This window comes from Campylobacteraceae bacterium, from assembly GCA_013215945.1.
In the GTDB taxonomy this organism is placed as follows: Bacteria; Campylobacterota; Campylobacteria; order Campylobacterales; family Arcobacteraceae; genus NORP36.
The window spans coordinates 57672-115342 of sequence record JABSOM010000002.1 but is presented as its reverse complement, the minus strand read 5'-3'; the positions used below and the strand labels follow the sequence as shown (position 1 = coordinate 115342).

Genomic DNA, 57671 nt, shown 5'->3' with positions numbered 1-57671 from the left:
TGAGGTAGGAATTCCTAAAGCATGCATATGTTCTTGCGCTAAAAATTCCCTAACACTGGATCGTAAAACGGCTCTACCATCTGCCCCACGACAATAAGGTGTTCTTCCGCCTCCTTTTAACTGCATTTCCCAACGTTTATCATTAATTACGCCCTCAAATACAGAAAGAGCTCTGCCATCCCCATATCCATTCCCTGTTTGGAAAGGGCACTGAGCATAATATTCTCTGCCATAAATAGAAAGCGCATAACCACTTGCCCAGCCTAATTTTGTCATAGGTTCTGGGACAGAGCTCATATCCCCAGAAAACATACTAACAAAATCAGCTGAAGTAGCAAGACTATCGGAAAAACCCAATTCTTCAAATAAATTTTTACTGTGTGATACATAAATAGGATCTTTTATTGCTGTTGGTTTAACGCGAACATAGTGACCTGAAAAAACCTGTCTAGCTTCATAATCAAGGCCATTTTCTTTAGCATCAGGATCTTCATTTAGTGTGTTCATTAACGAATAATCTACTAACTGTGCCAGATCATCAAGTGTTTTTACAAGAGCAGCGTTTTGTTTTATTTCTTTCATATATCTTCCTTAAAATCAAGGTTTGTAAACGTAATTATTTACGTATAAGCAATACCCTTATTCTTGTAATTTTATCATAAAAGATTTATTAGTTTTGTTATATAGAGTGAAAATTAAAAAAAAGGAGTTTAAGTATTTACTATTTTTTCCTGGAATCCTTAAGAATTAGGATTCCTTTTCAAGGTTGTTAGTTTATAGTTTAAGCTTTTTTACCATCAAATTTATTTTTATTTACATCATCCACAACTCTTTGTGCAATTTGTTTGGTTTCTTGAGAAATATTATTGGTAAGATCAGCAACTGCTGCATTTTCTTGGGTAAATTTATCCAATTGATTTACCGCATCAGAAATCTGTGACATTCCAATGGTTTGTTCTTTTGCTGCATTGGTTACATCACTAATTAACTCACTGGTATCTGTAATTTTTTGCTCCAACTCTCCAAAACCTTCAATCATTTTACTACTGATTTCTTTTCCTACATTTGCTTTAATAGTAGCATTTTCAACCAGTTGTTTAATCACTTTTGCAGCTTCTGCTGATCGTGAAGCAAGATTTCTTACTTCTTGAGCAACGACAGCAAAACCTTTCCCCGCTTCCCCAGCTGTTGCTGCTTCAACGGCTGCATTCAAGCTTAGAATATTGGTTTGAAAAGCAATTTGGTCAATAATTGAAATAGAATCATTAATGGTATTAACCGTATCATTGATATCTTCCATAGCAGCAGCCGTTTCATTGGCAAGTTTTTTACCTTCATTTGCGCTGCCCTTGGTTTCTTGCGAAATTTTTAACATTTCTTGTGCTTTTTGACTTGTTTGTTCGATATTACTGGTTATTTCATCAATAGAAGCAGCTGTTTCTTCTAAAGAAGCAGCTTGTTTGGTTGCATTGTTATTTAAAGTACTTGTACTAGAACTTAGTTCAGTAGAACCTTCTTGTAAAGCAAGTCCATCTCTTTGATTACCAATTAACATCTCTGTAATCATGGTATTCATTTCAATAATTTCACTACCAATTTTACCTGATGTTGCTGAGTGTAATTTTAATGTAAAATCTCTTTTAGTATACGCTTCCAAAACATAACTGATTTTGTTAACATCTTGTCCCACTAAACCTTCTAAATTGTCTAACATTGTATTTAAAATATTTTTTAATTCATTTAAAGAAGAACTGGAAGTCTTTTTTTCTATTTTTTTATTTAAAAAACCCTTGCTTACATTATTTGCTACTGTTTTCACATCATCTATTAAAGCATTGTCTTCTTCTATTGTTTTTTGAATATGTTTCACATTCTCATTAATACTATTGGCAATTAATCCAAATTCATCTTGCTTTTTTATTTCTATTTGTTTGGGATTTCCCGCTTTTGTATTTAGATATTCAAAAAACTCATCCAAACCAGTCGAAATAGATTTAAGATTATTGTTTAATTTTTTAACAGAGAAGATAATGATAAGAGCAATAACTAAAAGAGCTAATAAACCCGCAAAAATAGAAAAATTACGAATAAAATTCGCATTAGATAGATATTCTTCTTTGGGTGCTGAGATTATTATAGTCCAGTATGTTCCACTGTAAAAAAGTTCTATGGGTTGAGCATAAAAGAGAGAGTCTAAACCATTTTTACTGGATGTTTTATAAAATTCTGTAAATTTACCATTTTTTGAATTAACAAGAACCTTTAAAAAATCACTGTCATTTTTAGTCACTTCACTTAAAGGTTTTGATTGAAACTCTTTTGTAGGATGACCAAGAATCGTTCCGTAATGATCCAGTGTAAAAGAATAACCATTTTCATATAATTTTGTTTCTTTGGCTAGTTTTGAAAAAGAGTCCAGATTGATTTCCATTCCTAGGGAACCTATAAATTTACCCTCATCATATAAAGGAAAAGCAACCGTTGTCATTAAGGTTTTTACGCCACCAACTGGATAATAGTATTGTTGCGTTATAAACATTTTAGCGGCTTTTTTAGGCCCTGCTACCCACGGTTTTGATTCATTGTACGCAGAACCAGATTGAACAATAATTTCATCTTTTGAACGAACAACATAAGGTGCAAATTGCCCCTCAGCATTGTATCCGTTCTTTCCAATACTGTCCATATTTTCTTTGAAAAACATTTCTTTATCAGCAATAGCAAACCAAATACCAAGAATATATTCATCTTGTTTTATAATGTGTTTTAAATAATCAATCACTTCTTTTTCATCAAGTTTTATCTTATTTCGAAGCGCCCCTTCAAATTTCATGACTAAAAGTTTAGGTGCCATTATGGCTTTATTTAAATCTCGCTCAATTTTAGTTGCCTGGTTTTTAGCAAGTTCTTTCACATACTTATGTGCATCTTTTTCAGCTTCGGCATAAGAGTACTTGGTTACAAAAAATATGCTAAGTCCCAATGCTAATATTGTTATACTTAAGACTTGAAACAATAATTTATTTCCGAAACTTGATTTTTTTGTCATGATAAAATCCTTATTAATTTATATATTTAATGAAATAATACTAGATTTTATTCTATACTCATACATCTTAAATTATAATAAAAGTTATTTTTAAAAAAAATTCTTGAAGTTAAATACAATGTTAATTTTTTCAAAAGACAAATTCACTCACCTAGAAGGTCTTTAATATCAAATAATTACTTAAGTATTTAATTGATTTTCCAGATTTTTCAAATCTCCAAGTACCCATACATCTGATATTTTCTCTCCCTTGAATGTAAAGAGAGCACAGCCTTTCCATGTCACACGTTTTTGTGAAGGCTCATAATTCAAGAATTTGGCTTTATGAATTCCTGTAAAACTCATTTTTGCAAAAACTTTATTCTCTTCTTCTACTAATTCTTCTATAATACATTTGTAATCTCCTAAAGCATTATGAAGCATGTCTACATATCCACTAAAACCTTTATGCCCTTTTTTTTCTTGTCCCAAAGAACCTCTAAAAGTAAAATCTTCATGTAAAACAGAAGCTATTTCTTCTTTATTATGAGCATCCCAAAGTACCTCATAGAATTTACGAACTTGTAATTTATGCACTGTTTTTCCTTTTTTTATAAAAATTACGAAACAAGAAGGAGCTTGTATCCTTATTTATTAAAGATAATATGCCTATTCTAAGTTAAAATGTATATTAAAGATATACGTAATAAAGTCCTACTTGCTTTATTATGCTTCTTTTGCTAACAATTAAAAAAGGAGGAAAAGATCTTAGGACTGTGCTCTCGTATGAACAAAAACAGTGAGAAACAAGAGCAGTTATCTACTCTTGTTTTAATAAAAATTTTCAAGTTCTTAAGGCTTTTGTATCTTCATTTTATACTAGAAACTTTCCCATTCATTGTCATTATTAGAAACAATAGGATTAATAATTGTTGTTTTTTGAACAACTTTTAATGAAGTTTCTCTTTTGGAAACGTTTCTCTTTTCTATTCCTGTATACTTGATTTTATTATTAGGATTTCGTTTTTCAATAAATTTAACTTCTTCATTTGTTTTGGCTAATACAGAGCCCTTACCTATAAACTCTTTTTGATCTGCATTCTCCACAACTAACTTAGCAATAGTGTCCGTTTGAACCGCAATTTCATGTGTTTGCGAAGCGATATTTGCATTTTCTTGTGTTTGTTTATCTAAAGAATTTATAGAATCATTTATTTGTACAATTCCTAATTGTTGTTCTTTAGAAGCTGATTCAACATCTGATATTAAATTAATTGTTTGAGATATAGATTCATTTAAGGAAGCATAACCTTCTATCATCTTATTTGCTATTTTTTTACCCTCATCTGCTTTTTGCGATGCATTAGAAACTATTGTTTTTATTTCATTTGCAGCTGCTGCACTACTTGCAGCAAGACTTCGTACCTCTTGAGCAACTACTGCGAAACCTTTACCAGCTTCTCCTGCCGTTGCTGCTTCAACCGCTGCATTTAATGAAAGAATATTGGTTTGAAACGATATTTGATCAATAACTTTAATGGCTTCACTAATTGAGCTTACTTCTTCATTTATATCATCCATTGCTTTTGTTGTTTCTGCTGCTAATTCTTGTCCCGTTTTAGCTGATTTTGTTAAAGCACTTGCATGATTTGACATTTGTTCAACATTCCTTGTAGTACTAGTAATATTTGATGTCACTTCTTCAAGTGCGGCCGATGTTTCTTCTAATGCAGCTGCTGCTTGATTTGAATTTCTATTTAATATATTTACATTTGACAGAAGTATATTTGAACTATTTCCTAGGGTTAAACCATTCGATTTATTTTCAACTAACATTTCATTAATGATTTCTGCTAATGAATTTAATCCGATAGCTACATTCCCACTTGGATTTTCAATTCTATGTCGAAAGTCTAATTTTTGATATAAGTTTAAAGATTCTTGTAATTTATTTGTATCATCAGATACATTTCTTGCTATTGTTTCTAACATTTCATTAAAAAGTTTTTTTAATTCTTCTAAACCTTCATTGTTTGTTGATGCTTTAATAGTTTGGTTTATATGCCCCTCATTTACAAGAGATACCACTCTTTTAACATCTTCAATAACTGCGATATCTTGTTCTATTAAACGTTTACTTTTAGAAATATTATCATTAACAACTTTTGCCATTAAGCCAATTTCATCTTTAGAGTGAATATTAATTAAAGATACACTTGAAACTTCTTTGTTTAAAAAGCTAAAAAAGCCTAAAAGCCCAGTTTGAAATTCTTCTATTTGTTTGGCAATAGCTTTTGGAATCACTACTGCAAAAATAATCACAAGAAGGAGTACAATTATTGCGATGATAGTACTAATTAATAATATATTTTCATTAAGTTGGGCAACATAAGGACCAATAGTATCTTGATCTTTTTTAATTGATAATTTTACATCTTCAGAAAGTTTTGCAATTTTAGGACCAATTTTATTTAGTTTATTATTGATTATTTCATTTCTTTTTTTAATAATATCAATAATAGCTACTACTCCTTTTTGATAAACAGTAATTAGATCCATTGCTTCTTTTAGCTGAGATTTTCTCTTTAAATCTTGCACACTATCGCTAATTAGTAGAAGTTCATTTTTTAAATCTTTAAACTCTTTAAATACTCTGTTTGAATCACTGTCTAAATTTGAAGCTAAAAACTTTACGGTATAAAGACGTGCTAAAAGAAGTATTCTAATTCCTTTTGCCGTTTCTAAAGAAGCCTCAATATCACCATCTTTATAAGCACTCTCCATAACAGAAGTCATTAAATGTTCTATATTTTTACCATTTACATTCAAGTTATGATTAACAACATCGTTTCTATTATTCATATACTCAATGACTTTAAAAAAACTTTCGTGATATACTTTTAAATCTTCTGATATTGTTTTTACCATTGGGGCACGCGTTGGTTTTTGTATTTCTTTTAAAGCTTCATTTACAAAAGCAGTCGTTTTTTTATAATAGGCATTAAATTCATCAATCTCTTTTTGAATGGGATTTTTCAAATAATCTTTTACATTCATTCTAACCATTAACATGTTTGCTTGTACTCTTCCTGCTAATACACTGTCTTTTGCCATTTCTCTATAGTTAGTAAAACCAGCTGCAGATTTTGAGACACCGTAATTACTATATCCAGCTAAAATAGCAACAAACAGTGCAATTAACGTAAATGCTATTAATAGTCTTTTTTTTATTGATATATCTTTCATTATTATTTCCTTATTTTATTGCAATAGTATAACAACATAAATAATATAATTAATGATATATTTTTTAAATTTTTGATTTATCTCAAAATAAGTTTCAATATGTAGCAAAAAAACAATGCTTTAGTATTTATTTAAAAATAAATAATAATTTAAGAATAACTTTACTTAGAGATTAGAATGAAAAATAATTTAATATAATCAAGCAAAATAAGGAAGTCTTTGTTTAGCATTTTAAAGGAATGAGGTAATTATTTTTTAACTTATTATATGATTTGTATTGATAATAAAGCAGTGGAATAAACTAAGCAGTAGAATGTCTATTCTGTCACTCGAATTCTCTTAGAATATTTCTGGAATTTTTGATAGGAATTAACATTAAGTTTTAACTTAATGTTAATAGGCTCTATTTAGTCTTTTTTCAAATCTTTTTTGTAAATACGTAAAGATGAGTACAATGGCCCAATATACCAAAGCAACAGCTAAGAAGGACTCAAAGTATTTAAATGAACTCGCAGCTTCCAATTGTGCTTTTGCCATAATTTCAGGAACACCCAAAGTGAAAGCTAAAGAAGTACTTTTTAATAAATCAATAAAATTATTCATTAAACTAGGTACTGCTACTCTTATTGCTTGAGGCAAAATGATATAAAAAAAAGTTTGTGTTTTATTCATACCCAAAGAATAAGCTGCTTCAAACTGGCCTTTTTCAACCGATTTAATAGCACCTCTTATAGATTCTGCCATATAAGCAGAAAAATGCAAAGATAAACCAAGAATACTTGCCCAATACGCATCCATTGCCGCAAAAATAGGGAAAACCTGAGGCAGGCCATAATAAAATAAAAACAGCTGTACCAAAAGAGGAGTTCCTCTTAAAAAAGATACATACACATCGCATATTTGAGAAAGTACTTTAATATTATTGGTTTTAATAATAGCAATTATAATAGCAATTATTAAAGCAATGACTGTTGAGATAACAGCCAAGCTAAGAGTAATATTTATATATTTTAATAAAATAGGGAAAAGCCCTAAAGTATAATCTACATCAAAAGTAAACATTTATTTTTTGGTAATATCCGTATTAAACCATTTCATAGAAATGCTGTTTAATGTACCATCTTCTCTTAAAGAACTTAGTGCCGAGTTAACTTGATTAATTAAAATTTTATTTTTCTCATTTCTTACAAAAGGAAAAGAGTTTTTAATTACAACAATAGGAGAACCCACCAGTTTTAAAGGTAAGTTCGCTTTTTTGATTAATTCCACAGAAGAAACTCGATCTTGTACAAAAGCATCAATTCTTTTTAAAACAACATCTTGCTCAAAACCATTTCCATCATACGATATTACTTCTATTTCATTTTCAGTATCAAATTCTTTTACAATATTTACATAATTAGTACCTAAAGAAACACCTACTTTTTTACCTTTTAAATCTTCTAAAGATGAAATATCGTTTCTATCTTGATGAACAACCAGTTGTGCTCCATCAAAAACATAGGCTTGTGCAAAATCATACTTTTCAAGTCTTTTTTGCGTCATTGTAATTTGATTAGAGATAGTATCTATTTTATTTGTTTCTAACATTCCAAATAAACCAGAAAATTTTGCTGTTTTAAATTCAACATTCACATCTAATTTTTCTGCAATCGCATTCCATACATCAATTTCAAAACCTTGAAGTTTGTCTTTTTCAAAGAATGTAAAAGGATAATATCCTCCCGATGTACCAATTCTAATAGTTTGTTTTTCTTCAACTTTTTTCTCTTCTGTATCAAAACACCCTGTAAAAAGTGTTGCTATTAATACCAGTAAAATTATTGATAGTTTTTTCATAAAAATCCTTTATATTTTGGGGATATTACTACTTTATGTATTAAGTAAAACTTAAATAATCCTTAGGAAATTACTTGGGATTCAACACTTTTGTAATAATAAAAGTATCTTATCCTAAAGAAAAGACTTAAACATGGCTTTTGAATATTTAATAGTATTAAAATATAAGTTTCTGTAATTTGAACAATAAATCAATACAAGCAAGTGTCTAAATTCTCTTAGGTGAGAAAAAAGCGTAGTATTATTTTGTATAAAATCTTAAATTTCTAATAATTTAGTATCGTGTCCTTTGAAGTTCCAGAAACTTCTATTAGACACAATATCATGTAATAAATTCACCCAAGAAGCCTTAGGTAAAAACCTAGATCGAGGCTTGAATATTTTCTTTGCCATTAAACTTTATATTTTCACTTGCTTCTACCATTTCTTTAGCAACATTATAATTTTTAAGAGAAATACTGCTTACATCATGTGCTATTACTGTATTTTCTTGTGTTGCTTGATCAATACTATTAATAGCTCTGTTAATTTGTTCAACCCCTAATTCTTGTTCTTTAGAAGAACTTGAAATGGTATCAATTAAAGCAACTGTTTTTTTAATATTTTCAATCATTTCTTCATAATCTAAAGTCATAACTGTGGCGATTTTTTTCCCACTTTCTACTTTTGTACGTAAAACACCCATTAAATCTTCTATTTCTTTTGCAACACTAGCACTTCTATTTGCAAGATTTCTTACTTCTTGAGCAACTACTGCGAAACCTTTTCCAGCCTCACCTGCTGTTGCTGCTTCAACCGCTGCATTTAAAGAAAGAATATTCGTTTGAAAAGCAATTTGCGATATTTGAGAAATGGCATCAAAAGTTTTATTTGTAAAACCATAAATATCATCCATTGCATTGTCTGTATCTTTAGCTAAAGCAAGGCCTTTAATAGAAGACTGCTCAACATCGTTTCCTACTTCAATAATCGAAGTAATGTGTTTTGAATTACTTGTGAATATCGATGATATTTCAACAATAGCAGCTGCTGTTTCTTCAATGGCGCTTGCTTGATGTTGTGTTGAATCAGAAAGTGTTTTGGCTTTTTTTGTAAGTTCACTTGATTCTTTTTCCAAACTTAAACCTTGTTGATAAGTAGATGAAACTTGTTCAACGATTTTTTCATTTAAAGCATTAATTCCTTCAAACAATACTTTAAAAGCCCCACCTCTAAAAATTTCTGCATCAATTTTATTCAAATAGTTTTGATTGGAATATTGATCCAACACTTCTAAAGCATCATTGATTCCCATATTTAGTTTATCAAACATAGTATTCATACTTTTAGCAATATAGTTTATTTTAATATCATCAGATTTGGAGGTAACTTTATCATCAATGAAACCATCTGATAGTTTTTCACAAGCTAACATGATTTCACCATAAACCGTAAGGTTTTTTTGATTTCGTTTTTGCATCAATGACGTTATTGATGAGAGTTTCTTTTCAATCTCATTATATTTAGAAGAACTACATGTTGAAGTATTTTCAATTTTATTAATGTCTTCAATAATATATTGTTCTAATAAGTCCAAGTTTTCTAAAATAGTTTGTTTGTCTTTTTTCGCATTTAAAAACATATTAATCCTTATTCACTTAAGCCATATAACAAAATAGCATTTTTAATTTCTTTTTGGGTCGGTTTGATTCGTATTGAAATATAACGTTTGTTTCCTTTAGCATCTAAAGAAGAATAAGCCGTAGCATTTAACCAATAATAATCACCATTTTTTGTTTTATTTTTCACAATACCATTCCAGATTTCTCCTGCTTGAATTGCATTCCACAGTTCTAGGGAGGTTTCTTTTGGCATATCAGGATGCCTTACTATATTGTTATCTTGTCCAATTAATTCATCTTTGCTATATCCTGAAATTTTACAGAATTCTTCATTGGCATAAATAATAATTCCCTTGTCATTGGTTTCTGAAACGATTAATGTATCTTTTTCTAGTTTTATCTCACCCATAAAGAGGTCCTTTTAAATATCAAATATATCTTTCAAATAATACAGCAGTATAGCAAAAATAATTAAAAATCATTGCTGATTTTATAGCATTAAAATAAAGAAGATAAGTAGTATAGTATGAGTATGTTAAGACATTGTAAAGTCAAAAAAAAACTACCTTCAAAAAGGCTCATACCTGTGATAAAAGGTACTTTGTATGAGCTCTTAAAATCCAGTATTCTCCTTATTATTTTAAGTTTTAGTATCAAAAGTTATTAATTAGGGGCAGACCCCCATTTTTAGAACATGGATTTTGAATATTTTGCAGTATTCTTAACTTATTCTTCGTGTACTTAAACACTAACTAATCATAATATAAGCCAGTGTCTATATTTTCTTAAGTAAAAAAAAACGAAAAAGTTACTTTGGATAAGCTCTTTAAATAATCAAACATTTAATGCTTTTTCTTTTGCATTCCATAATTCATCTGCTTTTTCTTTTTCTTTAATAAACAAATAAAGTAAAAAAGATGCTGCACTAACACTAAAAACGGAATAATCTAAAGGTGCTTTAATTCCCATAATAACAGTCATGCTTAAAGCAAAAATCAAAAGCAAAGTAGCACTTAATAAAGCTACTAGTTTTAATCTAAAGCCAAGTATTAACATTATTCCTAATACTACTTCTAATACAGTTACAAAATAAGCAACAATCGTAACTAAAGCAATTGATAAAAAGGGATTTAGATAAGCTACATAATCTTCAAAAAGTTTAAAACTTCCCCAAGCAACATTAATATCTCCAGGGTTTCCCCATAATCCAACTCTATCAAAAACAGCAGATAAAAAAGCTATTCCAATAGCCAGACGTACAAAAAGAATTATATATCTTTTTTCATCAAACGTACTTGTATTCATTCTATATCCTTAAAAAATTTTAAGAATAATACAATAAGAAAAAATATATTAATTGGAAAAAAAAGACATTTATTTAGAATATTTTTTGAAGTTTAATTGTTTTGCCATATTGTATTTTTTTGAAAAATATTCTTTAGGGGTTTCAGACATAAAAGCTTTGAATTCATTTGAAAAATGAGCTTGATCAAAAAAACCATTATCATAAGCTACACTGGTTAAAGAATCTACCTTTAGAGAACTTAACGTTTCTTTAGTATTAACTATTCGAGCAAGCCTTGCAAATAGTTTCGCACTTAAACCAACTTCTTGATTAAAACGTCTGGCACATAGTCTTGGACTTATATCAAATTCTTTGCAAAGCGCTTCAATATTTACATACCCTTTATTTTTAAGAATATAATTTATAAAATCAAATATCCATACAGAATTATTTTTAGAAGAACTCTGTATTTTTTTTATTAAAAAATTTTCTATAATAGAAATTTTATTCTCAACATCGTTAGTACTTATCAATTTTTCATATAAAGCATCTATTTTCAAGACAGTACTATTTTGCATTTCAACTACTATATCTTTAAAAGAAGAGATATCTTCATTAAAAAATCGATATGCACCCCCTGCTTTAAACCTAATACCAATAGCATCTATTTTATTTTCAAACTCCATAAATAAAGGGTATTTTGTAGGACCACAATACGTGAAGTTATTTTTACATATAAAATTTTTTTCATTAATTTTTGTTAAAAAAGAAGAAGATGAAAAATTTATTACTATTCCAGAATTGCCATCACTTAATATCTTATTTGAAATAGTTTTGTGTAGTTTGTCTTTTCTAACAATCCAATAGTTATAAATATAGGGTTCGAGCTCTTTACATGGGAGAATCAGTTTAAAACCAATATCTGCTAAATCACTGTTATAATAATTCATTTTTGCCTTAACTGCTCTTATACTAAAAGAATTATACTATATATTCTTTTAGTAAGTTAGTAATTTGTCTAAAATCTTTTTTTCCAAATTTTTCATAAACAGTCCCATAAATCAAACAAGGATCAAGTTCTTTCATTCCTAACATCTTTGCTGTATAAGAATAGGCATTTAAACACTCTTTTACACTTAGTCTGTCTTTTCCACTAAAAGACTCTTCTTTTGAGCCAATAGTCACTAATAAGCGAAATTCTTTTTCTTTTAAATGCAAGGCTTGAAAAGTACCATCTTCAATCTTATATGCAAAATCATAATCAAATACTAAATCCACATACTGTTTTAAAATAGCAGGACTTGAGTACCACTGCATAGGAAACTGAAAAACTATTCGTGATGCTTTCATTAGATCTTCTTGTTCTTTTTTAACATCTATTTTAAAATTAGGATATAAAGAACTTAAATCTTTGTATATTACATTCTTAGCCCCCTCTAACTCTTCTTTTATATATTTATTAAATGTTGAACCTTCTATATTTGGGTGAGCCATAATGACAAGTGTTGTGTGTGAAATGATATATCCTTTTTTTAGAAGTATATATAAAATGAAAAAAAATAAATTGGAAAAAAAAGACAATTTCGCAATTATATAAGCATGTATTATTTAATTTTTACTGCTCTTTTTTCTCCTAATTCATATTCACTCTAAAAAATAAGATCCAAACTATTTTTCCTATTAAATTTTCTTTAATTTATTAAGTATCTTTACCATTGCCAAAGTATCTAATTCACAATACTTTAAAAGATTCTTTCTTATTCTTTTTTTATCTACCTCAGCTTGTTTAGATAAATTTGCATAAACATTCATGGCTTGACTTCCATTTTGTACACCCTCGAGTTTTTTATAAGATTCTTGCATTTTTTTATCAAGAGCGGGAAGAACATACTTTATTGAGTAAGAACCTTTCATTTCTGGTTTTACGTAATATTTTTTTAAAAAAGGGAACATTAGGTCTTTCATGTTTTCATTGATTGCTAAAAGGTGGGAACTTTTCTTTGGAAAGTTTGAAGCTAGTTTTTTTATTACACCTTGCTCAAAACTCATATTATAGGCAAGCACTGTTACATCAGAAGGAATGTCTTTACACAGCTTTTTGCTTAGTTCTTTTCTTGGATCAATTCCATCAAGAGCTAAAAATTCTTTATGCTCAATACTTCCATCTTCTTGTTCTATATGAAGTGAGTATTGAAAAGGTATTTGCATAAAAGCAGATATACCTTGCCATTGAGGAATGGCTTGTTGAAAGGTCTCAAAATCAAGATGATAGATTGGATACGTAAGCGTATTTAAAAACTCTTGTATTTTTTCTTTGTTTATATAGGTTTCTTTTGTTTTATAGTTTTGTACGGCTTGTTTTTGAGCAGAAGTCATATCAAAGTCTTCTGGGATATCTTCTACGTTTATAATGCCCTCATCATATAACTCTATTTGTTTTTTACTTCCTAGATTAAAGATATTAAAAATTGAATACACAGGTATTTGCCTTTGTTTTGTCCAACAATACTCTGTGGCATCACAAGGATATGGATTTTTACAGTGTTTTCCTATATCAATATTGGGTTCGTTTATTTTATCATCTAAGTACAACTTGAAGTTTATTAAAACAGCTGGAATATCTTTTTGTAAATCTTCTACTTCTTTACTAATATTAACCACAGTAAAAAATTTATACAAATCTAAATAATCACCTCTTATATAAGAACTATTAATATGTACTAGGTTTGAGCTTAGAACATTAAAACCAAGTTTCTTTAAGACATAAGTTTGAATAGAAGTATCATGAATATAAATGTCTTTTATATGACTTGAACTTTTAACTTCATATATATGAACGCCCTCTTCTTTAACTACAAGAATATCTACTAATACTAAAATACCCTCATAAACGAAAGTAGCTTCATAGATATTGCGCACACCTTGTTCTATATACTCTTTTGTTGTATTTACCATAGATGAGAAGTCTTTAGAATAAACAACTTTTTTTCCCTTAGGAAAAAGTTTGCAGGCTAATTCTCCTACTTCATTCCCTCTCTCAAATATAGCAAGCGAAGCTTCCAAAGGAGGTGTTAATATTTCTTTTTTATACTTCTTTAACCAAAGTGCTTTTACACATTGTATTCCTTTAGTATATAGGGATTTAGATAATTTCATTTATAAATTTTCCTTTACTATAATTTGTATTATCTTCGCGCTACTTATTTAAGTAAAACACCATTCCCCTAAGGTCTTATTATTTATTTTAACTAATCTGCGTCACAGTTTGCGTCACAAAAACAAAAGTATTTACAATTTCTAATGAAAAGAAGATTATTTATTTTAATTAAGAGTTATCCTTTTTATTTAATAGTATTTACAAAATCATTTATTTCACTCTTTATAGTCTCATAAGAACTAAGTCCTTCTTTTAAATCTTGAGGTATTTCATCGTTTGCAGCACCTACTAACATACCTAATAAGATACCTCTATGCACATTATCCCCACCAGCATTAGCATTGGCTAAAATACACGCTCTAAAATCAAATTTATTTTTATACAAAAGATAAGACAAAACAGGAAGAGAGTGTTCTGTATAACAGCCCGTAGTAAACACTTTTCCTAAAATCTCATCTTCGCTATACGTAGCAAGTAAAAAGTCTAAATCAAGAGTATCATCAGAAAACTCTGTATGGATTTTCCACATTTCATCCTGTGGAATATTTCCTGGTCCCATATGTTTTGCATACGTTTTTGAAAGAGCAGCACCTTTTATTTTGATAAGTTGAACCTTAGAGGCATGCTCTTTTAAAGTAAGCATTGGGTCTTTTTTCTGTAAAAGTGCGTGAAATAAAGGTACAAGATAGCCTAAAGCAGAACTTACATTATCAGACCTATGGGTAATTTGTTGATGTTGCAACGCTACTCCTAAAGCTTGAAAAACAGACGTGGAAGTAAGGGAAAGTAAAAGCGGACGAATGGCACCCCCGCTTGAACCTATAGACCAAACATTTCTTTGTTCTTGGGCACAAGCATGAGCAGGTACACCATTTGTATAGTTATGAAACCAAGATCTGATATAGATTTCTGAATACGGATCTTTATTAAGAGCAGGCGTAGTCATATACTTTGTGAATTCATTTATAAAATGTTCTTGATTGTATTCTTTGGTTTTAATTACGGAGCGCATAAGTACACGCATAAGATTTGCGCCAAGGGTATTATCGCCTTTTTTTAAACCATGATGGTAATGATACCTTTCCTCTAAGTTAGGCATTGCATTGGCATGTTCCCCTGAATGAACACGTAGTTTTATATCTGCATGATTGTAGTTGGTATTATAAAAACGAAGATGTTGATGAAGAATGTCATAAGGACGCCCAAGTTCTTTGGCTTTTGTGATATTTGGGAAATAGCCTCCTCCCACCATAAAAGATTCAGGATGAGGATGGGGCGCATCATTATAACCCGTGATAGCTCCATCAAAACCTTCTTTAATATACTCTCTTTTATAATACCAGTGTGCTGGCATAGACATAGCATCAGAAATAAAAATTCCCCAAAGTGCATTTTTTAATCGTTGTTTATCTAAAGACATAATATTTCCTTTATTATTTTGTGAATAATCAAAATACTTAATACAAAAGAGTTTCTCTTAAATTAGTCTTAGTATTAATAGTTTAAAACGTATCATTATAATACTCCTTATAAGTTTCATTGTACTAATATTTTGATACCCCTGTGGAAAACCAGCGTTAGTATACTTACTTAATTAAGTGAGTAAATAGATATACAGTTCTATGAATTTCCAATTAAAATAAAAATCATGAATTATTGATATTCAATATTAACTTATCGCAAAACGATAAGTTAATATTGACAAATGATAATAAATTATGTAGAATGCATTTATATTTATTTCTTAGGAGCATTTTATGAACAACATTTCAAAAATAAAAAAGGTTAGCAAGTTATTTGAAATATTAATAACTGGGCTTATTGTCGTTATGCCAATATATTTTAGTTTCTACTGGCTGTATATAAATTCTTTTTCTCAATCCTTCTTACTTGATAATTCAATTCCAATATCAATAATGGATGCACCTTTATCCCTAACACTGCAAATAATAGGATTTGTATCAAGTTTACTTCCTTTGGGTGCTCTTCTTTACGGTTTATATAATACAAAGAAAATATTTTCGCTGTATATACTTGGAAATATTTTCTCAAATGAACATGTTACACTTTTTAAAAAAATTGCAAAAGCTTTCGCTTTCTGGGTTTTATTTTCAGTAATACATGAATCAGTAAAAAGTGTCGTATTCTCATGGAACAATGCAATTGGAAGCAGACATGTTGATATTACATTTGGTTCTTTTGAAATCGGAATAATTGCTATGAGTGTTCTTTTTTTGGTCATTTCGTGGATTATGGATGAGGGTAGAACTATCACTGAAGAAAATAAATTGACTGTTTGATTGGAGATAATATGGCAATAATAATAAACTTAGACGTGATGTTGGCAAAAAGAAAAATGAAATCCATTGAGTTGGCTAAACTCATTGGAATAACTGAGCAAAACTTGTCTATTTTAAAAAACCAAAAAGCTAAAGCTTTGCGTTTAACTACATTAGACGCAATATGTAAACATCTTGATTGTCAGCCTGGAGATATAATTGAATACTCGGCAGAACAATAGGATTAAAAAATAACCCCAATTGTAAATTACATTTTAAGATGGGGTTATTATGTAGTTTATATTAGTTTTTTTGGCAGTTATAGAATCTTATACCTATAAAACTTTTAACTAATTGGAATAAGACCCCCTAAACTGATAATACTAACCTACTGCTTCCCCTACTATACAAAAATATAAGAGCTCCTGAAAGCTCGCGCATTCGTTCTTTTTCTTTCTTGATTGCAAGAAAGAAACAAAGAAGCAACTGACGGTTGTTGAAGGCTTTCAGCTTCCCTCTCTTATTATTTTGTGTTTCTGCCTTGCAAAACTCATTAAAACGTGCATTAAAGCACCTTTCTTAACATTCAAACAGTTTCAGGCTGTTTCGAAACAAAAAATAAACGCTCGGCTTCAACAAAGTCAGAACCACGCTCCACGTTTTACTAATCATATTTTTCTTTTTTTGTAGATTAAGAGGATAAAAGTATAAAAAGTAGTTTTTGAGTTAGATTTTATTTCATAAGGATCTTGCCCTGACTTTGAGAAAGCTAAAGAATTTAGTATCCTGTCCACATTTATCTTTGAAAAGTATTCAAATATTTAACAGTATTCTTACGTAATTAGACAAATAGAGTAAACCCTATGTTATTTTGAGAAGGGGTAGACTTACAGAACAAAAGTTGGATATTATAATAGTAGAAGATTTTCTGAAGCAGTTAGTATAAATCAAATTTAGGAAATAACTTGAAAAAAGAAATAATGATACTAAAAAAATATATTAAATTGGTAATATTTATATTATTTACATCAAATATTCTATATGCACAACAAATTGATAAAATACTATTTATGACAGAAAACTATCCTCCTTATAACTTTAAAAGCAATAATAAGATGGAAGGTATTGCAGTTGAATTATTACTTGAAATGTTAAAAAAAGTGAATGCGAAACAAACACGTAAAGATATTGTATTAATTCCTTGGCAAAGAGGATATCACTATACATTAACTAAAAATAACCATGCTTTATTCTCAACAACAAGAACTAAAGAAAGAGAAAAATTATTCAAATGGGTAGGCCCTATTTCAAAAACAAGCATTGGCTTAATTGCAAAAAAATCAAAAAAAATCAAAATCAAAAACATTTCTCAAATAAGTAAATATTCTGTAGGAGTTGTAAGAGAAGATATTGGAGAGCAGCTCATTTTTAAATTAGATATACAACCAAAGTATGTTCGAAGTATTGGAGGATCCGATGCAAGTAATAAACTAATCTTGATGTTACAAAGAAACAGATTTGACTTGTTAGCTTACGAAATAAATGTAATAAAATGGGCAATGAAGAAAAACAATTTTATCTTAAGTAACTATGAAAACATTTATACTTTAAAAGATGCAGAACTATATTATGCTTTTCATAAAGATACTCCTGATGAAACAATTAAACTTTTACAGTCAGCATTAAATTCAATCAAAAAAGAAGGCTTGTTCAAAAAAATACATAGTCAAGATAAATATACACGTTAAATCTTTTTATTTTTTACTAAGATGAAAGCCATTTTGATGAGGGCAAGAATAAACATTTAATAAAACACCACTGCTTTTAAATAAAATATCTGCTCTTTTTTGTGCTTTATAGTTAGAAACATATAACTGTTTTAATCCTCCCTTACTATCTGTACAATAGCTACACTCAACACTAAGTGTATGTCTACTTTTAGGAGATAAATGCCACATCTTGCACTTTTCGCATAAATAAGGAAGTAAACTATGTCCATAACGCTTTTTTGCATATTTTGCTGAAGATAAAGCTTCCTCTTTTAAGCTAAAAAAACTTAAAGGTTTTTTATCATGATTAGAAAAACAAGTTTCACTTTTTACATTCATATTTACTCTTTTTTTTACTTTGTTTTTTAAATTATATCAATTTTTCAAACATAAAGGTGACTGTCCACTTTTATTCTCTGGATTTGAGAAAGCTAAGGAAATATAAGAGCTCATGAAAGCTAGCGCATTCGTTCTTTACTTTTCTTTATTGAAAGAAACGTAACAAAAGAAGCAACTGCCAAGTTGTTGAAAGCAAAGCTACCTTCCTTTATTGTTTTCTTCTTTCTGCTCTGCAAAACTCGTTAAAATATGCTAAAGAGCATATTTCTTTACACTCAAGCAGTTTCGAGCTGTTTCGAAAGAAAAAAACAAACACTCTGTTTCAACAAAGGCAGAATCTCCGCTCCACATTTTACTAATAATTGATTTTTTCTGTTTAAGATATATAAAAGAATAGAGATGAAATATAAAGTAAAATAATTTTTCATTAGGCTCTTTCCCTGACTTTGAAAAAGCTAAATCTTTTTATTTTTTAGCGGAAAAAGGTGAAAACTGTTTGAACGTCAGAAATGTGCTCTTTAGCACGTTTTAGTGAGTTTTTGAACCTAGCTAACAAATAAAAATATTTAGGTACCCGAAGGGCTTTATCAATGTGTCAGTTGCTTTCTTGTTTCTTCTTTTCAAGAAAAGAAGATGCCGGAATGTAATGACTAAATTCTGCTTGCAGACAAAAGAAAAACGCAAAGGTTACTTTGTATGAGCTCATATTTATCTTATTCCAAAGTAAAGGTGCATGTCCCCGTTATTTTAATTAGGGTCAAACCCTTATTTCTTATAATTTCATAACTACATATTTTAAGTTTGGAATTAATGCTTTTAATAAATTAAGATAATCGCGTCTTAATAACAATTCACAACCTTCTAATTTAGCAATATTATTATCTAAATTTGTAAATGAAGCTGAATTATTTAAAAAATTTTCTTTCCAATATCCAAATTTTAGTACAACTTCACCTCTATTATTTAGTGCTCTAAGACCATTGTTATAATTATCCAATATAAGACCTAAATGTTCTAATTTAATACTATCTATCCAAATAAGATATTTGCTTTCAATTGAATTAAACTTTTTACAAAATCCAATTATTCTTCTTTCGGTTCCATAATAAAAAGCATCCAACCAAATTAAAGAAGAAGGTAAATATTCAAAGAATGGGTTTTCTTTCTCAAGTGGAGTTATTCCCTCAAATACAATGTGCTGTTGTCTATTTTCTCCAAAATCATTGACTACTAATTCATGCTCAAATTTAGCGATTCTAACATACTCACCCACTTCTGTGAAATCAACTTCTATATTATTTCCTAATTTACTAGGACGTAAAAAAGAAGGTCTTTGAATTAGTGAATTTTTTGTTGCAATTAAAGATTTTAAATCTTGTTTTAATATAATGTCTAATTCTATTTGATCTTTATATTTTAAATATATAAATTTATTAGCCTCTTCAAATATTATATTTTCTAAGTTAATATTTGGAGAACTAATACTATGTATTCTATTCCAAAATAAATTGAATATATCTTTTTTTGCATCAATTTTATTTTGAATATTTTCTTTCATTTCATATACATCAATACTTTTATTATCTAAACTTATAATATAATCATTTGTATCAATTATTTCATCATACATTCTCTAACTCTTTTAGTAGAAGATTTAAATTATTCTGCAAATACATATTTTCTATATCTCTAATATTCATTATATCATTACGTAATATCTTTAAAAAAGCACTATGAATATTTATATTTATAATTAATATTTCTAAAACACCTGATACCGATAACTGAGAAAAATATTCTAAATTATTAAAAAACCACTTTAATGGTTTTATTAGTAAGTTGTTATTATAAGAAATTAAATAATTAAGAGCATATAGAATATCTTCTTGATTTGACTTAGAATAGTTTTTTAATTTAACTAATAATAATACAATTGACTGCTCATCTATACTCATATATTGAAGATATGAACACTCGAAAACCTTATTATGAACTTCCTTAATATTTAATACTCTAGACTTTATAAAAGAAAAACCTTGCTTATACATATTCATAATCTGTTCGCTCTCAATGTTTGCTTCTTTAAATGCTATTATAAGATTTGAAGTGCTTTGACTATTATAGTAAATTTTACTAAATTTTTGATGTAATTCTTTTGATAAATACTTTAGTGATTGCTCTTTGTTTATACGAATAGCATCACAAAAAGATTGCTTGTTAATAAAGTTTTCAAACCACTCATCTTGGGAATAAACAAAAATTTTAATTAATAATAAAACTTTTATTTTCTTTTTACAGTTAAAACCTAATACTAATTCTCTTAGGTTCTCATAATATTTTTTTACTCCAACAAGTCTTTTTTGAATTATTGAAGTTAAAAGACGTTCTACATCATCTTTTTTTATTTCATTAATATATATTCTTAAAAAAAGCAATTCTCTATTTGTTATTTTTTCTTTTTTATTAAAATATTTAATTAGCTGTTCTATTGTTAGACATGAAGATAATTCATCAATATTAAATTGCTCATTTATATTATTTATAAGTGTATTAGTAAAAATTGAATAACAATTTCTTTCTTTTTCTTTAAAATTAATTGCTTTAGAAACATTTAAATTATTTTTTAAAACATTTAGATTATTTTTGATTTTAATATTTTCTATTAATGAGTTCATATTAAGAAGATATATTAAAGATTGTTTGGATAATTCTTTATCAATATCTTTTATTAAATAAATTGAATTAGCAAAACTTTTAATATAATTTTCATCAGCTTCTTTATTTGACACTTTATGAAGAAAAAGTAAAACTATTGGATTAATATTTTTTACAGAAGTGACAAAATTTGTAAACATATGCTCATGTTTCCAGTAATATTCATCTTCTAACAGTTTATTAGTCAAAAAACAAATAGCTTTTGTTCTATCAACTAGTAAAAGTTGATCAAACCATCCAATATACAACCACCTAATCCCTTTCCCATTTTCACTATTTGATTCAATAGTTAAATTTAATGCTAAAAGTTCTTTTATGTATTTTTCTGTTTTTATCTTGTTTATATCAGAAATAGCACTAAGTGGATTAATTATTTCATATAAAGTAGTATCTTTTCTGAATGTATATGCTGTTATATAAGAAATTCCTTTCTTAAATAGATTTTTTGCTTTTTTATCCTCTCCATTGTGGCTATATAATAATGCTAAACTAAAAGAAGATTCAATTAAAAAACTATAGCCATCACTTTTTTTCAAATTTTCATCTAATATACTTTCATATTCTCTAATTAGATATTTTCTATTCTCATTCGATTCATAATCATTTAACATTCCAATATAAAAGAAATACTCTAGTTTATAAGATGAATCTTTCAAAAAGTTAATTATTTCAATTACTTCATTCCAACTATTTTTAATATATTTAAGCATTCTAAAAATTGATTTTTGAATTATACTTCTATGTTCATGGTGTAAATTAGTACAATTTGTAAAACATTTTAACATTCTAAAATTATTAAGAAGTTGCTCTTCAAACTCATCATCTTTATGCATATTGCCTAAAGATAGTTCAGACTCCAAAATATAAACATTTATTGTAAATTTTAGCCAAGCAAGAGAAAAATCATATGTGTCCAAAGAATTACTAAGTTTCTTTAATTCTTCTATATTATAATTTGCATGCTCTTCTAATAAATTTAAAAAAGTATTTAATTCATTTTTATTTATATACTTACCTTCATAAAATATTTCATAATTTAATTTGCACGGCATTTTACTAGGTTTTCTATATACTAAAAATAATTTAGAAGAATTGATGTTTTTAAGTTTTTTTATATACTTACCTTCATAAAATATTTTATAATTTAAATTAGACCTCATTTTACTAGATTTTTTATGTACTAAGAGTAATTCTGTAGAAGCAATATTTTCCAAAATATTGTTTATTCTATAAAGTAATTCATCTTTATCATTAACCTCAACCGAATCAATAAAATCTATGACTTTGCTGATACCAAATTTATAATAAAGCTCTTCAATTACAATTTTCAAATAATTAAAATGCTTCTCTTGTACTAAAAAATATTTTTTTACTTTTATCCATGAATCAAATTTATTGGTATTTAGAAGTAGACAGATACGATATTTATAAGTATCTAATCTAGCATTATTTTTTAGAAATACTTTTAGTATTCTCCAATCAAGAGACATTCCATTTTTATATAAATAATAAAATGCTTTTGCCGTATCTTCATCATTAAAGACTTTTTTACCTTCAAAAAAGAGCATATCATATGCTTTTTGCGTACCATATAATGATATAATTAAATTAAAATATTTTTTAAAATTTTGCAAAAACTCATCATAATTTTCAGATAAAGATGAATTAATCGTTCTATTTAATTCACTTATAAAAATAAATAGACTCCAATCTTTTGTTTGGCTTGCTATATAAGAAAACTTATCATAATTATTTTTAATCAATTCTTTGGAATACCCATTAAGTAAACTTTTTGATAAAAAATCTATCTTTGCATATTTTTTTACTTTATTAAATTTCTTAGATTTTATATAATATTTAAATAAATAATGATAAGACTTGGTAAATTTATAAAAGCCCTTATTTTCTAACCATTTTGCAATATCTAAATAAATTGTATTTAAGTGATCACTAGATTCAAGTTTTTCCATATTGAATCGCCGGAAACTATCGTGATAAAGTCGTATCCCACCTCTAGAATTATTTTCAGAGATTAATGGAGATAAAATTTTCAAGTTGTTTTCTAGATGTCCTTTGTAATAAACGAGTTCTTTCAATTCTTGTATATTAACACTAAATTCTAAACATGACAATACTTCAGATGTATTATTATCTTGGATCTGATTCGTTAAATAATCGTAGTATCCACTTAAATTAAACTTATGAGATGGAAAGTCATCAATTATTGAAGAATTAACAGTTTTATTGCAAAGTACTTTTAAAATATAAGTTGTATAAAGTACATTTCCTTCACTTTTTTCAAGTATTTTTTCTGATAATAATTTAGAATTCACAGTCTCATTTTCCAAAGAATATTTTTTCATTAATTTTTCAGTATCATCTTTATCCCATTTTGGAATTATATATTCACTAAAGCCATAACTTTCTTTTAAAACTTCAATTTCCGTAATTCGTTGAGTTCCCAATACAATAAAGATATTATTTGGTAAGTTTATTCTTGATATAAAATCTATAATTCTCGTCTTCTCCAAAGATAGTTGTTTAGATTTTTTTAGTATTCTATCAATATGATCTAATCCATCAATAACAATTATTAACTCGTCTCTAACATGTGAAAGTAGAAAATTTAATTCCCCTAAATTTGATATATAATTATTTTTATATTTTTGTAAAGAAGGTATTCTATTTAATAAATCACTAATTAAATTTCCAAAAAAAACATCGGACTCAATTCTTTTATCCGCTAATTCATCTTCAACACTAGTATGACAATAATGACGAATTACATATTTAGAATTCGTCATTAAATAGTTTATAAAATTTGTTAAAAACCAAGATTTACCACTTCCAGGATCACCTATAAGTAACATAGAACGATTTGATACTAATTCTTCATAAAAAGATTTAAAAATATTATTACTTTTAATATTTTTTGATTCATCTATTTCAAATTTTTGTTCAATGCTACCAAAATCTGTTATTACCTCAAGTTTTTGTAATAAAACATTTACATTTATTTTATTACCTTTTAATTTATTTATTGTGTATGCTAATGTATTTAGAAAATCATTAATTGTCCTATTCTCATTTGGATAAAATCCTATTCCTAACTTGTTCGCTTGCTCAATTAATATTTTTTCTAAATTATTTGGATAGTCAAAATCTAAACTAGCTTTAGGAAATTCTAATTCAATAATTAAATCATCACAAAAATTAGAAAAATCTTCTCTATTTATATTATAATCATTAATGAACTTTCTAAGATTAACCCAATTTGAGGAAGGTAAAGAATTAAATTCCCAAAGCTTATCAATATCAATTTTATATCTCGTAGTTATAAAACTATTAAAAGAAGATTTTTCTCTCGTTGATTTTAAAACAGATATAATATCTACATCAATAGGCTTATTCCAAGCTAAACAAAGCCTAAATTCTTCTGTATTATTTTTTAATTCTAGCCATGTTCGGTAAAGCTCATAAAGTCCTAAACCTTTTTTATCATTAGCAAAATCACTTTTAATAAAATTTCTATTATTATCTTCATTACTATATTTTATTTGCATTCTTTTAGTGAATGATTCATTAAATATCACAAAATCATCGAACCTATCAGGAACACTCTTTTCTTTAAACTTACCAGATTTATCTTTTTCTACTGACACATATCGTCCAACAGTATGTTTTTTATCAATAGAATAAATTGATTTTCTATTTCCATCTAGAATATCATTTAATATGAAATAACTTATCAACAAATCTTGATATGTATATCCATCATGTGCTGAATTTAAACCCAAATAATTCCTTTAATATATTTATTTTAATTACTATTGACAAAAAGAGGAACTTTTTAAATATTTTATCTATTTTTTACTAAATCTCAACAAAACTAGTGCCATTTTTAAATTGCGAAGAGAAAAGTGCAAAAGTTACTTTCTTTGAGCTCTTTAATATCGTGTGCATAGAATTCTTAAGTAAATTTCTATTTTGTTTTACTGTGGTAAAAATATAAATATACTAAACCTAGAGGAGCAATAGCTATTCCAAAAAACCAACAAATACTCATCGTTAGTAATTTAACTATACTTCCAAATATTACATTAACGAAGAAGATATTATCTCCTAAAATAAACTCAATAATACTTTCATATACAAATCTAGAGTACGGGTATAATATTGCATTAACCACAAAGAAAATAATCGTGTAAAAGTCTAATGTTTTATTACCATTAAATGATAAATAAATCACCAATGAGAATAACACCAGACTAAAAAACAATTGCCTAAAATAATATCTTTTAGATAATCCTCCAAAAGTTTTACTTAAAATATCTTGCATATTAATTCCCTTATAAATATTTTTTTTACTTTTTATGACAATCAAAAAGGTACTTTGGATGAGCTCTTTTTTGTCTTATTTTAAATTAAAGGTGACTGTCCTCATTTATTTAGTTTAAATTAAAGGTGCCTGTCCCCATTTATTTCATTTATTCTTAGTTTAAATTAAAGGTGCCTGTCCCCATTTATTCTGTCCCCATTTATTCAAATAATTTGGTATCGTGTCCCCGGAATTCGGTAAAATCCCTAAATGCTTACTAATTAGTACCTGACACCTTTTCAAATTCTTTCTATTTTTACATAACACCCATATCTTCAGAAAATGCTTTTTCCAATATGGAATATTTTAGCTTTATTTCAGACTCCTCAACTTTAATGTTAGTAAATCTCTTTTTTTCATCTTCTCTCAAGGCTCCATACTTTTCAATTTCTGCTTTTATTTTTGCATCCTCTCTATTTCCATTATTTGTTGAAAACACCGATAATATAAAGTTTCTATATGCTGTGAAAACTTCTTTGCTCCAGAAAGGCTTACTTTTATGCATGATTTTACTAACATTTCTTTTAGAATCAATAATATCTTTTGGACTTTTAACCTTCCAATTTCCCACTCTAATTAAATATGTGTAGATATCATTTAATTCATCCGCAACCTCAGAATAATACTCCACTCTTTTATCAATAACCTTTGTTTTTAGCAGGATTGTATGTTCAAATTTTTTGTTCATCTTAAAAATATAATAACCAATAAAAGCAGTAATAATTGGAATTAAAAAACTTGAATAAACTTGAAGTGATTTTAACTGAGTTTCATTAAATGAAGCGATGTTTAATAGTCCGATTCCCCAAGTCATTAACAGTATTAGAAATAATGATGAAAGGAAGAATAAACCGAACATAAAAATATTTTTAATCATAACTCATCATCCGAGTTTAAAAACCATTCTTTTGCAATCTTACAATTCTTACTATTAGGTTCGGGGTTAGCAGGATGTACTGTAATATGTAAAGGCATTGATACACAGTTGCCAAAAACTAATGCTTCACCAGGTAGAGATTGCTTAATTTTATTTGTAAAATCTTCTGAAAAATATGGTAAAACTGCATTTATATATCGCATATCTACTTCGTTTTGTATTCTATGAATAATAAAATTAGAACATTGGGAAAGAACTGTTTCCGAGAGTTCAGATGGTCTCTGAGATGAAATAATTAAATAAAGTGAATATTTACGCCCTTCTCTTGCGATTCTTTCAAATATATTTTCTTTTAGTAGATATTTAGAATCTTTTTTTATATACCTATGCGCTTCATCTAAGATTAAATGAATAGGCTTTTTTCTTCTATTGTCATTTTCTAATTCTTTTCTTTCTGAAAAAATAAGTCGAGAAACAACACTCGTTAGAGTTTCCAAAATATCAATTCCTAATTCACTTGTATCAATAATAATTAATTGAGTATTAAATATATTTTTATCTAAGCCCCAAAGATTATCTAGATATGTTTTTAAATTAATAACTCCTGCTGGTTGATTTCTCATAAAGTTACAATCTGAATTTTCAAGAAAATAATCAAGCCTTGTTAACATAGTTGCGGTATAACCCCTAATTTGCTTATTACCTCTTGCATCCTCTTCGAGTAAGGTCATTTCTGCAGATATTTTTAAAAATCTATAATCAAAGAATTCTCCTTCTTTAATTCTTTCATTGGTAACAACCTGAACTTCTTGAAAATTAACTTTCTTTGTTATTTTTTTTAATTCATTAATTAATAGTCCATTATTACTTCCAAAATTAATTGTACAGTTTGATTGAAGAATACTAATATCATTAAGTAGTCCCTCCTCTTTACATTTTTCTAACAATTTAGAATCACTATTAATAATATTTTGTATATTTGAAATCACTGCACCAGCAGTTGTAATTCTTGAAGTATCAGTATCAGCTTGAGATAAAACACTATTTAATAATGAACAAAGCTTGTATCTTAAATAATTAATAAATTTTTTAGACTCTTCTCCTTGTGATGTTGATATTTTGTAAAATCTGTATGATTCCTGCAGTACCTTACTCCAAAAAGGTCTTTGAGTTGCATCAGTAGCTAATAAAAAAGCACTCCATTCATCTAGAGATAATAAAAAGTGGGGCATATAAAAAGTATCAAAATCATTTTCCTCACTTTTTTTTATATTTGGCTTATAATATTTTATTGTTAGATTTTTATTTAAATCTTTTGGGAATGCTGTTTTATATTCACCATTAACATCAAATATAATGAAACGAGAACCAACTGCAGAATTATCTTTTTTATGATATATGCTTTGCATTATATGTGCAATAGTATTTGATTTTCCACTTCCTGAATTTCCTAAAATTGCAGAATGAATATTAAAAAATGCATCAATTCCAATATCAATTGGATAATTAATTAAATTTTTACTAGTACCTAATGAAAAAGTTTTATGAATTTTTGTTGGCTTACTAGAAGCAACAGTATTTAAAATAATCTTCATATCATCATTTCTAACAATATTTACATCACTATATAAACTAGGATATATACCAACACCTAAAGAAAATTTACTTTCCGTATTAATTGTACCTATTGGTTTTAACATAAGTTCTCTATGTCCATCAACATTAAATGCTTTGTGCTCATTATACAAATCAGAATCAAATATTGAAACAACTTCACAAATAATAACTTCACCTACTGCATTAATAGTTTTTAAGTAACTACCTATATTTCCAAAATAGTAAACATCACCATTTAAATTAACAGAGCCACCACTAATTTCTGAAAATATCTTTACTTTAAATTGATTGAAATTGATTGATATGATTTTTCCGACTTTCATTATGATTCTTTAATTTTAGAAGATTCTACTTCTGATAATTTATCAATAAAGTCTTTTAGAACATTTTTTTCTTTATCTTCATTTAAATTTGGAATTAAGTGATTTACAATATATTCAAAGTAATGAATTGTATCTTTCCCAATTTTTCCAAAGATTTTATATATTCTTTTATCATCTATTTTACAAATTGATTTATCAGAATAATCACCAAAAATTACAATCGAAATAGATGAATTTGAAGATAATGCTTGATAAATAATATTATTTAAATGTTCATCGCTAAAGCTATATCCAACTATGAATAGAACGCTATGAGGAAGTAATAATTTTTTTTGAAGTTCTCTTATTAAATCAGAATATGGTGCACCAAGACTTATGTTCTGTTTTAAAGGATTTGGATATATTAAGACACCATCTTTAGGACGACTATCTGTATTCGCAATATTTATTTCTTGTATATTAAAAAGAGAATTTTCTTCTTTTTCAATCCAATTAATTGAGCCATGAAGTTTATATAAATAAATCATGTTATCTAATGATTCAAATTTTTCAATACTTGATTCAATTTTTCTTGAATATGTGTATCCAAACCTCGCAGGATTAAAAAAACGTTTTAATCCTCCACCAAAACCATTATTGTAATTTATATTAAGATTATCTAATGACCTTTCATTAAATAAATCGTTATTGGTAGTAAAAATATTAACTCTACTTAAATCTTTATTTCTAAATGTTACTTTTTGATAAAAGCTTTTATACAATTCGAAATTATTTTTTTTTGATTCAACATCAATATTTATTTCTTTAAATATTTGATTCTCAATAACTTCAATTAATGAATTAGTAAAAGTAATATCTTTCCCCACACCTAATATCGCTGCTCTTCTAGAGTATAATACACCTAGCATTTTTTCTAAGTTTTCATCATTATTAGATTTCAATTCTTGAAAAAGTACTAGCATTTCATTTTCTAAATTATTTTCAATCTTTCTTACCATTTCTTTCATTGTAGGAATAGAACCTGAACTTACACCAGCACCAAATAAAAAGTTTATATTTTTTATATTAGATAAATCAGCTATTTTTTGTTTTATTTGTTTTAATCCTAATTCATTATCTTGGATTAAATTATCAGTTCCTTGGAAAAAACTTATTGTTAAATCTTTTTCGTTCATAGTACTCCTTATATCTTCTTAATTATCTCAACATAAATTGAGATATCTCCTATTCGTAATTCCTTAACCTGCAGCGAAGTTCTAATTTTCATGAAATTACACATATCATCTTACTTGAGCGTTATGAAGTACTAAATAGTATTCTTTGACCACATAGGCTAATCATTCCCAAACATACATCAAAAAAAGAAAATTTATTGATATTTTTTAATACTAGAAGAGTTTCACTAATCTTTTCATGTTTTATTATAATAAAACACAAACCCTATTCCCTTATCCAAAATCAATATTACTATTAAAAAATAACATTTCAATAACAATAAAATCACTTTATTAAATAATTTATCTGTATTTATTCGTCTTTATAAACAATAATAACAAAAAGGTGTCACAGTTTGCGTCACAGTTTTTGTAAATTTCAAAATTAATAATATTTCTTTATTATTGATAATAGTTATCATTTATAAGATTATTTGTGTTATTATCCTTGGGAATAAAATAAACTATTAAAATTAAAAAGGAATTAGAAGATGAAAAATAAAAGAAATATATTTTCACTTATTGCTGTATTTGCTTTAAGTGTATTCTTTGTAAGTTGTTCAGAAAAACAAAGCACATCTGTGATGACACAAACAACATCTGGAACAATTTATTTTGTACGACATGCACAAAAAGAAAAAGGGGGAGATGACCCAAGCTTAACTATGGAAGGGAATAAAAGAGCGCAAGAACTTGCTGTATATTTAAAAGACTTAGGAATAGAAGCAGTATATGCTACACAATCTTTAAGAGCAAATAATACTGCACAACCTATGGCAGCTAGTATTAATACAGAAGTATTAATATATGATAAAAAGAATACGCAAGCGTTGATGGAAGTTTTATTAAAAAGAGGTGGAAATCATCTTGTTGTTGGACATTGGGATACGGCTAATAATGCCTATAAGTATTTTGGAGAAGATGCTTCGTATGATACGCAAAAAGCAAATGACAGCAATAATATTTTGAAACTTTCTTATAAAGAAAATAAGGTTGTTGAAGCCGTTTTGCTTCCGTATTAAAAGTATAGGCATCTACTTTTTTTAAAGTAGATGTCAAAAATAAGAGCTCGTGAAAGCTAGCGCATTCGTTTTTTTTCTTCTTTTCTTGAAAAGAAGAAACAAGAAAGCAACTGCCACGTTGTTGAAAGCAAAGCTACCTTCCCTTATTGTTTTCTTCTTTCTGCCCTGCAAAACTCGTTAAAATATGCTAAAGAGCATATTTCTTCACACTCAAACAGTTTCGGGCTGTTTCGAAAGAAAAAACAAACACTCTGTTTCAACAAAGGCAGAATCTCCGCTCCACATTTTACTAATAATGTTTTCTCTTGAAATATAAAACTATAAGAAAGAAATAAATCTAATAAATAACTACATTCCCAACGGCTCTTTCCCTGACTTTGAGAAAGCTAAATCTTTTTATTTTTTAGCGGAAAAAGGATATGACTGTTTGAGCGTAAGCAATGTGCTCTTTAGCACATTGTAGTGAGTTTCATATCCTAGCTAAGAAATAAAAATATTTAGGAACCCGAAGGGCTTTATCAACTCGTCAGTTGCTTCTTTTTGTTTCTTTTTCTGACAATTAAGAAAAAGAAAAAAGCGCAAAGGTCACTTTGTATGAGCTCTTAAATTACAAATAATTTAGTATCTAAAAATATTTACTAACAAGAATATTACATCTTTGTTACATTAAAAGGATAGAGTCCTTGCAATAAAAAGGATTACAATGAATAATCTCCAAACAAACAACTTAGTACTAAAAATCTTAGCTGTGATAATCATCTTGCAAGTCATTTTCTTTAATAATGTTCTTGCTAACTCTTCTCCAAAATCAGAACCTACACGCTGTGTTTACCCAGGTTCATTAGGGGGAACTACCCTTTATAATAACAGTTATGTAGCTCTTAAATCTGATCCTAAAACTCCCATAGAACAGTGTCAATATGGTTCAAGTTGTAGACAAGATAAAAGATTAGATAATGGAAAAGCACAATGTATTCGCTCAAGTACTAATGTAAAAAGTCCTTATTACAACTATGCTTGTGGTACCTATACAGAGCACATTCTTTTTCAAACAAAACTTGAAGTCGATTGTCGTTGTCGAGTAACTGGTACGGGACATAGGTATTTAAATCCTAAGGATAAAAACGTTGATCCAGAAGAAGGAATCATTAACTGCTCTAACCCAAACAAACAAATGAAAACAAGGTGGCCTGTAAAATATGGGAAAGGACCTAAATTTGATGCTTGGAAAAAACAAAAAGGTGGAACAAGATGGACAGGTGGAATTTTTCGTCCCAAAACACGTGAATTTTTTTCAGTCATTAAATGGACCAATCCAAACTATCAAAGTACGGGAACTATTGTTGCATGGAATATAGATACAAAAAACAGACGAGTGGTCTCAGGGCTTTATCCCGATAAGCGTCGTGGAATGAAAGAATATGGTTCAGGATACTTATCCGATGGACTAAGAAAAAATCATAAAAAACAACCCCTAACGGGTGCATCTATTATGAAATGGGGTAATGATGGTATGATTTACCTTTTAGCAGGGGGTTCTGGTGAATCTACAGGTAAACGAACAGAAATAATTAGAATCGACCCAGATACAGGTGCTCGTTCGCTCGTTTGGAAAGCAAAAAATAAAAAGTTTTCTCCAAAAGCAGATGAAAAATATGGTCAGTGTTACAGACCCAATGGAAAGTATCCAAAACAAAGTAGTGTAGAAATCATGGCTTTAGCTTTTGCTATGGGGCCAAAAAATGAATTTTATCTTTCCATGCATGATATACGAGCAGGTGATGCTATCTTAAAAATAAGTGCAGATGCTAAAACGTGTACACCATTGTCTGTTTGGGGTAATGCTAAAGGGCATAATCCTGGTGGAAAACAAAAATCTGCATCCGCATATAAACATATTGGAAAAGGTAAATTTATACAGTTTCCCGTCAAAGGTATGCTCTATCATGTTGATGAAGAATATGGACCTATGATTTTAGGGGTATCTAAAGGAGATATGTATTCTTTCGTAATCGAAGATGGTTTTCGTTCCTTAGAAACTTTTGAAAATGGAACATATAGTGGGATGGGTTATACAAGAATGGTTTATATGGAAAAAGATGGTCGTGGTTTTGTAATGGCTACGGGGAATAATGCAGGAGCACATGCAATAGTTGAATTAGGAGTTGGTAGACGAGAACCTATAACTTCTGATACAAAAGATTTTGATGACCCTATTTTCAAATCTGTTTATGGGGTTAGAAGAAGTGTTAATATGAATGGTGCCCTTGGAAATGCAAACAAAATTAATATGGGAGGAATGATGATTGATCCTGAAAATCCCGATATTGCTTACGGTGTTTTAACGCATGGAGCGTTAGTACAATTAGAGCTTTCAACCTTCAACAGTATGATTTGGTCCTATTAATTATTACTACTCGTTTTAGAAAAGAATATCAAATCCTTGATATTCTTTTCTAATCATTCATTATATAGCTTACTTTTCAAAGCTAGCTAACAAATAAAAAACTTGATTTTTAGCACTTTTCAACTCCTTGTAATCGCACAAAAACAAAACAATTCCTTAAATCATGGTAAAGATAATAATAATTATTTATCTTATAAACTTCATAAATATTTTAGTTTATTGAGCTACACTAATAGAAGAATTTATTTTGCAGGGAGTAACTATGAAAGATACTGTAAAAGAACCCCCCGTTATTGACGAAGATATACGTAAAAAATGGCAGAAATTCACCAACTTACTGGTTTCTTTATTTGACGTGCCAAGTGCTTTGATTATGCAAATAAGCAAAAATAAACTTAATGTTTTTATAAAAAGCCAAAACAAAGAGAACCCTTATATTAATGGAAGAGAAGAAGGTATACAAAACCCTAACTTATTTTGTAGGCAAGTAATATTAAGCAAAAAATACCTTTATGTTAAAAATGCTTTAAAAGATAAAAAATGGAAAGAAAGCCCTGATACCAATCTAAATATGATTAATTATTTGGGCCATCCAATTTTTGATAGAAATGGCGAAGTTTTTGGCACTATTTGTGTACTAAGCTCTGAAGAAAGAGAATACAGCCAAGCTCAGCTCTCTTTATTAGAAGAATTTTCAAATACCCTTGAAGATGATTTACACTGCAAATACAAAGAAGATAAATTATTAGAATTAGAAAAAATGGCTTCTTTAGGAAAAAGAGTAGCTGGAATAACCCACGAGATTAACACACCTTTAGGAATTAGCGTCACAGGTATTAGTCATTTTTTAGAGCTCAATCAAAATTTAAATGAGAAGTTTTTAAAAGAAGAAATGAGTGAAGAAGACTTTGTATGTTTTATGAATACAAGCCAAGAACTGGGAAAACTTATCTTTTCTAATTTAAAAAAAGCAAATGTTTTATTGAAAAGTTTTAAACAAATTTCTTTGGATCAAAGCAATGAAGAAAAAAGAGACTTTAAATTAAAAAAGTATTTAGAAGAAATAGTATTAAGCCTGTCAAGTGAAATCAAAAAAAAGAAAATAGAAGTAGAAATAAACTGCGAGAGTAAATTACACATGTATGCAAATGCGGGTTTGTTTTCTCAGATTATTACCAACCTAATTATAAATTCTATTAATCATGGATTCAAAAATAAAAAAGATGGCAAAATAACTATAAACTGCTCTAAAGAAGAAGATAAAGTTTTGCTTTCTTATTTTGACAATGGAGCAGGCATTAAAAAAGAACACCTAGGAAGAATTTTTGATACTTTTTTTAGCACCAATAAAAAAGAAGGTGGTTCTGGGTTAGGCCTTAGTATTACTAAAAATATCATTGTAAAGGATTTTGCAGGTTCAATTTCCTGTACAAGTTCTGAAAATAAAAAAACAGAGTTTAAAATAGAGTTAAATGAGATACGATAGATACACCATACTCTTTATATGGTTTTTCTCATACAGATATGAGGAATACCATCTTCAAGAAATTCATCTGAACTTTCTACAAAACCAAAACCTTGATAAAACTTTTTAAGATAACATTGTGCGTCAATAGTTATTGTTTTGTTTTTATACGTTTTTTTTATATACTGTATTGCATTGTTGACAATTAATTTTGCATACCCTTTTCCTCTGCCTTTTTGCGTGACTAAAACTCTTCCAAAAGATATTTCGCTACTGTCTACTTTTGTTTTTAATATTCTTAAATATGCAATTATTTCTAAATCTTCTTTTAGGATTAGATGAAGTGCAGTTAAATCTTTATTGTCTAAATCCTTGTAAATACAATTTTGTTCCACAATAAACACTTCTTCTCTTACTTGTAAAATTTCATATAATTCAAGCGTTGATAATTCATTAAATTCTTTAATTTCAATGTTCATTTAATAATTTCTCCTCTTTCCTTTTTTTAATTCGAGCCATTCTTCTTCTATATTTTTTCTCATTAAAGATAACATGGATAATAAATGATTTTTGTCTTTTTGACTTAATTCTTTTAAAGACATAGAACTGGTATATTCTTCTTCTTTTTTTAAAAAAGAATAAATTTCTTCCGTTTTTTTAGTACAAAAAAGTTTAAATTCTTTTTTATTTTCTTCGCTTTTAGTTTTTTTAATATAACCCATTTCAATCAATTTTTTAATTGCTTTTGAAGTAGTGGTTCTATCAACTTTTAATAAAAAAGCAAGTTTTTCTTGAATGATTCCTGGGTTCTCATAAACTCTAACTAAATATAAATATTGACTTTTTGCAAGATTTATATCTTTAAATTCAATATCGCTAATGGTGGATAAACATCTTGCAATCATTCCAATTTCTCTTAAAACTTCTTTCACTTATGCATCCTTTGTTTTAATAACAGCAATCAAAAGAACATGTGAGAATAATAGACTTTTTATATGTTCTATGAACGTTGCATATATTCTAGCCATTTTTTGTTGAATTTTCTATAATTTTTGTTGAAAATTCAACAAAAATATATTAACTAATCTTTTTTAATTTGTAAATTTATTATTTAGTGCTGCTTTTGTATATCGTTAAAATATACACTAAAGAAAGAGGAGAAGAGGTAATAGTTTATTTTAGGAAAGAGGAAGGGTAATAGTAAACAAAGCTCCTGTGTAGTTTTTATCCTCATAGGTATAACGTTGATTCTTAACGCTGATATGTCCTTGCAATTTATTTTCAATAACTTCTTGTGTCATATACAAACCAATTCCAATGCCGTCTTTATCACCTTTTGTTGTAAAATAGGGTTCAAATACTCTGTTTATTACTTCTTTTTTAATTCCTTTTGCATTGTCTTTAATCGTAATTATGATTTCATCTTCTTTTTTTATAACATCTACAAAAATTAATCTTTTTCCTTTTATTTCGCGCAAAGCATCAATAGCATTGTTTAACAAATTAATCAAAGCTTGTACCAGCTCATTTTCATACGAATTTACTCTAATATCATCAATATTTTTAATCACTGTGATATCTTTTTTATCGTATTTAAAAGAAGTAATATTAAATACTTTCTCAAAAACATCTTTAAAACAAAAAGTACCTTTCATTTTTGTGGGTCTTAAAAAATCACTAAAATCATCAATGGTTTTTGACATATACGTAAGCTGTTCTTTACATTTTTCTACATTATCTTCTATTTCTTTATGATTTAAGTTAATGCAGTTGTCTCTTAAATAATGAATCAATAAAGATACGTTATTTAAAGGCTGTCTCCATTGATGGGCAATATTCCCAATCATTTCACCCATGGCTGATTTTTTTGATTGTTGGGATAAGATAATGTTTTTTCTATGAATTTCATCATTGGCTACTTGCACTTCTTTTTTATTTGTAATATCTTCACAAAGACAAAGATAATATAAAAACACATCTTTATCATCAAATTTTGCACTTATTTTCCATTTTATATAAAAAACACTGGCATCTTTTCTTATGTTTTTTTGCTCAAAAATAAAAGTATTTTTATCTTTATTTTTCGTTTTGATTTTTTTTAAAAAAGCTTCTTCTTCATCTTTCTTTTTTAGAATTTGAAAAATATCTTTTTTTAATTCTTTTGCATCCAAAGCAGCCAAAATACAGAAACATTGACTTACCGCAAAAACTTCTTTTTCTTCATTTATTTGACAAGAAAGTACATTTTCATCAAAATTTGATAAAAGATTCTCTAAGCGTAAATTTAATTTTGATATTTTTTCGTTTTTTTCATCTAAAGCTTTTAAGTTTTCATACGATCTAATTGCCGTTAAAACAGAGGTATGCAAACTAAGTGCATTAAAGTTTGTTTTTTCTTTATAATCATTAATGCCATAATTATGAAGTACATCCATTTGAGTTAATTTACCAGCAACGCCTGTACGTAAAATAACTTGTGTAAAATCATTTTTAAGCTCTTCTCTTAAATACTTAACAACCAATAAACCAGCATCATCCGTTTCCATCACTACATCTAATAAAATAAGCACGATATCGTTATTCTCTTCTAATGTTTTTTTAGCTTCTTTTCCTGAATAGGCATTAAGAATTTCTAAATTTTTATTTTTATAGGTGAAATTATTCAATACAAGTTTACTTAAGGAATGAATGTCTTTTTCATCATCAACCAATAAAATTTTATATGTTTGTTTTAATACTGTAGTTTTAGAGGATTTTTTATCAAAAAAAACCATGTTGAACCTTTTTGTATTAGGATTGAATTATTTAACACACGCAAAAATTAAATGTATATTAATGTTATTATTATAGCTATTTAAAACTAATTTACAAGTATTTAATGGAGATTTAATTAAACTAAGGAAAAGTGGGGATTATTAGTAATAGGATAGATGCTAGGGGATTTTAATCCCTGCTTATGTTTTACTTAAATAAAGAATCTTTAAGCTCATTATATTGTGAGATAAAATTAGTAAACTCTGCAATAAGTTCTTTATTGTACTCATTTTTAGCACCTTGTGAAGCTGCTTTTGAAACGCTACGTATAATATCATCCAAGTTTATTTGATTTGGACCCTTGTTTTCTATAATAAAACTTTTGTTTTCACTTTGATTATTTTTGTCATCCTCTTTACGTTCTATATCACTTTTATCAAGACGTATATTATCTATTATTAAAGAATCAATTGTATTGTTCATTAAATTTTCTATATTATCCTTAATAGCTAAACTACTCCATATCGCAACTTTTGGATCTTTGATATCTTTTATCTTATCATAAAGAACTTCGTTTAATTCATCATTTTTCAAATACTTACTTTGCTCTAATTGCATTTTGAACGCTATTAAATTATCGGCATCATCTTGAAGAAGTTCCGTCATAGAAACAAGCGCATTGCTTAAAATGCTTTCTAAGGTTTCATAATTTTCTTTGACTTCTTCAAAAGGAAGCTCTCGTAATTGCTGTGAAGTATACGTCGTATAGTCAATTTTTTCTTCTTTTATAGAACTTACAAATGCTTTATCATTCTGTATTTTATTTTCATCTATCTCTTCATCTGTGTTTGGCTTTTGTTCATACTTACTCACTTTTATATCATATATATTAAAATCATTCCTGCCTATTTGCATTTGAGTTAAATCTCCCATCTGCTTGTCTACACCTCGATTTATTAGCTTTTTTCTAGCTTCAATTTCAAGGCTGATTAAATCAAACATATCCATATTAGAAGTAATATTATTTGAAAAGTGTGTACTTGAGAAATCCTCTGCTTTTAGACCAGGAGGTGTGATTATATCAAAAGGAGTTTCAGCATGTTTATTTTGATACATAGAAAAAACAGCCTTGTTAATCTCTTCATCCTTAAAATAATCTACTGCTTTAAGTTGTTTTTCGAGATTATGAAGATCATCTATTTCTTTCTCACCTTCTGAAAGTTTCCTTAGCTCTACTTTAGTAACAAGCTCATTCGTAGCACTTACATATTCGTAAGTATGAATAAGGCTTTTATTGCTCGTAACATTTTTATATTGTGTATAGTCTTCATATTCAGACGTATCTTTTAATGCGTCTAAGCGTTGGGCTATTATGTCTTTAATTTCATCATAATTTTCTTTTAATTCTTCATAAGATAAAGCTTTTAACTCTTTAACACTATAGGTAGAATAGTCACCTTCTTTGTATTCTTCTAAAGCATTAATTTCTTTTGTTTCTTCTGTTGCAGAAGACTTAGATATATTATTAAGTCTATTGTTGTGGGTAAAAGAAAGCAATTCTTGAGCTATTAAATTTGTGTTCGTTGAAATATTCACCGCTTATCCTTAAAATAATAGAGTTGAAATTTTCTTGATATTAATAGGAAACTATTATAATTAATACTTTCTTAATATAAGCTAAATAAAAAAATAGTTATTAAAAGAATTTACATTTTATTAAAGGATATTTTGTTTGGAATAAAAGGATATTTGACTTGAGGATCTAATGGCAGACGGTAGGGGATTTTAAGGATACTAATATATAGCACTTGTAATGAAAAATATTGATTCATACCCCTAAACGTACCCTTATTTTAGAATTGATTAAGCCTATTTTTTAGGAATTAGACAATAGTTTTATCCATCTATATCTATTCTCAAAAATTTATAGGCTCACAATAACAGTTACTTACGTTTGACTTTATCATCTTATATCTTAATTTTCATTCTAAGTTTACAAAGATCAAGTTCACATTGATTTAATTTAATGTGCATCTAAAAGTGATAATTGGTTAGCAGAAGATATAAAACCTTTTATTTTTTGTATCATATCATTATATTTCACTACTAATTCTATTTCATTCTCTCTTGCTGTATTTCTTTTCTTTTCAGCATCATCAATTTTTTTAATCTGAAATTTTTCAAATTCTGTTCCACCTATTCTTATTACATCTACATACTCACGACAAAACCTTAAATGAGATTGCAAGGCACTTGTAAACTCTCCATAATTCGTATCACGCTTTAAAAGTTCATCTGTTCTTTTAAATATGACATCAAGTTTTTCATCTTTATTTTTAAAAGGTAAAGCTTTTTGCCCTTTTAATACTTCGATTGCATCTTCTAATTTTCTTATTTTCGTGTTATGTTGGACTATTTGAGATTTATAACCAATTACAACATGATGATTTCTTTTGGCTTCTCCTTTGTTCCAATAATCATTAATGGCTTTGAACGTTTCAGCTTGAAATGTTATAATTCTTTCTCTTAAATCTTTTCTTACTTTGTTAGGATTTATTGAGTATAAAAACGCAGGGATTTGATAGGCGTCCAAACTCATCATATCCCTGTTTTTACCATCTGTTCCAACCATAGGGATAACCCTACAGTTGAATCTGCTATCTTTTTTTATTTTTACCAATTGACTATTTAAATCCAATCCCATTGCATTTATTATAGGTCTTAATGCAACCCACACAATACTTCCAATTTTCTTTGAAAGTAAACTTGCTCCTTGGAATTCAGTAATTCCAGTTACTATATTTTCAGTGTTCATCTTTTGTCCTTTGACGAAGAAATATACAGAATTAATCTGCTATAAGGAATTATTCTACAATATTACTTAATTTTTGATTAATTATACTTTTTTAAGGAATTATTCTATATAATCAAATATGAATAAAAAACAAATAATTGAACATTTTGGCTTTGATCGAAGCACTTTAAATAATTGGGAAAAAACAGATTCTAAAAGGCATTTGTTATTTTTAACATTAACTGCACTTCCTAATTCATTTGTAAAAACAGTAATTTCGCAGAACGAAGAAATGAAAGAAACTGAAAAAAGACTAGTGCAATTACTAACTGATGATTAGAATTACCTCATGAAAGATACAGAATTAAATAGAATAATTAATATACCAACAACAACATTATCTGATTGGAAAAAAAAAGATACAGATAATTGGAGAAAAATAACCTACGAACTACTACAGAGCTATACAAAAGAAGAATTAGAAAAAAGAGTAGATGCTATTAAATTATTGAAGGGTATTAAATAATAACTAATGACAGAATATGATAAAAAGCTTGAGAAATTACAAAAAGAATTTATTGAAATCAATAGAAAAAGAGCGAATAAATGGCAATTTAAATCACATCAACAAGCAATTTACGATTTTGTAATTAAATCACAAAGACAAACATCTTTTAATGTTAAAGATTACAATATAACGTTAAAAGTAGGTAATGAAGACTTTGGGTTTATGCACTTCTTATTAGGTCATTATGGTGAAGAATGTCCTGGAGAAATTACTGCAAAAGATATTTTAAATATAGGTAATGTTATAAATAATGATATTAGTTTGCCTACAGAAAAAGGAAAAAAGAAATTTACTCAATCGAAAGGTGATTATAATTATATTGTAATCTTATCAAAAAGAAAGGATGGGGATTTAGTAATTTCATTTTTTAGTTCTAAATAAGAATGGAAAAAGGACAAGACAACATGAAACCACCACTTAGGTTTTCCACTTGGGCTTGCTTGCGATCCTCTTTCTCGACAGCGACCACGCATGTCAATAAAAATAACTATGTGTTATCTTTGTTCACATTTATGACCTGTCTTAATATGAGTATATTACATTAATTATCAACTAACCCTTAGAGATAATGTTGACACCTCTTATCTAGTCTTAATAAATACACAAAAGCTACAAATAGTAACACCATTAAGTATATATTAAGTATATATACATCCAACTAAGAAATATTAAGCTCCTATAAGTTTATTTTTTGCCTGCAAATAATTCAAAACCTAATTAACTAACTCCTTTACACTTTCTAATTTACTTTTACAATCAGCTGCAGTTTCCGTTAATTCAATTATCAATGTGGCAACATCACTTTGCATATTAATTTCTCTTTCTTTTGGTAGTGGCATACATTCTAATAATTCACCTGGTATTACTTGTTTTTCTATTTTTAATTCTGTAATTAATTTTGGTACCTCAATTATCTTTGAGTTGCCACAACCTATAAATAGTAGACTTAAGAATAACAGCAGTAGGTGCATTGTCTTTTGGTTCAACATGAATAACCCTTTCTTTTATTATTTGTATTTGTTTTGCTTGGAATAGATCCTTTTTATGTCTTGTATTTAAAAGAGACAAAAGGTCCTTTGTATCTTGTTTGTATTTATCAAATACATCTATGTTTTGTTTGTGTTTTAATACTGCTGCATCTAAATTAATATTACTTTGAACAAGTGCTATTTTGTATTTCTCATTTTCAATAACAAGCTTTTCATTATCACTTTTGTAATAATAAATCGTTCCCATTACGAAAGCTAACACTAGCCCTATTCCTATATATTTAAGTAAAGAACTTCTACCACCAACAAAAGCTAAAAGAGTTGGTACCATTTCTTGATCCTTTTTACATACGTTATTGTTTCATTTGAATAATGTCCGGTTATCTTTGGTAAGCATTTAATAATATCTTCATATAATAAGGCATTATTACAAAGCTTTTGAGCCTTTAAAATATTTCCTAAACCTGCGTTATAACTTGCAAGTGCTAAATTATGTTTGTCTTCCTGGGGCCTTTTCCAGTTCCATTGATTCCTTTGTTTTCTCATGTAATATGCCCCTGCATTTATTGCATGATATGAGCTATAAGGAATTATGATTTTGTTATATTTCAACTCTCTTGATATTTGTATCCAGGTCTTTGGCATAAATTGAGCCAGACCCTTTGCTCCTACAGGACTAAGGGCCATTAGTTTAAATCTACTTTCTTGATAAAGTTGTGCTTTCCACATCTTCCATATAGGATAATCAGCCCAATATCTCTTTACACTCTTTTGTATATCTCTATCGTATTTATTGCTAAATGATAGAGCTAATAAGGATTGCGATAGCAAGAAGACGGCAACCAATATACAAGGCAAAAGCTTTTGGATCATCTTGAACTCCTTTAAATGATTTTTTAAAATCAACACCTGTATATTTGTCAAAAGCTCTTAAAGCTAATCTCATAATCACAAATGCAACAACTACGTAAAACAATTTGATAAAAAAATCAAACACTAAAAAAATATCCATTTTCTCTCCTATTTAAATATAATAAAAAGCTTTTCTAAAAAAACTCTAAGTTTAAAAACTATAATATTGATAAAGTCTGGTTTATCTATGTTCTCACCTGTTTTAATACTTGCAATATTTATTAAAATACTTATTGTTTCTGCAATGATTAATAAACTAATTACTGTATTAACATATCCTCCAAAAAGGTCAAATAACTTAATCCCTTTGAACATAAAAGCAAGTGTTATGGGAACAAGTAATATTAATGATTTAGCAACAATTCCACTTATCATTCGTTGGTAATCAAAAAAATTAAACCGGATTGATTTTATTATTCCAATGACATAATCTATGACTAGTAAATAACACAAAATTTTTATTGATTCTTTGTCTAATTCTAAGTAAACAAGTAATCCCATAAAAGGGAAATACATTAAATTAGCAAATAACGCTTTGCTTTCAAACATTAAAACTCTCCTTAATTTTCAAATTCAACACCAGTGGTCCATCCACCACCGTTTGCTATATCTTGATTAACTCTTGATATTTGATATTCATCAATATCATCATCAAAATTATTATCAAGAGATAAACGACCACCTGCATATATTTTCATGCCTTCTGTTTCTAAAGAACCTTTTACTATTCCATGATTTGCTCTTTGAAGTTTGGCTTTTGCTTTTTCAATGGCTTCTGCTTCATTTTTAAAACTCCCTTTAAATTTTAAAATAGGATCTCCACCATTTAAAGGTACTTTTTTTACAAAGGTTTTATTCTCTTTTGTATCGTGCCATGAGACTTCACAAGAGTTATAGAATGTCTTTTCCGAGTACTCAATAACAGGAGTATTTCCACACATATTTAAATCAATTCTATAGCTTGGCAATTCATCATTTTTCCTATTCTTCTTTATCTTTTTCACAAAATACAAAGTGTCATTTTTTACATTAAATAAAGCGTTGTATTCTTTTGCAATTCTATTTAAGAAGTGCATATCGCTTTCATTTGTTTGAGCCAGTGAGCTAATAAAAATATCTGTAAAATCACATTTGACTTTTAACAAATGTCGTTTTGAAATTTGATTTACAATATCTCTTACAGAAACTTTTTCATACGTGATATTTCTTTTAACTTTAAAAGATGCAGAGAAATTAACACCTGTTGCATTAATTGTTAAGCTTTTAAAACTCTTAGAAGTTGTTTCAACTCTATACAAACCAAAGTAATGTAGATCATCATCAAAGCCAATATAAACCTTGATTTGGTCTTTTTTATTTGGTCTTGAAAATCTTCCATTTATAACAATAGTTAAGGAATCACTTTCATTATTTGCATTGTCAACAATTGACAAAGAATCTAAGTGTTTCATGATATTTTCACTTTTATCAATGCCATTAATTTTTATTACCACATTAGGTTTTCTTACCATAGTTCATCATCTTTTGCTTGCGTTTTTACTAATGTAATAACAGGAAGATATACAATATCTCCCAAGTCTAAAGTTACTTTTCCAGTAAGATGTTTATTTGCATCTAGCACCTTTTCGAACACGTCTTGTAATCTCTTATATTCACGATATACAATTTCATCTAATCTTTCATTTTGAGTTGCGATAACTTTTTTCATTGTTCACCTACTCTTTTCAATTGAATTAAATAGTCTTGTTTTAAATACTGTCCATCACGTGTAAAGTTACTCTTTGTTTTTTCAATTGTAAAAATCAATATATTGTATGCATCACCATTTGAAAAAGCCATTATCTGAACTTCTTTTTTAGCTGCCATATTTTCAAAGTTTTTTAATTGTTTTTGACTTTTACAAAATAAAACACCTTTGAGTTCATCTGCTTGTTCATGTTTCCCAATGGATTGATAAGTGTTAAAACTTCCTATATTTTCATGCTCTACAAAACCATAGGTAATTTTATTTTTAAATTCATCAAAAGAAGTACCATCAACTTTAAATTCAAAATCTCCAATCATTGCTAACATTAGAGTTCTCCATCACTTAAAGAAGAGGTTCGTTTCAGTCCTCTTTTAACTCCAAGTTCTATATCAGCTGTAGAGCTTGGCTTTATAATATTCATAGTTTGTATGCTTATATCTCGATCTCCTGTATTTGTATTTACTTTTGGTGTTTTTAGTGTTGCAGTTTTCATTGGCTGTATTTGCATCTTTTTTGTAGCAGTAATCTCTTTGTCATCGCCAAGTCCAAACCAAGAACCAATACTGCTCATAACACTACCTACAGAATTTAAAATGCCATCAATTAGGTTTTTAAAGGGTTCAAACTTATCATATAAAACCATTCCTAAACCAATTAAAGCCATAACACCAACTATCACTAATCCTATTGGATTAGCAGCAAACACAAGATTCATAAAAGTTGCAGCCTTTGCAATACTTAATATTCCTCCTACTACAAAACTTCCAACAAAGCCTATTCCACTTAAAGCCAAAGTCAAGCCAATTGCCCCTGCCACAAAACCACCAAAATATTTGGTAAGAGTTGGATATTCAGCAATTACATTTCCAACCCAAGAAGAGAAAGCACGCAGAGGTACTAAAGCAGAATTTATTGCAGGAAGTAAAACACTTCCAAAGTTAATAGCAATTGCACTAATGGTATTGCCTAAAAGTTTTAAATTATTAGCAGTTGTTGCACTTCTTGCTTCAAATTCTTTCTGCATACTTCCAGTGTAATTTTGCTCTTTTCCTAAAAGCTTAATTGATTTTGTATAGTTATCAATTCCACCACTTAATAAAGCAATATCATCAGAGTATTCAGCACCAAATAGATCACTTAATACTCCCATCTTTTCATCAGAATCAATTTCGTTGATTCTTTGCAAGAAGTCAACAATTGCTCCTTCTCCATTTTCTTTGATATTGTCTTTTAATGTTTGAGTATCAAGGCCCATATCTGCTAATGCTTTTTTAAATTTAGCACCTTGTCTATCAGCAGTTCCAAGTTTTAAGAATAATGCGTTCATAGCTGTTGCAGTTACTTCAGCAGGTTTTCCTAAAGACAATAAAGCACCTGCTAATGAAGAAGTTTGTTTGGCAGAAAATCCAAATACTTTTGCACTTCCTCCAACTCTGGCTAAGACATTAACAATATCTTTTGCTTTAGATGCAGTATTATCACTTAAATGATTTATTGCATCACCTAAACTCTTAACTTCTTTAAGTCCTAAACCAAATACATTCATTAATTTAGCAACACTCTCTCCTGCTTCTTCAGGCATCATGTCAAAGGCTGTACTCATTTTTGCTGTAGTAGTTGTAAACTCAATAAGTTTATTTTTAGCTATTCCTAACTGTCCACCACTTGCTACAATTTGGGCCAAACCTTTTGCACTTAAAGGAATTTTCTTTGATAAGGATGTGATTTCTTTTTGGAAGATTTTTAGCTCTGCATTGCTGTCAAAGTTAACTACTTTTTTAACATCAGCCATAGCACTTTCAAAATCTATTGCTACTTTTAATGGAGCAAAAACAATAGCACCAAGAGCTACTTTGTCCATAAAACCATCTTTGAAATTTTTTCTATAACTTTTAATGCCTTTTTGCATTGCAAAGATTCTATCAAGACGTTTTGCATTTTTTGATATTCTAAGAATATCTTTGTTTAGTTTTTTAGCTTCTTTTGAAGCGAAACCAAACTTTTTACCAAGCTCCAATCTTTGACTTTTTAAACCTAAAACTTTACGTTTTAAAAGATCCGTAGATTTAATTACACCGCCCATTACATTAGCACCAGTAAATACTGCGCCAAGGGCTATACTTAATCCTAATGTTTTCAAATTATTCCTTTTCTATTATCTTTATTCTAAGTTTTGTATATAGTTTTTAGCATCATCATGAAAAAACATAAAATCACTAATATCCATTTCTAACATTGACTCATACGAAAAATGCAAGGCATAAGCAATAAAACTCATGGCCTTTCTCGCATCTTTCCAATCTATTACAAAAAACCACTTAAGCCTTTTGCTAATAATGCATAATCTTTTAAAGATAAGTCATCAATTTCAACTATAGACATTCCAGTAAGATTACTAATTAATTTAATTTCTTTTTCTTCCTGATTCTCTTCTGTTGATACTGCTCTCATATCTTTAACTTTTGGTTCTCTCATTTCTACATCTTTTTTTGCACCAGGTAAATTAATTTTTATTGACATTTTTTATTCCTTACATTATGTGGCTTCTAAGAGCCTCTAGGTAATCAACACCCATTATTTTTCCAATCATATATTTACTGTCTAGTAAACATAATTCTTTGCCACCTACTACATATTTAAACAAACTTGTAGTACCTTTTAATGTGATTTCATCTAAGCCATTACTAATGGTTGGTATTGCTCTAAAATCAATCACTACTGATACTTTGTTTCCTTCTTGAATCAAAGATGCTTTAATAGAAATATTCATGCCACCACCATTACTCAAAGCCTTTGAGTATGATTCGTAAATAACTGAATTAACTTCTTTTATCCCCACTTCAAATTCCATCTTTTTAAAGACACCTGTATTAATATCTACTTCAAAACCACCTGCTTTTATTGTTTCTTGGATTAATTCAATATCTGGAAGTTTGATTTTTTCCATATCTGTTCTTCCTACAAAACCTAATCCCTCAATAAAAACAGATGCATCTACTACTTTTTGTGGTAACTTAACAATATTTGCCATTACGCTGCCTCCCCATTAATGTAATTGATTAAAACTTCACTCCATGCATCTGAATAAATAAGTTCAATATTTAATTCACTAATACTTGGCATATCTTGAAATTTAATTGTTAAATAAAATTTACCTGCAGTAACAGTTGCTTTTGTGTTTTTAAGTTCATCAAAATACACTTCAAAACCAATACCCACACCATTTCCAATTAATTCATTTAAAAATTCATCAATTGATTTTCTTACAGATAAGAGTTCATCTGCTTCTCTATCTCTTGCCCATTTTGTAGCTTTTAAAATAGCAGCTAACATTCTATGGAAAGTTCTTACTCGTGCAAGTGATTGCCAAATTGGATCAATATCTCTTGTTTCAAAACCATAAGTTCTCCACCCAATATCTTTAACAATCATACATCCACCATCTTGTCTAAGTCTTCTTGCTTCACAATCAGATCCATCTAAATACTCAATTCTTCGAGGGCTTCCAGATACTCCTTTTGCAATTCTATTTGAATGACTTTTAGCCCATCCAAAAGGAGTTTTAGAATCCCATAAAGCAATAAGTCCTGCCATAATTGCACTGTTTGGAATTAAGATGCCATCTGCATTATAATAACCTGTACAATGCAATAAGTATCTACTTCCAAAGTTCCCCATGTAAGCTTTGAAGCCTGCTTCATCTGCACTAAAATCATCTGTTAAACCAGTAGTCCAAAGCTTTGTAGATAATGCATCTAATTTAGCACCTACACTTAAATCTGCACTATGAACAGGTGCAATCATTAATCCATTTTTTAAATCAATTCCTGTTTCTGCATCTGCATATCTAAGTTCATCAATACCTGCTAAAACATTTGTAATATCTTCAGCTTCAGTAGCTGCTTTAGTTGATAACTGTACAACAAGAGGACAATTTACCCCTTGTAATTCAATACCTTTTAATGCAGCATAAAGTGTTCCTTCTGTGATAGAATTAGTAACTATATAAGCTAAACCTTCTGTTGCATTATTAAACTTCATAAGCCCAGTTGAGCCTTGATTAACAGTAGCAACTATTCCTATTGGTGTTGAAGAATTAATTGTTATTGGTCTTGCTGCATCCGCAGAAATACTTCCATTGATTCCGTAATTTAAATCCATATTTTCCCCTTTTTTAAGATAAATTTACTATTTGAATGCTGCTAATGTTGTGTTAGAAGTATTCTTTTTTCTATGATTTAATTCCCACTTATATGAATTTTCACAATGAAACTTGTCTAAAAACAAACCATTAATAAACTTCATAAAGTAGTAATAAACACCTTTTTTATTCTTTTTAAATTCTCTTTTTATATAACGATAATAAGTTAAACTTGAAACAGTCCATCCCCATTTGTTATATAAAATAACTGCACCTAATCTATCCACACCCAAGGCAACTTTATGTACATAAATATTTCTATTCTTATGAAAAATAAGTTTAAAAATAAAAACAATAACACCTGGTATTAAAATTAATATCACTGCAAAAATGAGTAATATGAAATTCATTACTCAGCCCACACAATCAACTTTAATTCTATTTGATTTACGGATGTATTAATTTTTACTTTTAAAGCTTTATACTTATAAAAAGTATCTCTCCATTCCTTAGCAATTGAAGCTGATAAAATAGCAGCACTTTCAAAAGTCAATTCATGAGGTTCATCATTTGAATCAATAATTTTGCAATTCGATTCACTTAGAGCTTGCGCTAAATTAATTGCTCCTGCAATTGCACTTGCTGAAGACTCACCACCTTTATATGAATTACTTTTATAAATAAAATCTTTGTTAGCAGCTTCTAAATAAATTATTTTGAATTCTGCAATTTTCTTTTCTTTCACTTCTTTTAAAAGTTCAGTAATTGTTTTTTTAGGAATGAGTTCATTAAAAGGAAGGTTATTTTCATCGTATTTTTTTATGTAACCTTCAGGTGTTGGCTCGAAAAAGTTTTTGACCCTTTCATCAATGTCTTTTATTAAATTAGATGGTGGATTTTCACCTTTAAAAACTGCTTGAGTTTTTGTATCTTTATTGTAATATCGATTTTTCATTATTTCCACCATCCATTAGTTATATAAGTATATTTATTTGTTCCCACTTCTTGACCAGCTGAATTTATAAACCTACATCTAAATGTAGTAGGAGTGACTGTATCGGCTGTAAGACTCCTATCAATCGTGTCTTGGCTAGAACCATTAATTACATATTCGCCAATGTAGGTGGCAGGCAAATATATCGTGGTTAAACTACTAGGCGCAGGGATAAGTCTTTGACACTCCATTTTTCCATTAGGATATTTAATATATTTACCATTGTCCGTACTCCCAACTATAGTTCCGTCAGGATATATTTTAGCCACAGGGTTAGCACCTATTGCATCAGGGTCTATATAAACGACACCATCCCAACTTTGACTGTTTGCTATTACTTCAGGTGTCAAAACAACAAAATCACTATTTGTATTGCTTATTGCTTGTTCCATCTGCAGTTTATTAACTGCATCATCATCAACTTCTGCAAGTGCTACTTTAAAAGTTTCTGTGGCATTTCCATTTATTTTTGCTCTTTTTTCTACTTCACTTTTTAACCAATGTGTTCTATTTGATAAAGATAATGCTTGTTTATTTGCAATGCCATCAACTCCTCCAATTACATTATCTTTTGTTTCAATTTGATAGATGTCATCTGCCCATTGGATTACTACTGGTAAATTAGTCATTAACTACTCCTATTGTTCCGTGTGTATAAGAACCATCATATTTGATCGTTCCATCATAAGCATTTAGTTTGCTATATGTAATTAGCTTTAAGATACTTCTTTTAGGTGCGTATTTTTCTAGCAACTCTTTTGCTGCTAAACCTTTTTTTATTGTCACTGCTTTGGATAATTTAATTGTGTAGTATCGCCATTTTGATTTGTCCCCATAAGTGTACGTTCCATCATATTTATGAGAATTGTCATACTTAATACACAGGCCTTCTTTTATAATTGCAGGTAATTCATCACTTGACATATCAAGAGCTTTTAATATCTCATGCATAGCCCAAAGTGTTCCTTTGTATTTATGCAGTTTTCGTGAAATTGAAATAAGGTTTCTTTTGTTTGTTTCTGTAAATGAATCATTCCAAATATCAACACCATTTGCATGAGCTAAATAAGGTAAATATTTAACATCACATTTTTGAGCATCAAAAATATCTTTCAATGGTTTTACTTCAATGAGTAAACTATTAATTACACCTGCACCTAATATTTCAAGGTTATGTAATTTCTTAGGTTTAAATGATGGAAGAAGTGATTGTATTGTTTCCACTGTTTACTCCTATTTGATTATTTGCAATTAAAATATTTTGTCCAGGTTCACTAATGATTACTTCTTTTACTCCATCTACTTTTAGAAATTTGTTGATTTCACTTAAGGTAATATTTTCACCTATTTTTCGTAACTCTATCAAACCTCTGGAAAGTGATTCTTCTGCATTACTTTGTATTTGTACACGTTCTTGATTTGGAAGTATTTTCAATTCTGCTGTGATTAGAAAATTAACAATACTTGCAGGTTTTACAAGAACCGTATCACTTAAAGGTCTTGTTTTTTGGGCATTGAGTTGTTCTTCTATTCGGCTTTGCATTAAATCATCACTTGAAGAACTGTAATAATATACTTCAATCATTCCAAGTGCTGCATACATATTATTTAAGACATTTACAATGCTTGATTCATCTGCTCCAATTAAAAGAGGAACATAATCTTGTATATTTAACATTGCTCTTAAAACTTTTATTTCTTCAATTCTTGCATCTGCTTTTAATGCATAAGAGGTATAACTCTCTTCACTTCCTGCAGTTGATTTATCTGCAAAAGACAATAATATTCTATAAAGTAATTTTTCATCTTTTTCAATATCATCCCCATTTATAAAAGGCCCTAAAGATTTTGCTTTTAAAACATAAGGCAAAGAGTTTGTAATAATTTCAGTTTTAATATCCAAACTTGATATTTCATCTTGTAATTCAACTGATCCTATTGCCGATAATTCACCTGCTTTAATAATCACATCATTTAAAAGAATCGCTTCATACTGTGAGAGTTCATCTGTTAAAACTAAATTAGCATCAATATTTGTATCAATCTCTAAAGCAGTGCTAAGGCTAAATTCATAATCACTATAAGGTTTTGAACCTCCTAATCGTTCAATATCATAATCCAATGCTCTGTGGTCCAAATTATTTCCACTTGTATATGCCAAAAGAAGCTGCTTAAATCTTTCATTTATATCACTTCTTAAATGTAATTCTCTGTATGCAAAAGCTTGTAAAATTACTGTGAAATCATCAGAATCAACAGGTACCCAATCAATATTTTGAGAAGCTTTTAAAACTATTTTTGCTTTTTGAATCAGCTGTGCTAATATTTCATCATAAGTCAAAGTATCTATTAATTCTGGAATAGGTAATGTTTTTATATCAATCATAATTCAACTCCTACGCTATTACCATCTGATAAATTAATTATTAAAGATGTTTTTCCAGTAACTGGATTAATATCAAAACTCATGCTCTCAAAATTTGCTCTTGGCTCAACTCTTTTAATGACTTTTTTACCCTTAACAACTCTTGTATATTTCTTTTCTATTGCCTCTTTTGTATATTTAGTAGCAAGTACTCTTGCTTTATCATCAAAGGTTCTATCTCTTAATTTATATAATTCACTTCCATATTCTGGAAACATTACACGACTTTTAAGAGGTGTTTTTAAGATGTCAATAATGCTATTTTGTAAAGTGATTTTATATGTCATTTTTAATCTCTTCCATAACCATTATTTGTGTGACTTGTTAAGTTCCCATTTTTATCAATGAAAGAACCATCAGTATTAATATCTCCAGTTGAATTAATATTTCCATCAAAGGAAGCACCTGATCCACCTGAAATAGATAATCCATTTTCACCTACTATTTCGCCAGTAACCATTAACCCACCATTGATTAAAACATTCCCATTATTTGTAGTTTTTGCTGTTATTACTACAGTATCAGCTATAACACTTGCACTTTTACAAATAATAGTTATCTTATTAACCGCATTTACCTTTAGCTCTTTAGCTTCAATGTCATAACTAATTTCCGTACCATCTTTATAAAGCATTACTTCTTTTGTATCAGAGGACCCTGCTGGTTCTTTACAATATTTATTAAAAATACCTCTTATAATAAATCCAGTATCTGCAATTCCAAAAGGGCAAAATACAGCCACTTGCTCTTTAACTAATACAGGAATAAAGTGCTTTTTAAAATCATTTGATTGACCAATTACTGGAAACCAATCTGTTTCTCTTTCATGAAGCTTAACTCTTGCAAGAGATAATCCATGAATACTTTTAGTTTGTGTTACCGTACCAATTTGAATAAGATTTCCAAGTAATCTAATATCTTCAGCATTCATTATTGTTCCCAAGGAGGTGATTCATATTCAACTGTAAATACTAATCTAGTACCACCATACATAAAGTCTTTTTGTTCAATTAAAGTTTCACTCCCACCATATTTACACTCACGGTTAGATTCATCTTTAAACTCTTTAAATGATTTTAAAATGTCACTTATAATTTCTCTGTTATTAAAAACAGAATCTTTTCCTATAACAGCAATATCTATTTCGATTTTTAAACTATGGTAAAAGACTCCTGATTCTTCATAAGATGGAGATTCGGGATCCCTAATAATCATCGCAGGAAATTGTTTATGCTCTAACTTTTTTTCATACCATTCAAAACAATTAAGTCCACAATCAGAACGAAACCCATTAGCTTTTGTAATCAATTTCATTTTTGCTAAAATTGCATCTACTAAATTTTGTCTAATCATTGGATAATCCCTAAATAGATTTTCATAATTTCATTACCTGGTTCTTTATATACGACTTCATAATTAATGCCATCAATAAGAAAGTTTGATTCATTCGTAATATTTAATGAATGAATCATTTGAACAGTAATCATTGGAACCATTGAAGCAACACCTTCATACTGATCGTGATTAAAAATTACTTCTACTTCCGCATCAAATAAAACATTAAACGGTTCTTCTATATTTCCAAGAGTATGAACAGCAGGAAGTGCAAATTCATTTTCATTGAAACAAACTTTTAAATCCTCCTCCATTTGCTCTTGGAAAGTCATTTTATTTTTCTTCTTTTAATGATGTTTCAATTAATGCAATTAAATCATCTTTCTTTTTTGCATCTTTTGCAGCATCATTAGAAATTCCAATTGCAAGAGCAAACTCTTCTAAAGGAGCTCTGTTTAAAGAATCATAATCAACAGCTTTTAACTCATCCATATTCATTTCAGAATATGTTTTATTTGATTCTTTTTTATCTTTTTCTTTAGCATCTTCAATAGCTTTTTTAAATTCTGCTTCTGAAGATTTAGAACCTTGACCATTTGAAATAATTCTATTACCTAAATCTTCACCCACTTCAATAATTTCATCTTTTGAATACTTAGAGCCTCTGAAATTTCCTGATCTATTCATTTTTACAAACATACGAATACCTTTTAAATGTTAATTTTAATATTGATAGTTCCTGCTACTGCACTTTTAGAAGTCATAGCTTTACCTGCTTTTACATTTCCTGTTGATGTTTTTGTCAACTCTCTATTTGTAACATCGAAATAAAGAATATCTCCAACTGCAATAGCTTCAGAAGTTTTTGCAGTAACTTGCCAAACTTTCTCTGTATCAACAGAAATAACTTCACCTGCTAGTCCAGAGATAACTGCAATTCCAATCATTGAAGAACCTAAGGGAATTACATCCCCTACATTTACTGAACCTGATAACGTATAGTCAATTACTCGACCATCTTGAATTTCTAGTGCTTCTTTAATAATGGACATTTTTACACTCCTGCATTTTTATATAGACCTTTGTAATCTGTTACAACTACACCAAAATCAAACACACATTTAAACTCAATACCATCAATATCAGAACGTTTTTGTTCAACTATTGGTTGTTTATTTGTACCTGCTAAATAACCAACTTTGATTGTGTTGCTTTTTGCTGCTAAATACCATGCATTTGCAGAAAGCTCATTTTCAACAATCAATGTAGAATTATTTTTATGAGGATTTGTTATGCCTGAGTTACTTGAACCAACATCTGCTTCACTTGTTAATAATTGCAATGCAATTCTTTCTTCTTCCGATGCAACTAATAAATATTTTGGAACAATATTTAATTGTTTATCTCCATCTTTTTGTCTTCTCATAAGCACTCTTGCAGCACTTAATGTTTCACTTCCAAGTTTTGCACCAGTTGAGGCAAGATTATTGTGTGAAGTATGAAAGATCACTTTTCCATCAGACATTTTATAATCTGAAAAATCACCTTTATTTTGTAATAAATCATAAACAAGACCATTTGATGTACGTTTTGCCATTTTCCCAAATTCAGCAACAATACCTTCAAAAACACCTAAGTCATCATTAATAATCATTTCACGTGTTAAAGTAAACTCAGCACCATAAGATTCTAAGGCCCATCCAGTTCCATCTTCACTAAACTCAATTTTTTTCTTTTCACTTTTTTCTTTGACTTTTTGAAGTCTTCCACCTTGGCTTTTTAAAGAAATTTCATTTCTTATTCTAAAGTCAGGTAACTCAACAGCTTGGGTCCATAGTGAAAATGTTCCTTCTTCTTCCTCAAAACCTGAAGCTAAAATTCTGTTTGCAACATTTCCAAGTAACATAGAAAAATCAGAAGAACTCATAGCTCTTTTTGCTAAATCAAGATTGTCATAACCTTGATAATTTGTTAATGCTCTTGCCATATCTAACAATGAAGCACCTCTAAAGCTTTCAGTATCTTCATTTTGGCTACTAATAGAAACACCACATCTAATTAAAATTGAATTTTCAATTCCTCTAATCATTTCTGTTTTTGTAGCACTTCGGGAATGATTAACAGGAGCAGAACCAACAATTTTTTCATCTAACACAAGCTTTCTTACTTGTTCAATAGATGTTCCATCTTTAAGAAATGCATTTGCTCTCTCAGATGTAATTTGTCCACCTACAACTAAATCAGAAATAGAAGTTGTTCTTTCTCTTTCTATTTGAATTCCTGCAGCAGAAGCCTCTTGAACTTTTGAAGTATCAATTGTTCTGTTTTTTTCTGTATCTTCTAAGTCAGATAGAACTTTCATTCTTGCTTTTTCAGAGTCATTTAACGTATCAACTGCTTTTCTAAGTACTTCTAGCTCTTTTTGTAATTTTTCATTCATTGAATCTTCTCCATTTTTATTTTTATTTCTAACTTTTGCACCTTTATCAAAACCAACACCTACAGCACTACATTCTAAAATTTCGTAATCTATAACTGTTACTAAGTCCGGTTCTCCTTCTCTTTCTTCTATAAGAACTTTATTTCTTATATAAGTAACAGAACAATCTGTTAATACTTTGTCAACGTATTTTCTAAAGACTTTTTCACTCTCTTCATCTGTACCGAAAACAACACGTCCAACAAGTTCTCCAGACTCAACACCTACATCATTCCAACCACCTATGGCGGAATCAACACTACGGTCATGATCTTTGAAAAATGTTCTAAGTCTTTCATAATTTGCTCCATTTACATCTAATTCTTCAATATAAACACCACGTTCCCAATCAAATCTTTTCCCTGCATTATCTTTTGAAATCAGAACAAATTTAATTGACCTAGTTCCTTCATCTATGGAAGAAGGCTTAACTGCAAGTTTTCTTTCAATAGTTTTATTTTCTAATTCTCGCTGTAACGCTATGAATTTTTTATCCATTATTTCCCCTCGCTTTCTAATTCAGATAAGTTTGCTTTTTCTCTTTTCTCTTTTATCATCACTTCTTCTGCTATTTGTTGGTCAATATTGTCTTCAAAGTTTTGCCCTCTTGCAGCTGCTGCTTTTGTTCGTGTATTAATTCCTAATTCAATTTCTTTCTCAATTGCTTTAGTATCTTTTAAAGGGTCAACCCACTCACGCTTAGGCATTATCCAAAGAGGTTTCACATATTTACTTCTGTTTGAGAAATAATCCTTTGGTGCTTTTAGGTTTCCATTTAAAACTTGTGAATCCATAAAGTCTCCAAACATCACATCAAGTACATTTCTACAAAGAGAAGTTTGTTCATCATCAAAACGTTTATTGTCTTGAATGATAGAAGCACGTGCACTTGAAAAATTCACTTGGGAATAATCTCTAAACGCTAATTCATAAGATATATCTCTCCCTGCTGCTATTAAACGAATAGTGTTTGTAATAAATGAAGAATAGGAATTTCCAAGTTGATTTGATTGCACTGTTTGTACTTCTTCCCCAGGCTTTAGATATTTAATCATTCCAGATGTAATCTCTTTTATTGGGTCAGAACTACCATGTTTTAAACCGGTTTTTTTATCTCCATACATAGAACCCGAAGAATTACCTGATTTAATAAAAAGGCCAAATGCAGCTAAAATTCTATTTTTTACTATTTCACTATCGTTATAAGCTGCAAAGTCTTTTAAATTATTAATTGTTTGTGCATAATCAGTAATTCCACGATATTGCGTTGCTCTTTCTCTTTCGTAGTAATGAATAATATTGTTAGCATCGTAAGGATTTGAAGAGTATGAATTTACAGAAGACTTTAACCAATAGGAAACTGGCTTTCCATTGTTATCAACTTCAACACCAGTAAAAATTGTATTGTTATTGTTTTTGACTTTTATTTCATCAAACTGGTCAGTTTCCACCAATTGGAATTTTAAAGGAAAGTGTTTATCTTTTGTATAAACTTTATTAATAAGTATTTCACCATCAGTCATTTTATGTTTCAATGCTAGTTTTTGAAAATCATATATTCCACTTAAACCAGTAATATCAAAATTTTCTTTTTTGATAAACTGATCCCATAAATTTTCAACTTGGCTATTAAAAATTTTAGAATTATTAATATCACCTTCTTTTACTCTTGATTGAAGTCTAATACCTGTACCGATTGAATTTTTGACTATAGATTTATCTATTGATTTTGTAATTGGATTATTAGCAGCTAACCATCTTGCTCTTGCTTTTAATTGATTTCTATCACTTCCTGCAAGAAGTTCAAAATGATTATTACTTAGATTGAAGTCTCTATTTAAGCGAGAAGTTTTTGCACCTTCATAATAAGCTCTTTCAATTTCAGCACTAATAGCACCACCTGTTACAATGTTTGCAGTAGTTGCAATTATTTTTGGGATTAAATTCATTAAGAAAAACTCACAAAAGAAGT

General features: G+C 28.6%; 58 protein-coding genes (2 of these 58 cut by a window edge). 8 read left to right on the top strand and 50 right to left on the bottom strand.

Annotated elements, in window-relative coordinates; translation table 11 throughout:
- The 13 genes from HRT41_02535 to HRT41_02475 form a co-directional block, all read right to left on the bottom strand.
- Positions 1 to 582, bottom strand: partial view of a YdiU family protein gene (locus HRT41_02535; GenBank protein NQY22883.1) — the 5' portion only. The gene continues 1140 nt to the left of window position 1, outside the view; 582 of the gene's 1722 nt are visible here — the first part of the coding sequence; it begins with the start codon at positions 580 to 582; its stop codon lies beyond the left edge, outside the window.
- A gap of 199 nt (positions 583 to 781) precedes the next feature.
- The gene (locus HRT41_02530; GenBank protein NQY22882.1) at positions 782 to 3049 is read right to left on the bottom strand and encodes a methyl-accepting chemotaxis protein; all 2268 of its coding nucleotides are present in this window, start codon (positions 3047 to 3049) and stop codon (positions 782 to 784) included.
- 180 nt (positions 3050 to 3229) lie between these two features.
- Entirely contained in the window at positions 3230 to 3625 is a 396-nt protein-coding gene (locus HRT41_02525) for an ester cyclase (protein ID NQY22881.1), read from the bottom strand.
- A 282-nt stretch (positions 3626 to 3907) separates the two neighbouring features.
- Positions 3908 to 5890, bottom strand: a complete 1983-nt coding sequence (locus HRT41_02520; protein NQY22880.1) for a hypothetical protein — start codon at positions 5888 to 5890, stop codon at positions 3908 to 3910.
- Positions 5891 to 6667: 777 nt separating this feature from the next.
- Entirely contained in the window at positions 6668 to 7336 is a 669-nt protein-coding gene (locus HRT41_02515; protein NQY22879.1) for an amino acid ABC transporter permease, read from the bottom strand.
- The gene (locus HRT41_02510) at positions 7337 to 8113 is read right to left on the bottom strand and encodes an amino acid ABC transporter substrate-binding protein (GenBank protein NQY22878.1); all 777 of its coding nucleotides are present in this window, start codon (positions 8111 to 8113) and stop codon (positions 7337 to 7339) included.
- A gap of 361 nt (positions 8114 to 8474) precedes the next feature.
- Positions 8475 to 9734 (bottom strand): chemotaxis protein, encoded by a 1260-nt coding sequence (locus tag HRT41_02505; GenBank protein ID NQY22877.1) that lies wholly within the window; start codon positions 9732 to 9734, stop codon positions 8475 to 8477.
- Positions 9735 to 9742: 8 nt separating this feature from the next.
- Entirely contained in the window at positions 9743 to 10123 is a 381-nt protein-coding gene (locus HRT41_02500; protein ID NQY22876.1) for a PAS domain-containing protein, read from the bottom strand.
- A gap of 425 nt (positions 10124 to 10548) precedes the next feature.
- Positions 10549 to 11019: a DoxX family membrane protein gene (locus HRT41_02495; GenBank protein NQY22875.1), complete on the bottom strand. Its 471-nt coding sequence runs from the start codon at positions 11017 to 11019 to the stop codon at positions 10549 to 10551.
- Between the two features lie 69 nt (positions 11020 to 11088).
- The gene (locus tag HRT41_02490; GenBank protein NQY22874.1) at positions 11089 to 11949 is read right to left on the bottom strand and encodes an AraC family transcriptional regulator; all 861 of its coding nucleotides are present in this window, start codon (positions 11947 to 11949) and stop codon (positions 11089 to 11091) included.
- Positions 11950 to 11980: 31 nt separating this feature from the next.
- Positions 11981 to 12493 carry an NAD(P)H-dependent oxidoreductase gene (locus tag HRT41_02485; GenBank protein ID NQY22873.1) on the bottom strand — a complete coding sequence of 171 codons (513 nt, stop codon included), beginning with the start codon at positions 12491 to 12493 and terminating at the stop codon, positions 11981 to 11983.
- A gap of 186 nt (positions 12494 to 12679) precedes the next feature.
- Entirely contained in the window at positions 12680 to 14155 is a 1476-nt protein-coding gene (locus HRT41_02480; GenBank protein NQY22872.1) for a DUF2779 domain-containing protein, read from the bottom strand.
- A 185-nt stretch (positions 14156 to 14340) separates the two neighbouring features.
- A complete protein-coding gene (locus HRT41_02475) occupies positions 14341 to 15576 on the bottom strand; it encodes an ADP-ribosylglycohydrolase family protein (protein NQY22871.1) in 1236 nt (411 codons plus the stop codon).
- A 337-nt stretch (positions 15577 to 15913) separates the two neighbouring features.
- Between HRT41_02475 and HRT41_02470 the strand changes: the two genes are divergently transcribed.
- The 3 genes from HRT41_02470 (at position 15914) to HRT41_02460 (ending at position 18183) form a co-directional block, all read left to right on the top strand.
- A complete protein-coding gene (locus HRT41_02470) occupies positions 15914 to 16456 on the top strand; it encodes a DUF2975 domain-containing protein (GenBank protein ID NQY22870.1) in 543 nt (180 codons plus the stop codon).
- Positions 16457 to 16467: 11 nt separating this feature from the next.
- On the top strand, positions 16468 to 16677 hold the full coding sequence (locus HRT41_02465) for a helix-turn-helix transcriptional regulator (GenBank protein NQY22869.1): 210 nt from the start codon (positions 16468 to 16470) through the stop codon (positions 16675 to 16677).
- A 723-nt stretch (positions 16678 to 17400) separates the two neighbouring features.
- Positions 17401 to 18183, top strand: a complete 783-nt coding sequence (locus tag HRT41_02460; GenBank protein ID NQY22868.1) for an ABC transporter substrate-binding protein — start codon at positions 17401 to 17403, stop codon at positions 18181 to 18183.
- A gap of 6 nt (positions 18184 to 18189) precedes the next feature.
- On the opposite strand, the gene HRT41_02455 is transcribed toward HRT41_02460, so the two are convergent.
- From HRT41_02455 to HRT41_02425, 7 genes are all read right to left on the bottom strand, one after another.
- Entirely contained in the window at positions 18190 to 18543 is a 354-nt protein-coding gene (locus HRT41_02455) for a hypothetical protein (protein ID NQY22867.1), read from the bottom strand.
- A 772-nt stretch (positions 18544 to 19315) separates the two neighbouring features.
- Complete coding sequence (locus tag HRT41_02450) at positions 19316 to 20173, bottom strand: hypothetical protein (GenBank protein ID NQY22866.1); 858 nt, start codon at positions 20171 to 20173, stop codon at positions 19316 to 19318.
- Positions 20166 to 25055 (bottom strand): ATP-binding protein, encoded by a 4890-nt coding sequence (locus HRT41_02445; protein ID NQY22865.1) that lies wholly within the window; start codon positions 25053 to 25055, stop codon positions 20166 to 20168. The genes HRT41_02450 and HRT41_02445 overlap by 8 nt, the downstream gene beginning before the upstream one ends.
- A 185-nt stretch (positions 25056 to 25240) precedes the next feature.
- Positions 25241 to 25597: a hypothetical protein gene (locus HRT41_02440; GenBank protein ID NQY22864.1), complete on the bottom strand. Its 357-nt coding sequence runs from the start codon at positions 25595 to 25597 to the stop codon at positions 25241 to 25243.
- A gap of 295 nt (positions 25598 to 25892) precedes the next feature.
- On the bottom strand, positions 25893 to 26513 hold the full coding sequence (locus tag HRT41_02435) for a hypothetical protein (protein NQY22863.1): 621 nt from the start codon (positions 26511 to 26513) through the stop codon (positions 25893 to 25895).
- Positions 26510 to 28453, bottom strand: coding sequence for an ATP-binding protein (locus HRT41_02430; GenBank protein ID NQY22862.1), 1944 nt, complete (start codon positions 28451 to 28453; stop codon positions 26510 to 26512). Before HRT41_02430 ends, HRT41_02435 begins: the two co-directional genes overlap by 4 nt.
- Positions 28453 to 29628, bottom strand: a complete 1176-nt coding sequence (locus tag HRT41_02425) for an SIR2 family protein (protein ID NQY22861.1) — start codon at positions 29626 to 29628, stop codon at positions 28453 to 28455. Before HRT41_02425 ends, HRT41_02430 begins: the two co-directional genes overlap by 1 nt.
- A gap of 530 nt (positions 29629 to 30158) precedes the next feature.
- Between HRT41_02425 and HRT41_02420 the strand changes: the two genes are divergently transcribed.
- The 3 genes from HRT41_02420 to HRT41_02410 all read left to right on the top strand — a co-directional run bounded on the left by HRT41_02420 (position 30159) and on the right by HRT41_02410 (position 34582).
- A complete protein-coding gene (locus HRT41_02420) occupies positions 30159 to 30689 on the top strand; it encodes a histidine phosphatase family protein (protein ID NQY22860.1) in 531 nt (176 codons plus the stop codon).
- 703 nt (positions 30690 to 31392) lie between these two features.
- Positions 31393 to 33096: a hypothetical protein gene (locus HRT41_02415; GenBank protein NQY22859.1), complete on the top strand. Its 1704-nt coding sequence runs from the start codon at positions 31393 to 31395 to the stop codon at positions 33094 to 33096.
- A gap of 262 nt (positions 33097 to 33358) precedes the next feature.
- Positions 33359 to 34582: a GAF domain-containing sensor histidine kinase gene (locus HRT41_02410; protein NQY22858.1), complete on the top strand. Its 1224-nt coding sequence runs from the start codon at positions 33359 to 33361 to the stop codon at positions 34580 to 34582.
- Between the two features lie 14 nt (positions 34583 to 34596).
- Here the strand turns inward: HRT41_02410 and HRT41_02405 are convergent, their stop codons facing one another.
- The 5 genes from HRT41_02405 to HRT41_02385 all read right to left on the bottom strand — a co-directional run bounded on the left by HRT41_02405 (position 34597) and on the right by HRT41_02385 (position 40130).
- Positions 34597 to 35040, bottom strand: coding sequence for a GNAT family N-acetyltransferase (locus tag HRT41_02405; protein ID NQY22857.1), 444 nt, complete (start codon positions 35038 to 35040; stop codon positions 34597 to 34599).
- Positions 35041 to 35493, bottom strand: coding sequence for a MarR family transcriptional regulator (locus tag HRT41_02400; GenBank protein NQY22856.1), 453 nt, complete (start codon positions 35491 to 35493; stop codon positions 35041 to 35043). It abuts the gene before it with no gap.
- A gap of 246 nt (positions 35494 to 35739) precedes the next feature.
- Positions 35740 to 37335: a GHKL domain-containing protein gene (locus tag HRT41_02395; protein NQY22855.1), complete on the bottom strand. Its 1596-nt coding sequence runs from the start codon at positions 37333 to 37335 to the stop codon at positions 35740 to 35742.
- A gap of 187 nt (positions 37336 to 37522) precedes the next feature.
- Positions 37523 to 38911, bottom strand: coding sequence for a hypothetical protein (locus tag HRT41_02390; protein ID NQY22854.1), 1389 nt, complete (start codon positions 38909 to 38911; stop codon positions 37523 to 37525).
- Positions 38912 to 39338: 427 nt separating this feature from the next.
- Complete coding sequence (locus tag HRT41_02385; GenBank protein ID NQY22853.1) at positions 39339 to 40130, bottom strand: hypothetical protein; 792 nt, start codon at positions 40128 to 40130, stop codon at positions 39339 to 39341.
- Positions 40131 to 40458: 328 nt separating this feature from the next.
- On the opposite strand from HRT41_02385, the gene HRT41_02380 reads away from it, so the two are divergent.
- Positions 40459 to 40635 (top strand): hypothetical protein, encoded by a 177-nt coding sequence (locus HRT41_02380; protein NQY22852.1) that lies wholly within the window; start codon positions 40459 to 40461, stop codon positions 40633 to 40635.
- 6 nt (positions 40636 to 40641) lie between these two features.
- Positions 40642 to 41058 carry a hypothetical protein gene (locus HRT41_02375; GenBank protein NQY22851.1) on the top strand — a complete coding sequence of 139 codons (417 nt, stop codon included), beginning with the start codon at positions 40642 to 40644 and terminating at the stop codon, positions 41056 to 41058.
- A gap of 525 nt (positions 41059 to 41583) precedes the next feature.
- Here the strand turns inward: HRT41_02375 and HRT41_02370 are convergent.
- From HRT41_02370 to HRT41_02250, 25 genes are all read right to left on the bottom strand, one after another.
- Entirely contained in the window at positions 41584 to 41997 is a 414-nt protein-coding gene (locus tag HRT41_02370) for a hypothetical protein (GenBank protein NQY22850.1), read from the bottom strand.
- Positions 41979 to 42395: a transglycosylase SLT domain-containing protein gene (locus HRT41_02365; protein ID NQY22849.1), complete on the bottom strand. Its 417-nt coding sequence runs from the start codon at positions 42393 to 42395 to the stop codon at positions 41979 to 41981. The genes HRT41_02370 and HRT41_02365 overlap by 19 nt, the downstream gene beginning before the upstream one ends.
- Before the next feature lie 67 nt (positions 42396 to 42462).
- The gene (locus HRT41_02360; protein NQY22848.1) at positions 42463 to 42678 is read right to left on the bottom strand and encodes a hypothetical protein; all 216 of its coding nucleotides are present in this window, start codon (positions 42676 to 42678) and stop codon (positions 42463 to 42465) included.
- An 8-nt stretch (positions 42679 to 42686) separates the two neighbouring features.
- Positions 42687 to 43127: a phage holin family protein gene (locus HRT41_02355; protein ID NQY22847.1), complete on the bottom strand. Its 441-nt coding sequence runs from the start codon at positions 43125 to 43127 to the stop codon at positions 42687 to 42689.
- Between the two features lie 11 nt (positions 43128 to 43138).
- Complete coding sequence (locus HRT41_02350) at positions 43139 to 44089, bottom strand: hypothetical protein (protein NQY22846.1); 951 nt, start codon at positions 44087 to 44089, stop codon at positions 43139 to 43141.
- Entirely contained in the window at positions 44083 to 44286 is a 204-nt protein-coding gene (locus tag HRT41_02345; GenBank protein NQY22845.1) for a tail protein X, read from the bottom strand. The genes HRT41_02350 and HRT41_02345 overlap by 7 nt, the downstream gene beginning before the upstream one ends.
- A complete protein-coding gene (locus HRT41_02340; protein ID NQY22844.1) occupies positions 44283 to 44651 on the bottom strand; it encodes a phage tail protein in 369 nt (122 codons plus the stop codon). The genes HRT41_02345 and HRT41_02340 overlap by 4 nt, the downstream gene beginning before the upstream one ends.
- A complete protein-coding gene (locus HRT41_02335) occupies positions 44651 to 46465 on the bottom strand; it encodes a phage tail tape measure protein (protein NQY22843.1) in 1815 nt (604 codons plus the stop codon). Before HRT41_02335 ends, HRT41_02340 begins: the two co-directional genes overlap by 1 nt.
- Before the next feature lie 164 nt (positions 46466 to 46629).
- Positions 46630 to 46845 (bottom strand): phage tail assembly protein, encoded by a 216-nt coding sequence (locus tag HRT41_02330; GenBank protein ID NQY22842.1) that lies wholly within the window; start codon positions 46843 to 46845, stop codon positions 46630 to 46632.
- 10 nt (positions 46846 to 46855) lie between these two features.
- Positions 46856 to 47356, bottom strand: coding sequence for a phage major tail tube protein (locus HRT41_02325; protein NQY22841.1), 501 nt, complete (start codon positions 47354 to 47356; stop codon positions 46856 to 46858).
- Entirely contained in the window at positions 47356 to 48486 is a 1131-nt protein-coding gene (locus tag HRT41_02320) for a phage tail protein (GenBank protein ID NQY22840.1), read from the bottom strand. The genes HRT41_02325 and HRT41_02320 overlap by 1 nt, the downstream gene beginning before the upstream one ends.
- 27 nt (positions 48487 to 48513) lie before the next feature.
- Positions 48514 to 48876, bottom strand: a complete 363-nt coding sequence (locus HRT41_02315; protein ID NQY22839.1) for a hypothetical protein — start codon at positions 48874 to 48876, stop codon at positions 48514 to 48516.
- A complete protein-coding gene (locus tag HRT41_02310; protein NQY22838.1) occupies positions 48876 to 49421 on the bottom strand; it encodes a hypothetical protein in 546 nt (181 codons plus the stop codon). Before HRT41_02310 ends, HRT41_02315 begins: the two co-directional genes overlap by 1 nt.
- Positions 49421 to 50089 carry a hypothetical protein gene (locus HRT41_02305; protein ID NQY22837.1) on the bottom strand — a complete coding sequence of 223 codons (669 nt, stop codon included), beginning with the start codon at positions 50087 to 50089 and terminating at the stop codon, positions 49421 to 49423. Before HRT41_02305 ends, HRT41_02310 begins: the two co-directional genes overlap by 1 nt.
- Positions 50082 to 50684: a phage tail protein I gene (locus HRT41_02300; GenBank protein NQY22836.1), complete on the bottom strand. Its 603-nt coding sequence runs from the start codon at positions 50682 to 50684 to the stop codon at positions 50082 to 50084. Before HRT41_02300 ends, HRT41_02305 begins: the two co-directional genes overlap by 8 nt.
- The gene (locus HRT41_02295; GenBank protein ID NQY22835.1) at positions 50650 to 51846 is read right to left on the bottom strand and encodes a baseplate J/gp47 family protein; all 1197 of its coding nucleotides are present in this window, start codon (positions 51844 to 51846) and stop codon (positions 50650 to 50652) included. Before HRT41_02295 ends, HRT41_02300 begins: the two co-directional genes overlap by 35 nt.
- A complete protein-coding gene (locus tag HRT41_02290; protein NQY22834.1) occupies positions 51843 to 52172 on the bottom strand; it encodes a baseplate assembly protein in 330 nt (109 codons plus the stop codon). The genes HRT41_02295 and HRT41_02290 overlap by 4 nt, the downstream gene beginning before the upstream one ends.
- A 2-nt stretch (positions 52173 to 52174) precedes the next feature.
- A complete protein-coding gene (locus HRT41_02285) occupies positions 52175 to 52816 on the bottom strand; it encodes a phage baseplate assembly protein V (protein NQY22833.1) in 642 nt (213 codons plus the stop codon).
- The gene (locus HRT41_02280) at positions 52816 to 53238 is read right to left on the bottom strand and encodes a hypothetical protein (protein NQY22832.1); all 423 of its coding nucleotides are present in this window, start codon (positions 53236 to 53238) and stop codon (positions 52816 to 52818) included. The genes HRT41_02285 and HRT41_02280 overlap by 1 nt, the downstream gene beginning before the upstream one ends.
- Positions 53235 to 53552: a hypothetical protein gene (locus HRT41_02275; protein ID NQY22831.1), complete on the bottom strand. Its 318-nt coding sequence runs from the start codon at positions 53550 to 53552 to the stop codon at positions 53235 to 53237. The genes HRT41_02280 and HRT41_02275 overlap by 4 nt, the downstream gene beginning before the upstream one ends.
- 1 nt (position 53553) lies before the next feature.
- On the bottom strand, positions 53554 to 53919 hold the full coding sequence (locus HRT41_02270) for a hypothetical protein (GenBank protein ID NQY22830.1): 366 nt from the start codon (positions 53917 to 53919) through the stop codon (positions 53554 to 53556).
- Positions 53920 to 53930: 11 nt separating this feature from the next.
- Positions 53931 to 54272 (bottom strand): DUF2190 family protein, encoded by a 342-nt coding sequence (locus HRT41_02265; GenBank protein NQY22829.1) that lies wholly within the window; start codon positions 54270 to 54272, stop codon positions 53931 to 53933.
- A 2-nt stretch (positions 54273 to 54274) separates the two neighbouring features.
- Entirely contained in the window at positions 54275 to 56197 is a 1923-nt protein-coding gene (locus tag HRT41_02260) for a Mu-like prophage major head subunit gpT family protein (protein ID NQY22828.1), read from the bottom strand.
- Positions 56197 to 57648, bottom strand: a complete 1452-nt coding sequence (locus HRT41_02255; GenBank protein NQY22827.1) for a phage portal protein — start codon at positions 57646 to 57648, stop codon at positions 56197 to 56199. Before HRT41_02255 ends, HRT41_02260 begins: the two co-directional genes overlap by 1 nt.
- Positions 57648 to 57671, bottom strand: the end of a protein-coding gene (locus tag HRT41_02250; GenBank protein NQY22826.1) for a hypothetical protein. It continues 219 nt past the right edge of the window; only the last 24 of its 243 coding nucleotides appear in the window; its start codon lies beyond the right edge, outside the window — the gene reads right to left on this strand; the stop codon is at positions 57648 to 57650. The genes HRT41_02255 and HRT41_02250 overlap by 1 nt, the downstream gene beginning before the upstream one ends.

Bases quoted from the DNA above. Each gene is read 5' to 3' on its own strand.
- HRT41_02495 (NQY22875.1), bottom strand. From the start codon at position 11,019: ATGAATACAAGTACGTTTGATGAAAAAAGATATATAATTCTTTTTGTA.
- HRT41_02310 (NQY22838.1), bottom strand. From the start codon at position 49,421: ATGAAAAATCGATATTACAATAAAGATACAAAAACTCAAGCAGTTTTT.
- HRT41_02425 (NQY22861.1), bottom strand. From the start codon at position 29,628: ATGAACGAAAAAGATTTAACAATAAGTTTTTTCCAAGGAACTGATAAT.
- HRT41_02485 (NQY22873.1), bottom strand. From the start codon at position 12,493: ATGGCTCACCCAAATATAGAAGGTTCAACATTTAATAAATATATAAAA.
- HRT41_02355 (NQY22847.1), bottom strand. From the start codon at position 43,127: ATGTTTGAAAGCAAAGCGTTATTTGCTAATTTAATGTATTTCCCTTTT.
- HRT41_02380 (NQY22852.1), top strand. From the start codon at position 40,459: ATGAAAGATACAGAATTAAATAGAATAATTAATATACCAACAACAACA.
- HRT41_02430 (NQY22862.1), bottom strand. From the start codon at position 28,453: ATGAAAGTCGGAAAAATCATATCAATCAATTTCAATCAATTTAAAGTA.
- HRT41_02395 (NQY22855.1), bottom strand. From the start codon at position 37,335: ATGGTTTTTTTTGATAAAAAATCCTCTAAAACTACAGTATTAAAACAA.
- HRT41_02465 (NQY22869.1), top strand. From the start codon at position 16,468: ATGGCAATAATAATAAACTTAGACGTGATGTTGGCAAAAAGAAAAATG.
- HRT41_02270 (NQY22830.1), bottom strand. From the start codon at position 53,919: ATGTTTGTAAAAATGAATAGATCAGGAAATTTCAGAGGCTCTAAGTAT.
- HRT41_02510 (NQY22878.1), bottom strand. From the start codon at position 8,113: ATGAAAAAACTATCAATAATTTTACTGGTATTAATAGCAACACTTTTT.
- HRT41_02360 (NQY22848.1), bottom strand. From the start codon at position 42,678: ATGGATATTTTTTTAGTGTTTGATTTTTTTATCAAATTGTTTTACGTA.
- HRT41_02475 (NQY22871.1), bottom strand. From the start codon at position 15,576: ATGTCTTTAGATAAACAACGATTAAAAAATGCACTTTGGGGAATTTTT.
- HRT41_02305 (NQY22837.1), bottom strand. From the start codon at position 50,089: ATGACTAATTTACCAGTAGTAATCCAATGGGCAGATGACATCTATCAA.
- HRT41_02285 (NQY22833.1), bottom strand. From the start codon at position 52,816: ATGAATGCTGAAGATATTAGATTACTTGGAAATCTTATTCAAATTGGT.
- HRT41_02450 (NQY22866.1), bottom strand. From the start codon at position 20,173: ATGTATGATGAAATAATTGATACAAATGATTATATTATAAGTTTAGAT.
- HRT41_02455 (NQY22867.1), bottom strand. From the start codon at position 18,543: ATGAATGTAAAAAGTGAAACTTGTTTTTCTAATCATGATAAAAAACCT.
- HRT41_02330 (NQY22842.1), bottom strand. From the start codon at position 46,845: ATGTCAATAAAAATTAATTTACCTGGTGCAAAAAAAGATGTAGAAATG.
- HRT41_02325 (NQY22841.1), bottom strand. From the start codon at position 47,356: ATGGCAAATATTGTTAAGTTACCACAAAAAGTAGTAGATGCATCTGTT.
- HRT41_02440 (NQY22864.1), bottom strand. From the start codon at position 25,597: ATGCAAGATATTTTAAGTAAAACTTTTGGAGGATTATCTAAAAGATAT.
- HRT41_02415 (NQY22859.1), top strand. From the start codon at position 31,393: ATGAATAATCTCCAAACAAACAACTTAGTACTAAAAATCTTAGCTGTG.
- HRT41_02530 (NQY22882.1), bottom strand. From the start codon at position 3,049: ATGACAAAAAAATCAAGTTTCGGAAATAAATTATTGTTTCAAGTCTTA.
- HRT41_02480 (NQY22872.1), bottom strand. From the start codon at position 14,155: ATGAAATTATCTAAATCCCTATATACTAAAGGAATACAATGTGTAAAA.
- HRT41_02405 (NQY22857.1), bottom strand. From the start codon at position 35,040: ATGAACATTGAAATTAAAGAATTTAATGAATTATCAACGCTTGAATTA.
- HRT41_02255 (NQY22827.1), bottom strand. From the start codon at position 57,648: ATGAATTTAATCCCAAAAATAATTGCAACTACTGCAAACATTGTAACA.
- HRT41_02490 (NQY22874.1), bottom strand. From the start codon at position 11,949: ATGAATTATTATAACAGTGATTTAGCAGATATTGGTTTTAAACTGATT.
- HRT41_02320 (NQY22840.1), bottom strand. From the start codon at position 48,486: ATGGATTTAAATTACGGAATCAATGGAAGTATTTCTGCGGATGCAGCA.
- HRT41_02365 (NQY22849.1), bottom strand. From the start codon at position 42,395: ATGTGGAAAGCACAACTTTATCAAGAAAGTAGATTTAAACTAATGGCC.
- HRT41_02295 (NQY22835.1), bottom strand. From the start codon at position 51,846: ATGATTGATATAAAAACATTACCTATTCCAGAATTAATAGATACTTTG.
- HRT41_02385 (NQY22853.1), bottom strand. From the start codon at position 40,130: ATGAACACTGAAAATATAGTAACTGGAATTACTGAATTCCAAGGAGCA.
- HRT41_02345 (NQY22845.1), bottom strand. From the start codon at position 44,286: ATGAAAAAAGTTATCGCAACTCAAAATGAAAGATTAGATGAAATTGTA.
- HRT41_02410 (NQY22858.1), top strand. From the start codon at position 33,359: ATGAAAGATACTGTAAAAGAACCCCCCGTTATTGACGAAGATATACGT.
- HRT41_02470 (NQY22870.1), top strand. From the start codon at position 15,914: ATGAACAACATTTCAAAAATAAAAAAGGTTAGCAAGTTATTTGAAATA.
- HRT41_02520 (NQY22880.1), bottom strand. From the start codon at position 5,890: ATGAATAATAGAAACGATGTTGTTAATCATAACTTGAATGTAAATGGT.
- HRT41_02315 (NQY22839.1), bottom strand. From the start codon at position 48,876: ATGAATTTCATATTACTCATTTTTGCAGTGATATTAATTTTAATACCA.
- HRT41_02435 (NQY22863.1), bottom strand. From the start codon at position 26,513: ATGATTAAAAATATTTTTATGTTCGGTTTATTCTTCCTTTCATCATTA.
- HRT41_02290 (NQY22834.1), bottom strand. From the start codon at position 52,172: ATGACATATAAAATCACTTTACAAAATAGCATTATTGACATCTTAAAA.
- HRT41_02370 (NQY22850.1), bottom strand. From the start codon at position 41,997: ATGGTACCAACTCTTTTAGCTTTTGTTGGTGGTAGAAGTTCTTTACTT.
- HRT41_02515 (NQY22879.1), bottom strand. From the start codon at position 7,336: ATGTTTACTTTTGATGTAGATTATACTTTAGGGCTTTTCCCTATTTTA.
- HRT41_02280 (NQY22832.1), bottom strand. From the start codon at position 53,238: ATGATTAGACAAAATTTAGTAGATGCAATTTTAGCAAAAATGAAATTG.
- HRT41_02350 (NQY22846.1), bottom strand. From the start codon at position 44,089: ATGGTAAGAAAACCTAATGTGGTAATAAAAATTAATGGCATTGATAAA.
- HRT41_02500 (NQY22876.1), bottom strand. From the start codon at position 10,123: ATGGGTGAGATAAAACTAGAAAAAGATACATTAATCGTTTCAGAAACC.
- HRT41_02420 (NQY22860.1), top strand. From the start codon at position 30,159: ATGAAAAATAAAAGAAATATATTTTCACTTATTGCTGTATTTGCTTTA.
- HRT41_02260 (NQY22828.1), bottom strand. From the start codon at position 56,197: ATGGATAAAAAATTCATAGCGTTACAGCGAGAATTAGAAAATAAAACT.
- HRT41_02275 (NQY22831.1), bottom strand. From the start codon at position 53,552: ATGACTTTCCAAGAGCAAATGGAGGAGGATTTAAAAGTTTGTTTCAAT.
- HRT41_02505 (NQY22877.1), bottom strand. From the start codon at position 9,734: ATGTTTTTAAATGCGAAAAAAGACAAACAAACTATTTTAGAAAACTTG.
- HRT41_02265 (NQY22829.1), bottom strand. From the start codon at position 54,272: ATGTCCATTATTAAAGAAGCACTAGAAATTCAAGATGGTCGAGTAATT.
- HRT41_02340 (NQY22844.1), bottom strand. From the start codon at position 44,651: ATGTTAGCAATGATTGGAGATTTTGAATTTAAAGTTGATGGTACTTCT.
- HRT41_02375 (NQY22851.1), top strand. From the start codon at position 40,642: ATGACAGAATATGATAAAAAGCTTGAGAAATTACAAAAAGAATTTATT.